The sequence below is a fragment of the Nonomuraea jabiensis genome, from assembly GCF_014204795.1.
GTDB classification, from domain to species: Bacteria; Actinomycetota; Actinomycetes; order Streptosporangiales; family Streptosporangiaceae; genus Nonomuraea; species Nonomuraea jabiensis.
Genome location: NZ_JACHMB010000001.1, coordinates 12706918 through 12763525 on the forward strand (window position 1 = coordinate 12706918; position 56608 = coordinate 12763525).

Genomic DNA, 56608 nt, shown 5'->3' on the forward strand with positions numbered 1-56608 from the left:
CAGCCGGTCGCCGCGGGTGTGGAGCTGGCGCGGCAGGTAACGGTCCTGCGCCAGGATGGCGCCGAGCACCGGGAAGCCGTTGAAGGCCGTGTTGGCGGCCAGGAAGAGGATCAGGGCGGTCACCGCCGAGATCACCACGAACGGCAACGACCCCCCGCCGAACACCGCGTCGGCCACCTGGGAGATGATCGGCTGCTGGTAGTAGCCGGGGCCGACGGGCTCGCCGTTGGGCAGGTGCAGGTCGGTGGCGACCACGGACGGCTCGGCGATCTTCACGCCCGACGCGAGGCCGAGCGCGATGATGCCGCCGAACATGGTGATCGCGACCAGGCCCATCATCAGCAGCGTGGTGGCGGCGTTCCTGCTCTTGGGCTTTCTGAAGGCGGGCACGCCGTTGCTGATGGCCTCGACGCCCGTCAGGGCGGCGCAGCCGGAGGAGAACGCGCGCAGGATCAGGAACGCGGCGGCGAAGGTGGTCAGGTTGGTCTGCTCGGCCTCGATGGTGAAGTGGGCGCTCGGCGCCTGGAGCTGCTCACCCAGCACCAGCAGCCGGAACCCGCCCCAGGCGATCAGGCCCAGCACGGCGATCATGAACGCGTACGTGGGGACGGCGAAGGCGGCGCCGGACTCGCGGATGCCGCGCAAATTGATCACCGTGAGCAGGATCACGATGGCGATGGCGATGGCGGGCTTGTGCTGGCCCACGAACGGGATCGTGGCGCCGACGTAGTCGACGCCGTTGGCGACGGAGACCGCGACCGTGAGCACGTAGTCGACCATGAGCGCGCTGGCGACGGTGAGGCCGGCGTTCTTGCCGAGGTTGGTGGTCGCCACCTCGTAGTCCCCGCCGCCGCTCGGATAGGCGTGCACGTTCTGCCGGTACGACGCCACGACGGTGAGCATCACGACCACGACGGCGATCGCGACCCAGGGACTGTAGGTGTAGAAGGAGACTCCGGCCAACGACAGGATGACCAGAATCTCTTGGGGCGCATACGCCACAGAAGAGAGCGCGTCACTCGCGAAAACCGGCAGTGCTATCCGTTTTGGGAGGAGTTGCTCGTGAAGCTGCCCGCTACGCAGGGCGCGCCCCACGAGCAAGCGTTTGACAAGATCCGTTACCTTCGCCACGTAACGAGATGCTAGCCCCATGCCGAGGCCTTAAACGAGGCGCTCCCCCCTCGGGCCATACTGGTGTCCAGCAATGGGCCGACCGCGAAAGTGCGGGGGGAAATGCATATAGTGATCATGGGGTGTGGCCGGGTCGGTTCGACTCTCGCTCATATCCTCGAGGACAGCGGCCATTCCGTCGCCATCATCGACCGCGACCCGCAGGCGTTCCGGCGGCTTCGCGCCGGGTTCCGAGGGCGGCGGGTGACGGGCGTGGGCTTCGATCGCGACGTGCTCACCGAGGCCGGCATCGAGTCCGCCGCCGCGTACGTCGCGGTCTCCAGCGGCGACAACTCCAACATCATCTCCGCCCGGGTGGCCCGCGAGACGTTCGGCGTGGACAACGTGGTGGCCCGCATCTACGACCCCCGTCGTGCCGAGGTCTACCAGCGGCTCGGCATCCCCACGGTGGCGACCGTACGGTGGACGGCCGACCAGATCCTGCGCCGCATCCTCCCCGAGGGCGCCGAGCCGCTCTGGCGCGACCCCACGGGCACGGTCATCCTCGCCGAGGTCACCGCCAACCCCGAGTGGATCGGCACCCGCGTCGTCGACCTCGAGCACCGCGTCAGGACGCGCGTGGCCTTCATCAACCGCATGGGCGAGGCCCTGACCATCACGGAGGACACCGTGGTGCAGGAGGGCGACGTGCTCCACGTCATCGCCGCGGAGAACGACATGGACCGGATCAACAAGGTGCTCGCCGCGGCACCGGAAGAGGACGAGTGATGCGCGTCGCCATCGCCGGAGCGGGCGCCGTGGGCCGCTCCATCGCGGCCGAGCTCCTGGAGAACGGCCACGAGGTCCTGCTCATCGACGTGGACCCCCGGGCCATCAAGATCGACAGCGTGCCGCGCGCCGAATGGCTCCTCGCCGACGCCTGCGAGATCGCCTCCCTCGACGAGGCCGGGCTCAGCAACTGCCACGTCGTGGTCGCCTCCTCCGGCGACGACAAGGTCAACCTGGTCGTCTCGCTGCTGGCCAAGACCGAGTACGGCGTGCCGCGCGTGGTGGCCCGCATCAACCACCCCAACAACGAGTGGCTCTTCAACGAGTCCTGGGGCGTCGACGTGGCCGTCTCGACCCCGCGCCTGCTGAGCGCCCTGGTGGAGGAGGCGGTCAGCGTCGGCGACCTCGTCCGCCTGATGACCTTCCGCCAGGGCCAGGCCAACCTCGTGGAACTCACGCTGGCCGAGGACGCCCCGGTGGTGGGCCAGCGGGCCGGCTCGGTGCCGTGGCCGGTGGACTCCGCCCTGGTCGCGATCCTCCGGGAGGGCCGGGTCCTGGTGCCGACGGCGGACGATCCGCTGGAGGCGGGCGACGAGCTGCTGTTCGTCGCGAACCAGGAGGTGGAGCAGGAACTCGCCCACCTCCTCTCCCAGCACTAGCCGGTACGGACCCGGGAGGCTCCGGGGGTTCCGGGCGAAAAGCAAGGTCCTCGCTGGGAGGCGCGCTGCGCGCGACGAGAGCTCGGGCAGCGCTCTGTGGGGGCCAGCCCCCACACCCCCAGACGGGGACCTGCCGGTCCCCGCACCCCCGGACGCGACCCCGATTACTCACCCATCAACGGCATGACCCCGGGCGCAAGTTGTCGGCATCCCGGATGAAGAACGTCGCGATCAGGACCTGTCTCCAGCCGAGAATGACGAGGGCCGCTCAGGGCAATGGTCATCACGGAACCGATCTTCAAGCGTGCGACCATCCGATAGGAGCGGGTTTGCGCCGGATGCCGCCCTACTCCTACTCCAGGAGGAGGGCCGCCACTTTTGGGATCCATCAGGTCGGGCCACACTTGCTCAGCAGGCAGCAGGTCACGCTCCGGTAGAGCTACCTCTGGAAACCATGCTTCGGGGGGACAACCAGGCATCCGGCTCAGGATCAGCGTGACCAGGTCGAAGTTCTGGCCCTCGCTGCTGTAAGCCCGTGCCCCGAGAAGCACGAAGACCTCTCGCCACAGGGAGCGAGAGGTCTTTCTGGAGCCGGAACCGGTGCTCAGTCGAAGGTCAGACGGAGGCGCGGGTCGTCCGGGTCGACGCAGCGCGCGGTGATCTTCATGGGCAGCACGATGAAGCCGTTCTCCAGCCACTCCAAGTACTGCTCGCACACAGCCTCTTCCCGCCCCCTCCAGTCGTCGTCCGCGACCGCCGGCGCGGCTGACAGGAGCAGGGCGGCGGCGGTTGTGGCCAGGGCGGTGACGGCGCGGGTGTACATAGGGCCCCCGATCGGCTCGAAGTGATCTTTCGAGAGCCTTCGTACCCGCGCGAGTGGATCAGCTCGTCAAGGAAACGATCCGGAGATCTTTACCAGCGCGGCTCGGCCGGAGGGCGGCCGAGCCGGATGGGTCGTCAGGCCGGGGCCACCGGCGGCTTGATCGGGGTGCGGCCGCGGCCCAGGACCCAGAGCATGGCGCCGAGGGCGGCCACCTGGAGCGGCCAGCCCATGGCGATCTTGGCGACGCCGAGGGCGGCGACCGCCTCGTTGCCGCCGCCGAACCAGTAGACCGGCCCCTGCACGGCCACCCGGACCGCGCACGGCAGCAGGAGCAGCCAGGTCAGCCGGGTGCAGAGCTTCACGATGCCGGGGTCCTTGTGCCAGGCGGTCGGGTCGCCCGTGACCGAGCCGATCAGGAAGCCGACCACCGGCCACCGGGTGACGATGGACAGCAGCATCGCCACCATGTAGCCGGCGTTCCACAGGATGCCGGGCAGGAAGTAGTCCTTGGCGTCGCCGGTGCGGCTGGCGAAGAACGCGCCGATGGCGATGCCGATCAGGCTGTTGATCACGAACTGCGGCGTGGACCGCTGCACGATCCTGACCAGCAGCAGCACCACCGCGATCGAGACGCTCACGATGAGCGAGAGCTTCAGCTCCTCGGTGGTGATCCAGCACACCGTGAAGGCGATCGTCGGGATCGCCGCCTCGATGATGCCGCGCACCCCGCCGAACGCCTTGGCGAGCTGGGCTCGCACCGCCGCCTCAACGGTGTCGTGGGCGACCTCTTCCGCCTCAGCACTCACGTGTCAACTCCCTGGGCGCAGCTCGTAACGCGGATTGAACATCACCTTGCGTCCGTCCTGCATGCTGACCAGGCCCTCGGCCTTGACCGTGCGGCCGGGCTCGATGCCCGCGATCTTGCGGCGGCCGAGCCAGACCAGGTCGATCACGTCGGACCCGTCGTAGAGCTCGGCCTCGAGGGCGGGGGCGCCGCCCCTCGGACGGAGTGTCACCGTACGTAGCGTACCCGCCACGCAGAAGCGCCGGCGGCCGCCACACGACACGATGGGGGTCGCGCCGACCTCGTCGGCGTCTTCCCGCAGTTCCTGGGCCTCGATCTCGGACTGGGGTGAGGCCAGCCGACTGAAGAAGCCGCGCAATCCCCCGCGTTTCGGAGGCTCTGCCGTACTCATGATGAATCAGCCTATGTGATGTCGGCGCGATGTCAGCCCTCAGCGAATCTCGCTGATTTCGGGGCCCCGTTTGAACGGGTTGAACCCAGGCCGATCCTCCGCGTTCTCGCCTGTCTGTTCGTTGGGCCGGCGCAGCGGGATGGGCTCCTCGCGGGCCATCGGCTCGCTGCCCCGGACCACCACGACGTCCTTGACGAAGTCGATGTACGCCGCCGCCACGGCCTCGTCGAGCGCCGCCTTGCCGGAGATCACCGCGAGCAGGAACCAGCGGGGCCCGTCGATGCCGAGATATCGGGCGGGGCGGGAGCCGTCGTCGACCTTCATCTCGCCCCTCAGCTCGCTGCCGAACGGGCCCTCCCGCTCCTCCAGATGCTGCGCCTGGGCCAGGATCTTGGTCTTGACCTCGTCCCACAGGCCCGAGCTGCGCGGTGCGGCCAGGGCCTGGAGCTGCAGCGAGCTCTCCTCGTAGAGCACCACGACACCGACGTGCTGGTCTCCGACGGAGGCCAGCCGCACGTCGAAGTCGGGATTGTGCGGCAACCGCAGGCCGCCCAGGTCGATCCTGTCGGTCTCCGGGTGGGGCTCGTCGGCGTCCCACGGGCCGGAATCTCGCGCAGGGGCGGCAGGATCCTGCTCGACGACCTGCTCCGGCTGCTCACGACGACGACGTCGGAACACGTTCCTCACTCTCCTCGCTCGCGGGGCCGTCAGCGCGGCCCCGATGATCATCGTCCTGTCGATCCGAACCCGTTGGCGCCGCGCACCGAACCCGGCAGGCGCTCCACCTCGGAGAAGACCGCGCGCTCGACCCGCTGGACCACGAGCTGGGCCACCCGGTCGCCCCGCTGGAGGCGGAACGGCTCCTTGGCGTCGGTGTTGATCAGCGTCACCCTGATCTCGCCGCGGTAGCCCGCGTCGACCGTGCCCGGCGCGTTGACCAGCGTGACGCCGTGCTTGGCGGCCAGCCCGGACCTCGGGTGGACGAACGCGGCGTAGCCGTCGGGCAGGGCGATCGCGACGCCCGTCCCGACGACGGCCCGCTCGCCGGGCAGCAGCTCGACGTCCTCGGCCGCGTAGAGGTCGGCGCCCGCGTCTCCCGCATGGGCGTAGGACGGCATCGGCAGCCCGGCGTCGAGCCGCTGGATGAGGACCTCTACCTTGCTCAAGGGTTCACCTCGTAGTCCTGTCGTTCTGTGCGGTGGCGTGCTTGGCGAAGTGTCCCATGCTCACCTCGGCGAACAGCGCCGCCGCGCGGGCGGCGGCCGGACCGTCGCGGGCCGTTTCGCCCCTCAGCCTCAAGGTACGCCTTCCCGCCCGCATTGCCGTCGCACCCGGCGCGCAAGTGGAGTGTCGTGCCCACGGGAGCGGAGAGGAGACAGGGAGTCACGGCTGACGAGGTTACTCGGTGTCCACCCGCCGGCCGTTCTCGCCCTTGCTTCCGGGCTCGGCGCTCCTGCCGCCGGGCTCCGCGCCCCGCGATCCGGACGCGTCGTCGCGGGGAGCGGTTCCCTCGCCGCGCGGGCGGGGAACCTCGCCGGTCCCTCCCCCGGCGTCCCCTCTGGGCCCCGTGTCCTCGCCGGGACTGTGGCTGGGTGGTGGCAGGGCGGGTGGTTGATGTCTGAGCTCGGGCAGCGCCCGGTAGATCACCGCGGCCACCGGCACGGCGACGGCGGCCCCCGCGATGCCGGCCAGGATGCCGCCGATGGCCAGCACCAGGATGATCGCCAGCGGATGGAAGTTGAGCGCCCGGCCCACGATCAGCGGCTGGAGCACGTGGTTTTCCAGCTGCTGCTCGACGATGAGGATGCCGAGGAAGATCAGCGCGTAGACGAGCCCCTTGGCGCCCAGCGTGACGAGGGTGGCGACCGTGCCGGCGAAGAAGATGCCGACGATGGGGATGAAGCTGGCGAAGAAGATCAGTACGGCCAGCGGCGCCCACAGCGGCACGCCCATGCCCGCCAGCACGATGCCCATGATGAGGCCGTGCACGGCGGCCACGGCCACGGTGCCCTGCACGTAGTGGGAGAGCGTGGCCCAGGCGGCCCGCCCGGCCCGGTCCACGCGCGGCGCCACGTTGCCGAACCCGCGCAGGACCCACGCCCAGATGCGGTCGCCGTCCTTGAGCAGGAAGAACGTCACGAACAGCAGCAGCACGATGGACGCGAGCACCTCGAAGGCGACCGCGCCGGCCGACAGCACGGTGCCGGTGATGGCCGTGCGCTGCGCGTTGACCATGGTGGCGATCTCGTCGACGTAGCTCGTGATCTGCGCCTCTTTGAGGTGCAGGGGGCCGGTGATCAGCCAGTCCTGCACCGATCGGGCCGTGGCCTGCACCTGCTGGACGAGGTTGGGGAACTCGTCGCTGGCCCGCGCCCCCACCAGCCACCCGGTGCCGAAGAGCACGGCCAGGGCCACCAGCATGGTGATCCAGGTGGCGTAGATGGGCCGCATGCCCGCCTGGCGCAGGCTGTTGGTCAGCGGGAACAGCAGCGCGGTCAGCAGCAGCGCGATCGCCACGGGCAGCGCCACGAACGTGAGCCGGGCGATGACGAGGGCGAAGAAGTAGACCACCACGCCGACGAGGATCAGGCACGCGCACCACGCGGCCATCCTGGCCAGCACGGGCGGCACGAGCTTGGTTGGGCGGTCGGGCAGCACATTTCAAGACTGTCACGTCCGCGGCCCGGGCGCGCGCCCATAAATCATGGGGCGGCTCACAACAGGGCCACGCGAAGGCGGCGCGACCAGCGCAAGCCCGCCTCGCCGAGGTCGGGCCTGTGCAAGGGATGGACGGCGTGTCACCGTCATGGTCATGAAGGCTGTGGTGGTCCTCGCCGTGCTCGCCTCGCTCCTGCCCGCCCCCGCGTACGCCTCCCGCGCCGATCTGGCGCTGGAAGTGCTCTCCAGCCGCCCCGACCAGGTGACCGGCGGTGACGCCCTGCTCAGGGTCCGCCACCGCGAGGGCGCCCGGCTCCGGGTCACGCGGGACGGCGAGGACGTCACGGCGGCCTTCAGGCGGACCAGGGACGGCCTCACCGCCCTCGTCACGGGACTCAGGACGGGCGCGAACACGATCGTGGCCACGGCGGGCCGGGAGCGGCGGACGCTGACGCTGCGCAACCATCCCGTCGAGGGCCCGGTCTTCTCGGGCCCGCACCAGTACCCGTTCCTGTGCAAGACCGAGCGCAGCGGCCTGGGGCCGCCCGCGGTGGACAACCAGGACGGCCAGGGCATGCGCGTCGCGGGCGGCTGGAGCAGGGACTGCTTCGCCCCGGCCGTCACCGACCGCCTCTACCGGTCCACGGACGGCACGTTCAAGCCCCTGCCGGCGGGCGGACCTGCGAGCGGTCCTCTTGGGCGGCCCGCCGACATGTCCACGACCACGCTGCTGGACGGCCGCACGGTCGACTTCGTGGTACGCAGGGAGCGCGGCGTGATCAACCGCTTCCTCTACTCCATCGCCATGGTCGAGGACGGCTGGACCGGCCGGGCGATCTACCGGTTCGACGGCGGCGTGGGCATCGGTCACGACCAGGGCACGCTGGGCGGCAACGCCCTCGACCCGTACGGGCTGGGCAAGGGCTACGCGGTCATGTACTCGTCGGGCACCCGCACCTCCACCCACTACAACCTGATCCTGGGCGGCGAGACGGCCCTCATGGTCAAGGAGCGTTTCATCGAGCAGTACGGCGTCCCGCTCTACACGGTGGGCGTGGGCGGCTCGGGCGGCGCCATCCAGCAGTACCTCTACGGCCAGAACCTGGGCGACCGGGTGATCGACGCCGCGATCCCGCAGTACTCCTATCCGGACATGGTCACCCAGACCATCCACGTCGGCGACTGCGAGCTGCTCGAACGCTACATGGACCACAACCCGCGCTGGGCCCGGTGGGACGACAGGACGGCCCTCATCGGCATGAACGCCGACGACACGGTCGCGAACCCGTACACCGGCAAGCAGGGCTCCGACGAGTGCGTCAACGGCTGGCGCGGCCTGACCCCGCTGACCATGAACCCGCGGTGGACCTCGAACAACGACCCCGAGTGGCAGCGCATGGACCCGCCGGGCGTCAAGGACACCGTGCAGTGGACGCACTGGGACGACGTACGCAATGTCTACGGCGTGGACGAGCACGGGTACGCCCGCTCCACCTGGGACAACGTGGGCGTCCAGTACGGGCTGAAGGCGCTGGCCGACGGCGTGATCACGCCGGCCGAGTTCCTGGACGTCAACGCGAAGGCGGGCTCGTGGAAGGAGGCGGCGGACATGGTCCAGGAGGGCTGCCCGTTCGTCCAGGCCGCCTGCCCGGCCGACTTCGACCCCTGGAGCGCCCGCAACGTCACCCTGGGCGACCCGGCGCCCAGGCGCGCGGGAGACCCCATCGCGATCGGGAACGTGCGGCGCAGCGGCCTGGTGTTCAGGGGCGACATCGACATCCCGATCATCGACTGGCGGCACTACCTGGAGGACCGGCTCGACATGCACGACTCGCACCAGTCGTTCGTCTCCAGGCAGCGGATGCTTGATCACGACGGCCGGGCGGGCAATCAGGTCATCTGGTTCACGGACGCGCGGCCCGGCGGGCCGGCGTTCGACCAGACGCCGCAGGCGCTGCAGGTGATGGACGCCTGGATGGCCAATATCCGGAAATATCCGGCGCGCGGCGTGGCCGGCAACAAGCCGCCCGACGCGGTGGACCGCTGCTTCGCCACCGACGGCACGCCCATCGCGGCGGGCCCGCACGTCTGGGACGGCATCCTCGACCGCCGCTCCCCCGGCGCCTGCACGCGGCGCTTCCCGCTCTACTCGACGACCCGGGTGGTGGCGGGCGGCCCGCTGGCGGGCGGCGTCTACAAGTGCCGCCTGCAGCCGGTCGATCAGGCCGTCGCGAGGGGCCTGTACGGCTCCTGGCACCCGACCGAACAGGAGCGGGCCAGGCTGAAGCAGATCTTCCCTACCGGAGTGTGCGACTACTGACGGGCAGCTCGCGCATCGAGCGCAGGGGCGAGGTGACCAGCGGCAGGAACGCCAGGCAGGCCCCGGCCGCGGCCACCAGGAGCGTGTCCCGCACCCCGATCGCCCCGCCCAGCGCGCCGCCGATCGCCCCGCCGAGCGGCAGCGTGCCCCACACGAGGAAGCGCATGGTGGCGTTCACCCGCCCGAGCAGCGGCTCGGGCGTGATGGCCTGGCGGAAGCTGAGCTGCGTGACGTTGTAGACCACCACCCCCGCCCCGACGCAGAACTGGTAGGCCACGAACAGCCCGAGCCGCCAGTCGGCCGCCATCCACGGCAGCACGAACGTCAGCGGCGCCGGCACCGCGATGCCCAGCCACATCGCCGGCCCCTGCCCGAGCCACCTGACGACCCGGGCGTTGACCAGCGCGCCGACGATCCCGCCGAGGCCGCCCGAGGCCATGAGCAGGCCGATGGCGCCCGCGTCCAGGCCGAGCTCTCTCGCCAGGAGGAGCAGGAGCATCGGCTGGGCCACGGAGACGAAGAAGTTCGCGGTGGCGGTGCAGGCGGCGATGCGGCGCAGCAGCCGGTGCCCGAGCACGAACCGCACGCCTTCGGCGATCTCCCGGCCCAAGTTGGCCCGGCCGGGCTCCTGGCGGGGCTCGCGCCTGCGGATCCTCCCCAGGCACAGCGCCGACCAGGCGAACCCGGCCACCGTGGCGGCCAGCGCGAACGGCGCGGTGAGGAGGTGGATCAGGTAGCCGCCCCCGCTCGGCCCGCCGACCTGCGCCACCGTACGCACGATCTCCAGCGTGGAGTTGCCCTCGACCAGCCGCTCGCGCTCGACCAGGCGGGGCAGGTAGCTCTGGTACGCGACGTCGAAGAACACGGTGAACGCGCCCAGCGCCAGCGCCACCGCGTACAGCTGGTGGATCGTCAGCACGTCCAGCCACCACGCGACCGGCACGGACGCGAGCGCCAGCGCCCTCGCCCCGTCACTGACCATCATGACCACGCGCTTGCGCAGCCGGTCGACGAGGGCGCCGGCGGGGAGCCCGATCACCACGAACGCCAGCGTCTGGCACGCCGCCAGCAGGCCCACCTCGAACTCCGAGGCCCGCAGCGCCGACACGGCCACCAGCGGCAGGGCCAGCACCAGGAGCTGGCTGCCCGCCTGGCTGGCGACGTCGGCGAGGAACAACCGGCGGAAGTCGTGATCGCGTAACAGGCTCACCCGTCAGAGGATCCCTGACCGATTGAGAAAAATCAACCGGTTATAGGGTGGCGGTCCATGGGCACCCCACGCCGCCCCGCCACCGAGGCCGAGGCCCGCGCGCTGGCCTCGTCCGTACGGCTGCGCATCCTGCGGCTCTGTCTCGACCAGGCGCTCACCAACAAGGAGATCGCCGGCCGCCTCGACGCCAACCCCGCCACCACCCTCCACCACGTGCGCAAGCTCGTGGAGACGGGTTTCCTGGCCGCCGAGCCCAGCCGGCCGGGGCCGCGCGGCTCCACGGAGATCCCCTACCGGGCCACCGGCAAGTCATGGGAGATGGACGTCCGCGAGAGCGGCGTGAGCGGGGGCAGCGCGGCGATGCTCGACGCGTTCCTGCAGGAGAGCAGGCTCATCGACATCGAGCGGGCCGACCTCGTCAGGCTGGGGCTCAGGCTCACCCCCGAGGGGCACGCGGAGCTGCGCAGGCGGCTGGAGGAGCTGTTCGACGAGTTTCGCGGGCGGCAGCCGCCGCCGGACGGGCAGGCGTACTCGATCTTCCTGGCCATGCACCGCGACGTCACCCGGGACCCCTGAACGCGCGGACGCCGGGCGCCCCGCGGAGGGGCGGCCCGGCGTCCTGCCATCCGGACGTCAGCCCAGGTGGACCTCGACTTTCAGCTCGTCACCATACTCCAAGACGAACTCCTCCACAGTGCCCGCGGCACAAAGGTCGTCCTGAGCTTGGCGGACAAGCCCGACTTCGGGTGCCCAAACGGTCAACCTGGAGACCTCGGCCCGCATCGACAGCTTGGCCTCGGACTTGGCCTTGCGCACCTGGCCGAGCACGTCGGACGCCACGGCCAGCACGGCCGGGTCGCCGGCCCCGCGCGGGAGAGCGGGCCACGGGGCCCGGTGCACCGACCCCTCGCGCCACCACGACCACACCTCTTCGGTCACGAAGGGCAGGAACGGCGCGAACAGCCGCAGCAGCACGTCGAGCGCCTGCCGCAGCGCCGCGTGGGCGGAGGCGGCGGCCGGGCCGGACTCGTAGGCCCTGGCCTTGACCAGCTCCAGGTAGTCGTCGCAGAACGCCCAGAAGAAGCGCTCCACGGCCTCCAGCGCCCGGGTGTGGTCGTAGGCCTCGAACGCCTGGCCGGCCTCGCGCACGACGTCGGACAGGGCCGCCAGCATCGACAGGTCGAGCGGCTCGGTGACCGTGTTTGATCCTGGCCCGTCGCTCTCGGCCAGGCCGAGGACGAACTTGGACGCGTTGAGGATCTTGATCGCGAGCCGCCGCCCGATCTTGAGCTGCCCGGCGTCGAACGCGGTGTCCACGCCGTAGCGGCCGTTGGCCGCCCAGTAGCGCACCGCGTCGGAGCCGTGCTGCTCCAGCAGGTCGAGCGGGGTGACCACGTTGCCCTTGGACTTGGACATCTTCTTGCGGTCGGGGTCGAGGATCCAGCCCGAGATCGCGACGTCGCTCCACGGGAGCTGGCCGAACTCGTAGTGCGACCTGACCACGGTCGAGAACAGCCAGGTGCGGATGATCTCGTGGGCCTGCGGCCGCAGGTCGGCCGGGAAGACGCGCTTGAACAGGTCGTCGTCGCTCTCCCAGCGGCCCGCGATCTGCGGCGTCAGCGACGAGGTGGCCCAGGTGTCCATCACGTCGGGATCGGCCATGAACCCGCCGGGCACGCCGCGCTGGTCCGGGGTGTAGCCGGGCGGCACGTCGGAGGACGGGTCGACCGGCAGCATGTCCTCCGTGGGCACGATCGGCGCGTCGTGGACGGGCTGCCCCGACTCGTCGATCGGATACCACACCGGGAACGGCACGCCGAAGAAACGCTGGCGCGAGATCAGCCAGTCGCTGGTCAGCCCCTCGACCCAGTTGTCGTAGCGCACGCGCATGTGCGGCGGGTGCCACGTCAGCTCGCGCCCGCGCCCCAGCAGCCGCTCGCGCAGCTCCTCGTCGCGCCCGCCGTTGCGGATGTACCACTGGCGGGTGGTGACGATCTCGAGCGGCCGGTCGCCCTTCTCGTAGAACTTGACCGTGCGCGAGACGGGCCTCGGCTCGCCCTCGAGGTCGCCGGACTCCCGCAGCAGCTCCACGATCCGCTCGCGGGCGCTGTGCACGGTCTTTCCGGCCAGCTCCTTGTACGGCTCCGCCTCCACGCCCTCCGGCGGCTCGGCCAGCAGCCGCCCGTCCCAGCCGATGATCGGCCGGGTCGGCAGGTGCAGCTCCCGCCACCAGGTGACGTCGGTGATGTCGCCGAAGGTGCAGATCATGGCGATGCCGGTGCCCTTGTCGGGCTCGGCCAGCCGGTGGGCCAGCACCGGCACCTCCACCCCGAACAGCGGCGTCAGCACCGACGTGCCGAACAGCGGCTGGTAGCGCTCGTCGTCGGGGTGGGCGACCAGCGCCACGCAGGCCGGGATCAGCTCGGGCCTGGTCGTCTCGATGAAGACCGGGCCCTTCTCGCCGTAGAACGAGATCTTGTGGAACGCGCCCGGCCACTCCCGGTCCTCCAGCTCGGCCTGGGCGACGGCGGTGCGGAAGGTGACGTCCCACAGCGTCGGCGCCTCGGCGAGGTAGGCCTCGCCGCGCAGCAGGTTGCGCAGGAAGGCGCGCTGCGAGACCGCCTGCGCCTCGTCGCTGATCGTGGTGTAGAGCAGCGACCAGTCGACCGACAGGCCGACCCGCCGCCAGACCTCCTCGAACGCCTGCTCATCCAGGGCGGTCAGCTTGTGGCACAGCTCCACGAAATTGCGCCGCGAGATGGCGATCTCACGTTTGCCGGGCTTGTCCGGTGGCACGAAGTCAGGGTCGTAGGGCAGCGACGGGTCGCAGCGCACGCCGTAGACGTTCTGCACCCGGCGCTCGGTGGGCAGGCCGTTGTCGTCCCAGCCGATCGGGTAGAACACCGACTTGCCGATCATCCGCTGGTAGCGGGCCATGATGTCGGTGTGGGTGAAGGAGAAGACATGACCGACGTGCAGCGAGCCGGACACCGTCGGCGGCGGCGTGTCTATGGCGTAGACCTGCTCGCGCGACGCGGACCGGTCGAAACGGTAGGTGCCCTCGTCTTCCCAGCGAGCTACCCATACCTGCTCCAACCCATCGAGGGTCGGCTTTTCCGGCATGGAGGCATGGCGTAGTCGCTGTTGAGTCATGCCTCCATATGGTACGGCTTCGCAGGCCCGGCAAGCGGTACAGACTAGTGTTCGTTACAGAGGGGAAGGGAGATCGACATGGCGGAGGACAAGCCCGATGTCGCCTGGCGTGTGATCGGTGGCCTGGTCGGTCTGGCGACCGGCTGGGCGGCGAGGAAGGTCCTCGGGTTCGTCTGGGTGAAGGCGACCGGGAAGGAGCCGCCGCTCGACACAGACTCGCCCGAGGTCAGCATGGGGGAGGCGATCGGCTACGCCGTGCTCATGGGCGTGGGCATGTCGGTGGCGCAGATCGTGGTCAACCGGACCGCCAAGAAGCGTTACGACGCGTGGAAGTCTGTGAAGCAGGTGACTCAAGGGCAGTGAGAAACTCGTTGGCCCAGCGGTCCACGTCGTAGGTGGCGACCCGGCGGCGCATCGTACGCATCCGCCGGGCCAGCTCGTGCGGCGTGGCCCGCATCGCGGCCAGCATCTGCCGCTTGACGTCCTCCACGTCGTACGGGTTGACCAGGTAGGCCTGGCGCAGCTCGTCGGCCGCCCCGGCGAACTCGCTGAGCACCAGCGCGCCGTGCAGGTCGTGGTGGCAGGAGACGTACTCCTTGGCGACCAGGTTCATCCCGTCGCGCAGCGGGGTGACGACCATGACGTCGGCGGCCAGGTAGAGGGCGGCCAGCTCGGCGTGGTCGTACGACTGGTGGAAATACTGGACCGGCTGGTAGCCGAGCTGGGCGTGCTCGCCGTTGATCCGCCCGACCTGCAGCTCGATGTCGTCGCGCAGCCGCTTGTACTCCTCCACCCGCTCCCTGCTGGGCGTGGCGATCTGCACGAACACGGCCTCGTTCGCCTTCAGCCGCCCGTCCTTCAGCAGCTCGCCGAACGCCTCCAGCCGCTGCCCGATGCCCTTGGTGTAGTCGAGCCGGTCGACGCCGAGCAGCACGTGCTCGGGATCGCCCAGCTCCGCCCTGACCTCCTTGGCCCGCGCCATGATCTGCGGGTCGCGCACCAGCGAGTCGAGCTGGCCGAAGTCCACCGAGATGGGGAACGCCTGGGTGGTCACCACCCGGTCGTCGAGGAAGATCTCGTTCCCCTTGTACGGCAGCCCGAGCAGCCTGCGGCACAGCCGCCGGAAGTTGGAGGCCCCGCCGGGCAGCTGGAAGCCCACCAGGTCGGCCCCGAGCAGCCCCTCGACGAGGTCCTTGCGCCACGGCAGCCGCCAGAACAGCTCGGTCGGCGGGAAGGGGATGTGCAGGAAGAACCCGATCCGCAGATCCGGCCTGAGCCTGCGCAGCATGGCCGGGACGAGCTGGAGCTGGTAGTCCTGCACCCAGACCACCGCGCCCTTCTCGGCGGCCTCGGCGGCGGCGTTGGCGAAGCGCTCGTTGACGGCGCGGTAGGTGTCCCACATCGCCCGGTCGAACACCGGCTGCGCGACCACGTCGTGGTAGAGCGGCCAGAGGGTGGCGTTGGAGAAGCCTTCGTAGTACAGCTCCACCTCGCCGGCCGACAGGGGGATCGGGATGAGGTTCATGCCGTCCTGCTCGAACGGCTCCAGCTGCTCGTCGGGCGCCCCGTGCCAGCCGAGCCAGGCTCCGTGGCGGCGCTTCATCACCGGTGCGATCGCGGTCACGAGCCCGCCAGGGCTCCTGCGCCACGAGGCCGTACCGTCAGGCTCGAGCGTCCGATCCACCGGCAACCGGTTGGCGACGATCAGAAACGAGCTACGGCCAGTCACGCAGTTCCTCCTATTGTTTCCCGAGCACGCGACGGACGGCGCCCGCCACGGAGTCCGGACCCGCATGGGGGATGATCGCGGCGATGTGGGAGTCGGGCCTGATGAGCCATGCCTCATCCGGTCCGGCGCCGAGCCTTTGAGCGAGCGAGCCGGTCCCATCCATCTCCGCGAGCCCGCGCACGGCGAGCGGCGCCGTAGTGACCTTGCCCAAGACCTGCGCAAACAAACGCGAATCGCACATATCACCCGACAATACGAGGAATCCGTCGCGACAGAACTCCCGCAATCTGCCGCCCGGAAGTCCCACGTCCGGGATGATCACGCCGGGAGCCGGGACGCACAGCGCCCCCTTGGGCGGCCTGCCCTCGAAAGGCCGCGTCGGCTCGGGGGTCGTCAGCGGCGAGTCCACGTACCAGAACGGCTCCGCGAACCGGCCCGAATCCACCTCCGCCACCCGCCCGCCCTCCAGCACGGCCCGCCTGCGCATGCGCTCGGCCACGGTCCTGGGGGCGAGGAAGCGCATCGTGGCGGCGGTGATCTCGAGGTTCTCCCGCGCGGCCGCGTGCCGCTCGGCGTGGTACGACTCCAGCAGCCCCTCCCCCGCCCAGCCGTTGAGCACGAAGGCCAGCTTCCAGGCCGCGTTCTCGGCGTCGGGCACGCCCGAGTTGAGCCCTCTGGCGCCGAACGGGGCCACCAGGTGGGCGCTGTCACCGGCCAGCAGGACCCGGCCGACGCGCATGCGGGAGGCGATGCGGGAGTGGAAGCGGTACGTACTGTGCCAGAGCAGCTCGTAGGGCCGGTCACCAATGATTTGCCTGATTTTCCGCGAAATATCGGCTTTTGTTGGGATGAAGTCGGGTGCGATCTGCCAGTCGATCCGGAACGTGCCGCCCGGGCAGGGGTGGATCAGGACCTGGCGGCCCGGGTTCCACAGCGGGTCGAAGTAGAAGCGGCGCTCGTTCTCCCAGCCGGGCAGGTCGGCCTTGATGTCGCAGATGAGGAACTGGTCGTCGAACGTCTCCCCGTCGAACGAGACGCCGAGCGTCTGGCGTAGCTGCTGGGCCCTGGCGCCCGCGCACACCAGCGCGTAGGACGCGCGCAGCGACCGCTGGGCGCAGCGGACCGTCACGCCCGAGGGATCCTGGTCGAGGCCGGTGACCTCGTGGCCCCAGCGCACCTCGATGAGCGGCTGCGCCGCGATGGCCTCGTCCAGGATCTGCTCGGTGCGGGTCTGGGAGATGTTCACGCACGCCGGCAGCGGGCCCTCGCGCTCGAACGACCAGGAGAACAGCTCGCGGTCGCGGTAGTAGGTGCGGGCGGTGGTCCAGGCCAGGCCCTCCTCGGCGATCTTGCCCGCGCCGGCGGCGATCCAGATGTCGAGCACGTCGCGCTGCTGGCAGATGGACTTCGAACCGGTGGAGTCGCGCCCGGCCCGCCGGTCGAGCACCAGCACCTGGATGCCCCAGCGGGCCAGCAGCAGCGCGGCGCTCTGCCCGACCGGCCCCGCCCCGACCACGATGACCTGCGCGTCGGCCGGGGCGTTCATGACTGGAGCTGGTCCCAGACTTCGCGGTCGCGCTCGGCGGTCCAGATGCGCGGGCGCTCGACGCCGTGCAGCTCGTCCCAGAGCCTGGAGACGTTGAACGGCAGGCAGTGCTCGAAGATCGGCCAGGACCCGTACCGGGGCGCCAGCGCCCGGTGCGTGCGCTCGAACGCCTCCTTGAGCGAGCCCGCCGCGCCGACCTCGCGCAGCATCACGGTGAGGAAGTCACGCGTCTGCGCGATGGCCGCCTCCACCCCCTGCCTGCCGCGCGCCACCGCGCCCCTGCCCCCGACCAGCGTCTCCGCCCCGAACGACGCGACCTTGTCGAGCGTCGCGGCGGACCAGTCGAGGTGGAAGCCGTCGCCGGTGTAGAGGGCGGCCTGGGACTCGACGAGGTCGCCGGCGAACATGATCCGCTGCTTCGGCAGCCAGGCCACCAGGTCGCCCTCGGTGTGGCCGCGTCCGCAGTAGGCCAGCACCAGGTCGCCCCGGTCGCCGCCCAGGTCGATGGTGAACGTGTCGCTGAACGTCGCCGTCGGCCACGTCAGCCCCGGGATCGACTCGGGCTCCTTGAACAGGCGGGGCATCCTGGCGTACTCGCTGGCCCAGTCCTGCTCGCCGCGCTCGGCGATCAGCTCGCGGGTCTTGTCGTGCGTCACGATCACGTCCGCGCCGAACGCCGACGCGCCCAGCACCCGGACGGCGTGGTAGTGCGACAGCACCAGGTACCTGATCGGCTTGCCGGTGTGCTCCCGCAGCCGGGCCAGCCACTCGCGGGCGGCCACGGGCGTGGCGAGCGCCTCGAAGCAGACGAGGAAGTCCTCGGCCTCGATGGCGCCCACATTCGGATCGCCTTCTGCCGTGAGCGCGTACACGCCCTCGGCCAGCACCTCCATGGACTGCTTCTTCTCGCCGAGATCGGCCGACGAGGCGAACGGTTTGGCCATCACCACTCCTCCCGCAACGCGGTCAGCACCCGCCAGAACCCCTTCCCCGTCCAACGCCCCCTCTCCCGGGTGGGGTCATGCCGGGCGCCGGGTCTGGACGAGGTGGAAGCGGCCCGCCACGTAGCCCGGGTCCGTGAGCGAGGCCGTGGCGGCCGGGTTGGCGCCCGTGCCGTGGTAGTCGCTGAACGCCGCCGACTGGTTGACGAAGACGCTGCCCGTCAGGTTGCACGACAGGTTCACCCCCGCGTCGAGGGCGGCCCGTTCGGCCTGGTCGAGCACCTCGCCGGAGGTCGAGTAGGCGGCGGCCGTGAGCGCCCCGCGGGCCTTGATCGTGCGGCGCAGCACCTCCAGGCTCTCCTGCGTCGACTCCGTCGGGATGACGAACGCGATCGGCCCGAAATGCTCCCGCCCGTAGACCTCGGAGTCCTCCGGCGAGACCTTCACGATCACCGGCGGCGCACCACCGCGTCCGGGAAGCCCGGGTGCTTGACGGCGCGCGACTCCAGCACCACCTCGCCCAGCGACGGCGCCGCCTCCACCCGGGCCAGCACGTCGGAGTTGACGATCGCCCCGGTCAGCTCCACCGCGCGGGCGTCGTCCCCGAGCAGCTCGCCGACGGCGCCCGCCAGCCCGGCGCAGACCTCGTCGAAGCTCTTGTGCCCCTCGTCCGTCTCGATCCCGCCGGCCGGCACGAGGAGGTTCTGCGGCGCCGTGCACATCTCCACCGCGAGCGAGACCAGCCCGGGGTCGAAGCCCGCCTCGGCCAGCACCTCGCGGGCGATCCGCACGGTGATGGCGAGCGGCAGCACCGCGCGCGGACAGCGCCGGGTAGGCGTTCCAGGTCGGGAAGGTGTTGCAGCCGATCACCAGCGCGACGCCCCGGGGCACGACCGTGAAGCGCTTGTCCATGACCAGCGGCTCGCCCTTGGCCGGCTTCTCCCAGCGGGCGCTCGCGGCCGAGGAGGTCATGGCCGCGTAGCCGTAGGCGACGGCCTCGAGCGCGCGGTCCTGCGCGTGCGGCCCGCCCGCCTGGAAGGCCATCACGAACGCCTGCCCGGTCGTGTGCTGCACCGCGTGGGCCAGCTCGAAACTGCTCCGGTTGATCCGGTCGACGATCTCGGCGCAGGCCAGCGCGCGGGCCTCGGGCCCGGCGTCGCGCCAGGCGGGCAGCGCGGCCCGGGCCGCGTCGATCAGGCCGTCCACGAGCGGCTGCGGGTAGGTGACGCCGAGGTCGATGCCGTACGGGGAGCGCTCGGCGCCGATCCAGGACCCGGTGCCCGGCTGGTCGAGGGGGAACTGCTTGCCGAGGTAGGACTCGAACGCCTCCTTGCCCCGCTCGGCCGCCCCCTCGCCGTAGACGCGCGGGCTCGGCGACTCGGGATAGGCGCTCCAGTATCCCCGCTCGGCGATGGCCGCCAGCGCCTTCTCCAGAGTGTCGCGGTGCTGCTCGAACATGGTGTTCATCCTCTTGACAGCGATGGTCCGGACGGTGAAGTGTTTACCGAACATTCGGTCAGTTGACAAGGGAGACCTGCGTTGGAGACCGCGCGTCGCATGATGGACGCCGCCGAGCGCACCCGCTACGGCCGCAGCGGCATCTACGACATCACGGTGCGCGGAGCGGACGGCCGGGTGGTCGCCGAGTTCCGCGGCCGCAGCAGAGAACTGAGACAGGTGGAGGGCTGATGAGACTCGGCGATCCCCCCGCGCCGCAGGACCTCGACCCCATCGAGCGGGCGTCCCGCGACGAGCTCATGTCGATCCAGCTGGAACGGCTCCAGCGGACACTCACCCACGCTTACCAACATGTCCCGATTTATCGGCAAAAATTCGACCAGGCGGGCGTTCATCCGAGCGACTGCAAGGAGCTCTCCGACCTGGCGAAGTTCCCCTTCACCACCAAGCAGGACCTGCGCGACACCTACCCCTTCGGCATGTTCGCCGTCCCGCGCGAGCAGGTGGCCAGGATCCACGCCTCCAGCGGCACCACCGGCACGCCCACCGTGGTCGGCTACACCAGGCACGACCTCGACGTCTGGGCGGACGTCATGGCCCGCTCGATCCGCGCCTCCGGCGGCCGGCCCGGCGACATCGTGCACGTGGCCTACGGGTACGGCCTGTTCACCGGCGGGCTGGGCGCCCACTACGGGGCCGAGCGGCTGGGCTGCACGGTGGTGCCGGTCTCCGGCGGCATGACGCCCCGGCAGGTCCGGCTCATCACCGACCTGCGGCCCGACATCGTCATGGTCACGCCGTCGTACATGCTGGCCCTGCTGGACGAGTTCGAGCGGCAGGGCCTGGACCCCCGCGCGTCCTCCCCGCGGATCGGGATCTTCGGCGCCGAGCCCTGGACCGAGCGCATGCGCGCGGAGCTGGAGGACCGCTTCGACCTGCACGCCGTGGACATCTACGGCCTGTCGGAGGTGATCGGCCCCGGCGTCGCGAACGAGTGCGTCGAGACCAAGGACGGCCTGCACGTCTGGGAGGACCACTTCTACCCGGAGACCGTCGACCCCCTCACGGGAGAGCCCGCGCAGGCGGGCGAGCTGGTCTTCACCAGCCTCACCAAGCAGGCCATGCCGGTCATCCGCTACCGCACCGGCGACCTGACCAGGCTGCTGCCGGGCACCGCCAGGCCCGCGTTCCGGCGCATGGAGAAGGTGACGGGCCGCACCGACGACATGATCGTCCTGCGCGGCGTGAACGTGTTCCCGACCCAGATCGAGGAGCTGGTGCTGCGCGTGGCGGGCCTGTCGCCGCACTTCCAGCTCCAGCTGACCCGCCCGGGGCGGCTCGACGTGATGACGGTCAGGGTGGAGGCCCGCCCGGGCGCTCTGATGGATCCGCAGCGAAGCGAGGACATCCATCAGAGCACGCCGAGCTCTGCTCGGCCAATGAACGCAGCTCGGGCCGAAGCCGGGGAGGCGCTGCGCCGGGCCGTCAAGGACACCGTCGGCGTGAGCGTGGAGGTCGAGGTGGTGGATCCGGAGACGCTGGAGCGCTCGGTCGGCAAGCTCAAACGAGTCATCGACAAGCGGGATAATTAAGACATGGCCCCTCCGTCCCCCGCCCGCCAGCGCAAGCGCGGACACGACCCGGAGTCCGTGCTGTCCACCGCCGTCGGCGTCTTCAACGAGCGGGGCTACGACGGGACGAGCATGGAGGACCTGGCCAGGGCGCTCGGCGTGACCAAGTCGGCCATCTACTACCACGTGCCGGGCAAGGAGCAGCTGCTCGCGCGGGCGCTGGACCGGGCTCTCGACGGGCTGTTCGCGGTGGTGACCGACGAGCGCGCCGCCTCGGGGCCCGCGATCGACCGCCTGGAGTGGGCCGTACGGCAGAGCGTGCGCATCCTCGTGGACCGGCTGCCGTACGTGACGCTGCTGCTGCGGGTGCGCGGCAACAGCCGCACCGAGCAGGCGGCGCTGGAGCGGCGGCGGGAGTTCGACAGGTTCATCAGCCACCTGGTCAAGGAGGCGGCGGCGGAGGGGAGCATCCGGCCGGACGTGGATCCGGCGCTGGTGACACGGCTGCTGTTCGGCACGGTGAACTCGATCACCGAGTGGTACCGACCGGCGCGCGGGGCCTCGGCGGACGACCTGGCCGACGCGCTGCTCAAGATGACCTTCACCGGCCTACGGGTCTAAGGCGTCCCGCCGCCGGGGATCGACCTCGGGGGTCTCGGCGCCCCGGGGCAGCTTGACGCGCAGGTCGTTGCGTACGGCCTCGCCGAGCTTCTTCGTGGCCATGCGGTTGAGCGCGCCGCCGGCGATCGCTCCCGTGAGGAAGGGGCCGAGCGTGGTCAGATGGCGGCCGAGCGTCCGCAGGAGGCGGTTGCGCAGGGCGGTCTTGGTGGCCGCGCCGAGCGCCAGCGAGACGGACGTGGGCGTGAGGGGGTCGATGCCACGTTGTTTGGCCCATGCGGCCGTGAACGCGACCGCGCGCTGGGTGCCCGAGCCCTCGACGCGTACGCCGTAGACCTCGTGCAGCTCGGCCAGGAGCTTGACCTCGATGGCGGCGACGACGATGGTCTCGGCGACGAGCTGCGCGGGGGCGGAGAGCAGAAGGGGCGGTGCGGCGAACTCTGCCGCCGCGAGCGCTCCGCCGATGGCGCCGACCGTCATCGTGGCCTTCTGGGCGGTGCGCACCAGGTCGTCGGCGAGCTGCTCGCCGGTCAGGCCGTGATGGTGCTCGGAAAGGGTGTGCAGGTCCCTGATCGGGATGCGAGGCGCGATGTTGAGAAAGACGTCCGCCAGCCAGCGGCCCCGGCCCGCGCCGGTGGCGCGCGCCTTCCTGGCCCCGTCGGACAGTGCCCGGGCTAGTCGGCCGAGCAGCCTGCGCCGCTCGGCCGGCTCCAGCTCGCCGGGCTCGGTGAGCTTGCCCACGAGCTCGCCGACCTCGCGTTCGGGGCCGGCGACCTCGTCGTCTGGTTGCTTGTCTTGCTCAGGTACGGCCACGCGTTGCCTCCGTCCTCATGGTCGCGATCACCCAAGGTGGGGTCTGGTCTCCCTACCCCGAGCCTTTCGCTCCAGTCGATCAGGCGGCGCACTCCCGGCATACCTGCTGGCCGTTCTTCTCGGAGGCCAGCTGGCTACGGTGGTGCACCAGGAAGCAGCGCGAGCAGGTGAACTCGTCGGCCTGACGGGGGATCACCCGCAGCGAGAGCTCTTCGTTCGACAGATCCGCACCGGGCAGTTCGAGCGACTCGGCCAGGTCGGTCTCGTCGATGTCGATGCTGCCGGACGACTTGTCGGTGCGCCGCGCCTGCAACTCCTGGAGGCTGTCTTCCCCCAGGTCGTCGTCTGTCTTGCGTGGGCTGTCGTAGTCGGTAGCCATTGTGCTTACTCCATCCCCCTCATCTATATGTCCTCGCGCTCATCGCGCGTCTTCTAACGTCCAGGAAGCCCATCTTGTGCCCGTTCCGCCGGGGAGATTTCCCATCGGTACCCCGCGGGAACGGACGACGAACCTCCCAACACGTCAGGGCCTGCTGCCGTCGGCAATGGTTAGCCAAATATGGCGAAACCCACAGCCTTGGCGCCATGCACCACCGTGTTCGACGGCACATCCAACCACATGTGCGGCGTGAATGAGACGCCCCCCACGCCTCAACACGGGCACCAACACACTGACGCGCGCGCCGGAGCAAGACGACCTCAGCGTCTCGGGAGCCGAATGGTCACGACGAGCCCTCCACCGTCACGTGGCACAGCGGCCACATTTCCACCGTGAGCCTGAACCACCGCACGAACGATGGACAGCCCGAGCCCCGATCCCTTCGCCGAATCCACGCGGTCCGCGTGGAGCCTCCTGAAGGGCTCGAACAGGCTGTTCACCTCGTACGCCGGGACATGCTGCCCTGTGTTGGCCACCTGAACAACCAAGGCACCGTCCGCCATTCCCGTCTGGATCCAGACTTTTCCGTTTTCGGGAATGTTGTACTTGACCGCGTTCTCCAGGAGGTTGCTGACCGACCGCTCCAGGAGCACCGGGTCGCCTATGGTAGGCGCGCTGACCAGTTCGGCCGTCACGGTTACCCCGTGCTCCTCGGCGAAGGCCGTCACCTGTTCCACGGCCGTCTGGGCGACTTCCCGGACATCGAGCGGTTTGCGTACGGCGAGTTCGCGCTCGCTCCTCGCCAGCAACAGCAGTCCCTCGATGAGCTTCTCGTTACGCGCGTTGACTTCGAGAAGGGTACGGCCGAGCGCTTTGAGATCCTCGGACGCCTCGGGATCGGACAGCGCGATCTCCAGGACGGTCCGGTTAATCGTGAGGGGAGTTCGCAATTCGTGGGAGGCGTTGGCCACGAATCTGCGCTGGGTGTCGAAGGCGACGTTGAGCCGGGTGAGCATGGCGTCGAACGTGTCGGCCAGCTCCTTCAGCTCGTCGTTGGGGCCCTGCAGGTCGATGCGCTGGTGGGCCAGGGTGCTCTCCGACAGCTTGCGCGCCGTCGCCGTCATCTGGGCCACCGGCCGCAGCGCCCGGTCGGCCACGAAGTAGCCGATGATCAGCGCCAGGATGCCGACGCCCATCAGCGCGAGCAGGGAGTTGCCGAACAACGCGTCCCGCGCGCGCTGGATCGCCATCGCCTGCATGTTGTGCCAGGCGTTCTGGAGCTGCTCGTCCGCCGAGGGAGGCAGCCCCAGATCGATGGTCGGCCAGGCCCAGGTGATCGCCGATCCGACGATCATGTAGACCGACGCCAGCAGCACGGCGGCCGCCATGAAGACGAGCGCGCCGTACGTGAGCGTCAGCCGCCACCGGATGCTGACCTTGGCGGGCAGCTCTCTCATCCGCTCCATCGGCGTGCGCTGGACCGGCGACTGCGCGGGCGGCGGCGGGCCGTCCCAGGCGGGCGGCCCGCTGGGTGGTGGCGCCTGCTGCACGCGCGTCGCCTTCCTCGCCGAATGCGGGCTGATCATCGGATGCGTCGGCCCTACCTGGAGCTCTTCCGACCTCTCCGTCACAATTTGTACCCAACCCCGGGCACAGTCTCGATCACCTGAGGCTCGCCCAGCTTCTTCCGCAGCGTCATCATGGTCACGCGGACCACGTTCGTGAAGGGATCGATGTTCTCGTCCCATGCCTTGTCCAGCAGGTCCTCCTGGCTGACCACGGCGCCCTCGGCCCGCATCAGCTCCTCGAGCACCGCGAACTCCTTCTTGGTCAGCACGACCTCCTTGCCGTCGCGCTCCACCAGCCGCTTGCCCGGGTCGAGCCGGATGCCGGCGCGCTCCAGGACGGGCGGCAGGGCGGGCGCGGAGCGGCGGCCGAGCGCGCGCACCCTGGCGACCAGCTCGATGAACACGAACGGCTTGGCCAGGTAGTCGTCGGCCCCCAGGCCGAGCCCCTCCACCTTGTCGTCCACGTCGCCCGACGCGGTCAGCATCAGGATCCGCGAGGCGCTGCGCTGCTCCACCAGGCGACGGCACACCTCGTCGCCGTGGACGACCGGCAGGTCGCGGTCCAGCACGATCACGTCGTAGTCGATGTAGGAGGTCCGCTCGAGGGCGCCGCCCCCGTCGTAGGCGACGTCGACCGCCATGGCCTCGCGCCGCAGCCCGGTCGCGATCGCGTCGGCGAGCACCCGCTCATCCTCAACCACCAGCACCCGCACGCCTGATGCACCTCTCTCCGATTCTGGTCACTCATTCTGTCCACAGCCTCGATAAGCGCACGGTAAGGCATGTTCAGAGGTGGGTGACCCCCGGTCAGGGAGAGGAGCAGAAAATTCATGTTTCGGGGTGCGACGGGCCGGGGTATGCCTGCGGGACACCCATTGCCCGGCCATCATCCGGCATTGGGCGTACTTCGCCCCACGAGCATGGATCGGACCCCAGAGAGTAGGTGAGATGGGCGAGTTCACGACCACGATCGAACACCGCCTCGACCAGGCTTATAAGGGCCTTCGGGAGGCCCGTAGCGTCGGCGACGAATATCTCGCTGACACGCTCACCGCCGAGATCGAGGACCTGCGCAGGCTGGCCGACGATCACGGCATCCCGTTGCCCCGCTGATCAAGCGCGGACGGCCGGAGCCCCCGGGGGCTCCGGCCGTTCGCGTTCAGGCGTCCCGTTCCGGGTTCTGCGCCGCCAGCAGGTCGTGCAGTTCCTCGAAGAGCCCCGGCGCCGCGCAGATCGCGAACTCCGGGCTCACCGGCCTGCCGTGCAGCCCTTCGAGCCTGGCGCCCGACTCGGTCGCCACCAGGCCGGCGGCGCCGTAGTCCCACGGGTTGATGCCGCGCTCGTAGTAGGCGTCCACGCGGCCGGCCGCGAGCGAGCACAGGTCGATCGCGCACGAGCCGCCGCGCCTGATGTCCCGCACCCGGGGCAGCACCGCCGCGACCACCTGGCCCTGGACCGCGCGCCTGCTCACCCCGTAGCCGAACCCGGTCGCCACCAGCGCCTGCGCGAGCGGCACGCCCGTGTTGCAGCGCAGCCGCTCCGCGCCGAGCCAGGCGCCCTCGCCGAGTGCCGCGGTGTAGACCTCGCCGCGCGCCGGCAGGTTGACGACCCCGGCCACGACCTGGCCGTTCACCTCGACGGCGATCGACACCGCCCACTCCGGCAGGCCGTACAGGAAGTTCACGGTGCCGTCGATCGGGTCGACGACCCAGCGCACGTCCGAATCGCCGGGCTCCTCCCCGCCCTCCTCGCCGAGGATCCTGTCGCCGGGCCTGGCGGCCAGGATGCGCTCGCGGATGAGCTCCTCCGACGCCTTGTCCAGCGCGGTGACCACGTCGGTGGGGCTGGACTTGGTCTCGATCTCCTCCGACATCGTGGGCCGCTTGGCGAGCAGCATGTCGCCCGCCTCACGCGCGATGTCCTCGGCCAGTCTCAGGAAATCCGACATCAGGCCACCGAGTCCGGACGCTTCCACTCCTCGCCGAGCACGTGCTGGGCGAGGAACGCGAACACGGTCTCGTACCAGGCGACGATGTTGCCCGGCTTGAGGATCCAGTGGTTCTCGTCGGGGAAGTACAGGAACTTCGACTCGACCTCGCTGCGCCGCAGGTCCCACCAGAGCCGCAGAGCCTCGCCGATCGGCACGCGGTAGTCCTTGTCGCCGTGGATGACGAGCATCGGGGTGGTGATCTTGTCGAGGGAGTTGTGCGGCGACAGGAGGTCGTACCGCTCGGAGCCGGGCTCGCCCATCTCGCGCTGCCAGTACATGGCGGCGTCGGTGGTGCCGGCGAACTGGTCGAGGTTCCACAGTGCCGCGTGGGTGACGATGGCCTTGTAGCGGTCGCTGTGGCCGGCGAGCCAGTTGGCCATGTAGCCGCCGTACGAGCCGCCCATCGCGCCGATGCGCTCGCGGTCGATGTCGTCCCTGGCCAGGGCCACGTCGACGATCGCATCGAGGTCGGCCTGGGTGCGCGGGCCCCAGTTGCCCCAGCCGCGGTCGATCATCTCCTGCCCGTAGCCGGTGGACAGGCACGGGTCCGGCATGAGGACGGCGTACCCGCGCTGGGTCATGAGCCACACCTGCCAGCGCCACTGCCAGTCGTTCCACGAGGCCACCGGGCCGCCGTGGATCCACAGCAGGAACGGCGCCGGCTCGTCGGCGGAGGCGCCTTCGGGCAGCGCGAGCCAGCCGCGGATCGTGGCGCCGTCGTCGGCGGTGGCGGAGATCTCGGTCAGCGTGCCCGGCACCTCGGGGCGCGGCGCGGGCGAGGGCAGGTCGATGATCTCGCCGCCGGCCACGTCGATCCTGGCCGGGCCGGGGGCGAGGGCGATGCCGCTGCGCAGCGCGTAGACGGAGGCGCCGTCGGAGGAGACGTTGAGCCCGGCGTACGCGGCGTCGTCCGGGGTGAGGCGGGCCGCCTCGCCGTCCAGCGGGACGCGGAAGACCGGGCGGCGGCCCTGGTGGTCGGCCACGATGTAGACGGCCGAGGAGTCCGGCGCCCACTCGATGTCCGAGGGGAACAGGTCGGGCGCGTACGCGCGGCCCTCGCCGGTGGCCACGTCGGCGATCCACAGCTCGACGCGCGCCGAGACCTCCAGCCCGGTGAACCGCTCGCGGGCGCAGGCCACCTTGGAGCCGTCGGGCGAGATCGCGAGGGGGCCCGTGAAGTCGAAGCCCTCCTCGGTGAGCACCGTGCGCCGCTCGCCCGTGGCCACGTCGATGGCCACCAGGTCGGTACGGCTCTCGCCCTTCGGCAGGTACGTGCGCCAGGTCGCGATCACCGTGGCGCCGTCCGGGCTCAGCTCGAACGAGGCGTCCCGCAGCGCCTCCCCCGCGTCGGGGGTCAGCTCGCGCACGTCCTCCAGGCGGTCGGCGCCGAGCCTGGCGGCGAACAGCCTGGTGCGGCCGGGACCGAGGTCGTGGTCCCAGAAGCGGACCGGGTAGCCCTCGTGCAGGATGGCGCTGATCCCGGCGTCCTTGCGGGCCTTGCGCCTGGCCTCGTCGGCCGCCTCCTCGCCGTCGAGCACATCGGAGGAGAACACCACGACGTCGGCGGCCGTACGCACCGCGCCGATCCCGCCGGGGCGGCCGACCACCTGGCGGGCCTCACCGCCCGCGCGGGGCAGCAGCCAGAGCGCGGGCACCTCGTCGGAGGAGTCCTTGGCGGTCGGGTCGGGGCGGGCGGAGGTGAACAGCACGTCGCCCGCGGCCGTGAAGACCGCGGCCGACTCGCCCTTGGCGGAGCGGGTCAGCCGGTAGGGCTCGCCGTCGACCGGAATCGCCCAGAGCGCGGTGCCGTAGGACTTGCCGTCGGGGTTGAGTGACTGGACTGTGGAGATCAACCTGGAGCCGTCAGGGGAGAGCTTCAGCGAGAGAACCCGGGGGATGGCCACGTAGTCGCGTATGTCATTGAATGCGCTCACTCAATCGAACCTACCTGTTCATAGCCTCACTCCGTGAGGCTGTGCTCGGTCGCCGGGGAGCCGTTGCCTTCCCTCGTCGCTCCGGTCGCTGCGCTCCCTGCGCTCCTCAGTCCAGGCAACGGCGCTCCCTCGCTGCAGAGACCGCCCGCACTCCTGAATACTGTGGTCACGTGGGAACATACGACGCGTTGCTGGTTCTGTCGTTCGGCGGCCCCGAGGGGCCCGACGACGTGCTGCCGTTCCTGGAGAACGTCGTGCGCGGCAGGGGGGTGCCGCGCGAGCGGCTGCTCGAGGTGGCCGAGCACTACCAGGGCTTCGGCGGGGTCAGCCCGATCAACCAGCAGAACCGCGACCTGGTCGAGGCGCTGCGCCCGATCGCCGGCGTGCCCGTCTACTGGGGCAACCGCAACTGGCACCCGTTCGGCGAGGACACCGTCCGCCAGATGAAGGCCGACGGGGTCAGGAAGGCGGCCGTGTTCGCGACGTCGGCGTTCGCGGGCTACTCGAGCTGCCGCCAGTACTACGAGGACATCGCCAGGATCTCCGCCGAGGACGGCCCCGAGCTGGTCAAGATGCGCCACTTCGGCGACCACCCGGGGTTCGTGGCCGCGATGGCCGACCACACCCGGGCGGCGCTCGAACGGCTCGGCCGCGACGACGCCAGGCTGGTGTTCACCGCCCACAGCATCCCCGTCTCCATGGCCGAGACCGCGGGCCCCTCCGGCGGCCTGTACGAGGCGCAGCTCCGCAGGAGCGCCGAGCTGGTCAGCCAGGCGCTCGGCCGCACGCAGCCGTGGGACCTGGTGTGGCAGTCGCGCAGCGGCCCGCCGCAGGTGCCGTGGCTGGAGCCGGACGTCTGCGACTTCCTGCGCAAGACGGACGCCCGTTCGGTCGTGCTGGTGCCGATCGGGTTCGTCTCCGACCACATGGAGGTCGTCTACGACCTCGACACCGAGGCCAGGCAGGTGGCCGCCGAGCTGGGGCTGCCCATGGAGCGGGCGGCGACCGCCGGCACGCACCCGCGCTTCGTCCAGATGGTGCGCGAGCTGATGGACGAGCCCGAGCCCATCCCCTGCGCGCTCACGTGCTGCCCACCGCCCAGTGTTCATCGCCTCACTTCGTGAGGCGGCTCGGTCGCTGAAGTCCGCCGCCTTCCTTCGTCGCTCTGGTCGCTACGCTCCCGACGCTCCTCAGTCCAGGCGGCGGCGCTCCCTCGCGGCGCCCTCAGGCGTAAGTGCGGGCGTACGCGTCGGCGATCCCCATGACCTTGTTCACGTAGTCCCAGGAGTGGTTGTAGAACCAGATCGCCTTGCGTAGCTTCTCGCCGCCCTGGCCGGCGCCGTTGGCACACAGGTAGTTGGCGGCGCCGGGCACCGCGTCGTACGGGCTCCAGATGTCGGCCTTGCCGTCCCCGTCGCCGTCCACGCCGTAGTGCTTCCAGGTGGCGGGCATGAACTGCATGGGCCCGAGCGCGCCCGCGCTGGACGGGCCGTTGTTGCGGCCGTGGCTGCTCTCCACCTGCCCGATCGCCGCCAGCACCGTCCACGACAGCCCGGGGCAGCGGGTGGCCGCCGCCTTGTACAGGTCCAGGTAGCTGCCCGGGCGGCCCACGTTCACCGTGGTCTGCGGCTTCTGTTGCTTAGGCGTACGGTGCGCCGCGTCCAGCATGACGACCTGCGAGCCCTTGCCGAGGACCTTGCGCACCCCCGACTCGCTGATCTTGCCGGCCTTGCCGTGCAGCAGCACCGCCACCCCCGGCGCGAACCCCAGCGACCTGCCCAGATCCGCGCTCACCAGCCCGTCCACGCCCATGAGCCCGAGCGTGGCCGAGGCCGCCACGCGCAGGCGGGGACCGCCGTCCACCTGGTACATGCCGCCCAGGATCATCCCGAACCTGCGCATCGCGCCCGCGTCGGCCACCAGCTCGCCCCTGGCCAGCGCGCTCCACACGGCGGGCTGATCGGCGACGGGCTGCGGCGTCCAGGAGCGGAAGTCGGCGGGGTCTACGGCCAGCAGGTTCAGGGCGGTGCCGGCCACCTTGACCGCGCCCGCGTCCACCACGGCCACCTTCTGCACGTACTTCAGCGCGCTGAGCGCGAACCTCGTGCTCTTCGGCACCGCGCCCGCGGCGATGGCCAGCACGCGCGGCGGCGTCGCGGTGACCCCGGGGCCGCCCTGGCCGAAGTCCTTGACGGGCTCCTTGACCGGCGCGGCCGTGGGCACGAGCTGGTCGAGGCGGGGCGAGGGCTGCTGCGGCCGCTGCGTGGGCTTCCTGCGCACCGGCTCGTTCGCGGTTTTGACCAGGTCGTCGCCCAGGATCACGACGACTCCGCCGGCCGCGGCCGTGACCACGAGCACGGCGGCGACCATGAGGATGACCGCACGCAACGAGGGAAGACCGGACACTCGGGACACGTTAACCCACTCGCCCGCTAAATCACTTGCCATACGGACATACGGTGCGTCATGGTTACTTGGCTCAAGTAAGGGGGAAACGGCGTGGTCGGGCCTTACCGGGGATTGTTCGACGGGCCCGGCGTCAAGGGATTCGTGCTGGCGGGATTCATCGGCCGCATGCCGATGTCCATGCTCGGCATCGGGGTCGTGCTGCTGGTCTCCGCGCTCACCTCGTCGTACGCCACCGCCGGCGGCGTCGCCGCCATGACCAACCTGGCCTTCGCCGTGGCCGCCCCCATGTCGGGCCGCCTCGTGGACAGGTTCGGGCAGAGCCGGGTGATCCCGCCGTTCGCCGTCGTCAACGCGATCGCGCTGCTGGCGCTGATGCTGTGCGCCGGGTTCGGCCTGCCCGACTGGACGCTGTACGCCTCGGGCCTGCTCGTGGGCGCCACCTCGCTGTCGCTGGGCTCCATGGTGCGGGCCCGCTGGTCGGTCATCCACGGCGGGTCGGGCAAGCTGCACACCGCGTTCGCCTTCGAGTCGGTGGTGGACGAGGTCATCTTCGTCACCGGGCCCGCGCTGGTCACGGTGCTGGCCACCGCCGTCAACCCGTACGCGGGGCTGGTCGTGGCCCTGGTCTGCATGCTCCTCGGCGCCCTCGCGCTGGCGGCCCAGCGGCGCACCCAGCCGCCCGTGCAGCCGGTCAGGTCGGCGGCGGGCTCGCCCATCCTGATCCCCGGCATCGCCCTGCTGGCGTGCGTCTACCTGGCACTGGGCGCGGTGTTCGGCTCGGTCGACCTGATCACGGTGGCCTTCGCGGAGGAGCACGGCGTGAAGGGCGCCTCCGGGTTCCTGCTGGCGGCGTTCGCGGGCGGGTCGATGGTGTCGGGGCTGTGGTTCGGGTCGCGGGACTGGAAGATCTCGCTGCGCGGGCGGTTCGTGCGGACGCTCGCGCTGTTCGTGGTGGGACTCATACCGATCATGTTCATCGGTGACGCGTGGATCATGGCGGCGGCGCTGTTCCTGGCCGGGTTCGCCATCTCGCCGACGCTCATCACGGGCTTCTCGCTCACCGAGCGGCTGGTGCCGCCGTCCCTGCTCACCGAGGGCATGGCGTGGATCTCGACCTCGATCGGGTTCGGCGTGGCGGTCGGCGCGTGGGCCGGCGGGCGGCTCACCGAGCTGTTCGGCGCGACCAACGCCTACGCCTTCTCCTGGGGGTCGGCGATCCTGGCCGCGGTCGTGGGCATCGGAGGTTCGGGTTTGCTGAGACTTCCCGAGGCTCCTTCACCCGCCAAGAGTTGATCCGCTACGGTCGGGACATCCCTCGCAACACCCATCTCATTGGAAGCACTACCTATGTCCCGACAAATCAGTTCACTTCTAGCTATCGCGGCAGTTTGCGTCACTCTGGCCCCGGCGCCTGCCTTCGCACAGGCGCCGAAGAAGGCCGCGCCCGTCGACTGCGAGCAGGTCAAGTGCCTGGCGCTGACGTTCGACGACGGGCCCGGCAAGTACGCGGGAACGCTGCTCGACACGCTGAAGAAGTACGACGCGAAGGCGACGTTCTTCCTCGAGGGCCAGTACGTCAAGAGCCGCCCCGCGTTCGTCAAGCGCATGGTCGCCGAGGGCCACGAGGTCGGCAACCACAGCTACAGCCACCCGGACTTCACCAAGTCCGAGCCCGGCACCATCAGGAACGAGATCAAGAAGACCCAGGACGCGGTCAAGAAGGCCGCGGGCGTCGAGCCCAAGCTGCTGCGCCCGCCGTACGGGCTGGCCGACCTGCAGACCGCCGACGTCGCCACGGAGTTCGGCATGCCGATGATCCTGTGGACCGCCGGCTCCGAGGACTGGGCCAGCAAGAACGTCGACGCCATCAAGAAGAAGACCATGGAGGTCGCGCAGCCCAACGGCATCATCCTGATGCACGACTGGGTGAAGCAGACCGTGGACGCGATGCCGGCCCTCATCAAGTCGCTCCAGAAGAAGGGCTACCACCTCGTGACGGTGTCCGACATCGTCAAGGGGCAGAACCTGCAGCCCGGCGACATCTTCCCGGTTCCCGCCGGCTGGGAGAAGTGAGTATCGTTCGCGTTTAACCGAATGACGCTCTGGAGGGGTGCTCATGACGTTCGCGAATTGGGCGCGTAACCAGTCGGGCACCCCTGCCGAGGTGCGTACGCCGGCCTCGGTCGAGGACGTCGTACGCGCCGTGCGGGACGCCGCCGCCTCCGGGCGGCGGGTCCGCATGGTGGGCACGGGCCACTCCTTCACGGGGGTGGCCCTCACCGACGGCATCATGCTGCGCCCCGGCGCGCTCACCGGGATCAGGTCATGGGGCGACGACCGCGTGACCGTGCTGGCCGGCACCCCGCTCCGCGTGCTGAACGAACTGCTCGACGAGCGCGGCCTGGCCCTGGCCAACATGGGCGACATCACCGAGCAGACCGTCGCGGGCGCGATCCAGACCGGCACGCACGGCACCGGCCGCGACAGCGGCGGCCTGGCCGACCAGGTCGCCGAGCTGGAGCTGGTGCTGGCCGACGGCTCGGTGACGACGGCCGGGCCGGGCGAGGACCTGTTCGACGCGGCCAGGGTGGGGCTGGGCGCGCTCGGGGTGCTGACGGCCGTGACGCTCCGGGTGGAGCCCGCGTTCCTGCTGCATAATCGGCGGCGAAAGCTGCCGCTCAGCGAGATGCTCGCCTCGCTCGACGAGCTGACCTCGGCCAACGAGCACCTCGACTTCTTCTGGCTGCCGCACACCGACGCCTGCCTGGTCAAGACCAACAACCGCAGCCCCGGCCCGGCCCGGCCGCCGGGCGCGCTGCGGCACTGGCTGGACAACGTCTTCCTGGAGAACACCGTCTTCGGCGCGGCCTGCGCGCTCGGAGGCCGCTTCCCCGACCTGATCCCGCGGATCAACGCCGTCAGCGCGGCGGCGCTCGGCGACTCGGAGTCGGTGGACACGTCGTACAAGGTCTTCACGGCGCGGCGGGACGTGCGCTTCCTCGAGATGGAGTACGCGGTGCCGCGCGAACGCCTCGGCCAGGCGCTGCGCGAGACCAGGGATCTGATCGACCGGATGGACTGGAAGATCACGTTCCCGGTGGAGGTGCGGGTCACGCCGCCCAGCGACGCGTGGCTGTCCACCGCGTACGGGCGGCCGTCGGCGTACCTCGCGTGCCACATCTACCGGCCGACGCCGAACCCCGCGTACTTCGAGGGCGTGGAGGAGATCATGACGCGGCTGGACGGGCGGCCGCACTGGGGCAAGCTGCACACCAGGGACGCCTCCTACCTGAACAAGGTCTATCCCCGCTTCGCGGACTTCACGGCCCTGCGCGACCGGCTCGACCCGGGTCGCCTGTTCGCCAACGAGTACCTGGATCTAGTGCTCGGCTAACGCATCGTTAGGTAAAGAGCTTGCTCGAAAACGTGTCCTGGGATCCGCGCGGGCCGTGTGGAGGGCATCCTCGTAACTCGTGCCCCGACGACTCGGCCTGCCCTCCGTGTACCTCGCCGCGGCCGTGGCCACCGCCGCCACGACCGCCGTTCCTCTCGCCATGACGCCCGCGTCAGGACTCGCCCTGCGGCCCGCCCCCACCGAGCCGACCCGGCCCTTCATCGTCACCGCACGCAGCCGCGGCGCCGCCCGCGATCTCGTCGGCGAGGTGCGGTGGCGGGTGCGGCGCTACTACACCGCCGCACTGCCCGGATTCGCCACCTTCCTCACCGCCGCCGAGCTGGCCGAGCTCCGGTCGGACCCGCGGGTGCTCGCGGTCGAGGCCGACCGCGAGATCCGCCCCATGGCGCTCGGGAGACCTCGCCCGCGCTCCCGCGGGGCCACCGGCGCCGGCACCACCGTGTACGTCGTGGACAGCGGCCTGGACACGGCCCGGGCCGAGCTCGGCGACCGGGCCTGGCGCGCCTTCGACGCCACCGGCGGCACCGGGCACGACTGCGCGGGCCACGGCACCGAGGCCGCCCGGCGCGTCAACGTCATGGCGCCCAAGGCCAGGATCGCCTCCGTGCGGGTGCTCGGCTGCGCCGGCTACGGCACCCTGGCCGACCTGCTGGCCGGGCTGGACTGGATCGGCAGGCACGCCCACGGCCCGTCCGTCGCGAACCTGGCCGTCGACGAGTCCGACTCCCCCGCGCTCGACACCGCCACGCGGTCGCTGGTGCGGTCGGGCGTCTTCGTGGTCGGCGCCGCGTCCTCCGGCGCCTGCCGGATTTCGCCCGGCGGTCCGGCGTTCTCCGATCACGCCCCGTATCTGGCCGGGGTCGCCGCCCAATACCTGGAGCGCCATCCTGGCGCCGCCCCATCCGTTCTGGCCTCTTGGCTCAAGTGCACGACACCACGCGCCGCGATTCGTCAGAATCCGTCAGGGGCCTCTAACCTCCACTTGCACAACGGCGGGCTCTAGAGGGATGGATTCGACAAATGTGACCGGCGTCACACCGTCCCGGGAGTATCCCAGGAAGGCGATGTTCGGACATGCCGGGTACGGTGCTGGCAGGCAACCGGCACACGCGAGAGACTCAAGGGTCCGGGGGAAGAATGGCGACGCTGACGAAGGGACTCGCATGCAGGAGCTCCGACTCGTCGCGGTGAGTGAGGACGGCACCTATCTCGTGCTGGCTACTGCCGGGCGAGGTACGCGCTTCACGCTTCCCGTGGACGACCGGCTCCGTGCTGCCGTCCGCGGCAACTTCTCCCGTCTCGGCCAGTACGAGATCGAAGTGGAGAGTCCGTTGCGCCCCAAGGAGATCCAGGCTCGCATCCGCGCCGGAGAGACGGCGGAGGAGATAGCCGCGACCGCCGGGATCCCGGTCGAGCGTGTCCGCTGGTTCGAGGGTCCGGTGCTGCAGGAGCGGGAGTACGTCGCCCAGCAGGCGCAACGTGTGGCCGTCCGGATGCCCGGCGAGTCGGCGCCCGGGCCCACCCTGGGCGACCTCGTCGCCGAGCGGCTGACCAGGCGGGGCGTGCCCACCGACGAGATCGACTGGGACTCCGCCAAGCGCGACGACGGGCTGTGGCGCGTCAAGCTCGGCTACGTCTGGAACGGTCACACGCGCCACGCCGAATGGCTGTTCGACCCGCGCAAGCGGCACGTGACGCCCCACGACGACGAGGCCATGCGGCTGTCGGCGGCCGACTTCGACCCGGATCCCGTCGTGGTGGAGGACACGACGGTGACGCCGTTCACGCCGCGGGTGGCCAAGCTGCAGCCGGTGCCGCCGCTCGCCTCCGACCCGCTGCCGTTCCCCTCGGTGGTGCGCCGCGAGCCTGAGGAGCCGGCGGTCGGCTACAACCCGCCGCCCAGGTCGCCGGAGACGGCGTACGGCCGCGCTCCGGAGGCGGCGCCCCCGTTCGAGCGGAGCGCGCCCGCACGTGAGCCTGACGCCGCCAGAGAGGCGTCCTTCGACACGCCCGACCCCGGCGAGCCCTACCGGCCGGAGCCGCCCGCCCGCGAGACCGGCTACGCCCGCCCCGGCGACACCTCGTCCCGCCGCGGCGGGTCTTCGCCGTGGCTGCCCGACTTCGGGCCTGGCCGTCCTGCCGGACGCGACGCCGACTCCTCCATCTACGCCCCCGCCGCCACGCCCCCGGACTCCCGCACCTCACCGCCGCCCGCCGTCGAGGAGCCGCCCGCCTACGAGCGCCCCGTGGCCGGCCGCGACCAGACCCCTGCCCCGGAGACCCCCGCCCCGTCCCAGACCGCCGCCGTCACGACGCCCCATCCCCGTCCCACCACCGAGCCCCATCACCAGCCCGCCACCGAGGCCCAGCGCGTCGCCGAAGCCCAGCGCGCCGGCCACACCCAGGCAACCACCGCCGCGGGGTCTCCCGCACAGCGCGAGACCCCGCAGCCCGAGGTCGCGCAGCCCGAGGCCCGGCAGCCCGAGGTCGCGCAGGTTGAGGCCGCGAGGCCCGAAGCCCCGCAGGCCGAGGTCGCGCAGGCCGAGGTCGCGCAGGCCGAGGTCGCGCAGGCCGAGGTCGCGCAGGCTGAGGCCGCGACGCCCGACGCCCCGCAGGCCGAGGTCGCGCAGGCCGAGGCGGCGACACCCGCGGCCCAGCAGCCCGAAACCGCGACGTCCGCCGCGGTCGCGCCGCCTGCCGCACCGGAGCCGTCCACGGAGCCTGCTCAGGACGCCCACTCCGACGCGACCAGCCAGCCGAGCACGCCCCCGGCCCCGGTCGCGCCCTCCGAGCCGACCACAACCCCGGAGTCGGTGGTGGCCCCAGAGGCGGCCCGAGAGGCGACGGCGGTCGCGCAGCCTGCGGCGTCCGCAGACTCCGCAGGGCCCGCCGAGGCCGTGACGACCACCGAGCCGACGTCGGCCAGCGAGCCAACGACGACCGCAGATCCGACCCCGGTCAGCGAACCCGCGGCATCTACGGCACCGACCGCAACCGCCGAGCCCGCAGCGACCTCCGAGCCGACCGCGACCTCCGAGCCGACCGCGACCTCCGAGCCGACCGCGGCCACCCAGCCCACGGCGACCTCCGAGCCGACCGCAGCCAGCGAGCCCGCCGCGTCTGTGGCACCGGCCGCGGCTGCCGAGCCGGTGGCCACCTCGGAGTCGGCGGCAATCACCGAGTCGGCGCCAGTCACAGAGCCGGTCCAGTCGTCGGCCACCGAGCCCGTCGCGTCCTCGGCCACCGAGCCCGTCGCGTCCTCGGCCACCGAGCCGGTCGCATCGCCGGCCAGCGACGTCGAGCCCCCTTCCGAGCCCGCTCCCGCGCCGGTCTCCGAGGCCGTCTCCGCGCCTGCCGACGCACCCGCCGATGGGGACACCGCGCCCGCCGCGGACGCCCAGGCCGCCGCCGCGAAGGCCGAGACCTCCAAGCCGGCCGCCGACGCGCCCACCGCTGAGCCGACGGCCACCAAGCCCGAGCAGGAGGCGGCCCAGGCCGTACCGGACGCCAAGCCGCAGCCCGAGGTGACCCCTGAGGTCACCGCACCCCAGGCCGCGACCACGGCCGCAGCGGAGCCCGCCAGCACCGCCGCACCGGAGCCCGCTGCCGAGGCTGCGGCGGAGGCCGCTGTACCGGAGTCTCAGAGCGCGGCCGAGCCCGAGCAGCCCGCTCAGGAGGTCAAGCCGCCGGCGCCCGCTCCCAAGCCCAAGCCCACGGAGCCCAAGACCGCCCCGGCGGTCCCGGCGGCGCGCTCCGGCAAGGACGCGCCCAAGGAGGAGCCGCCCGTGCCGGTGCCGTCTCCCCCGCCCGCTCCGGCGGCCCGCCAGGCGCGCAAGGGCTCGCGGGGCCGCCGTGCCTCGGTCCCGACCTGGGACGAGATCATGTTCGGCGCCCGCCGCCAGGACTGACCCCAGGCCCGGAGGCCGACCTCGGCGGCCCACCGCCAAGGCCCCGGTCCACCGCCGCCGCGAAGGACAAGGGTCCCCGGCCAACCGCTCACAGAAGAGGGGCCGGGGGCTCGGGCGGCAACGTGGGGTCAGGACGCGGGCGGTGTGCCGTGGGAGGCGAGGAAGGGCGCGAGCCACTCCGGCGTCACCTCGGCGGGAAACGCCGCCCCCTGGGCCACCGACACGTCGATCGCCGAGTAGCCCCCCTTGCCCGCCCCGACCCCGGCGATCAGCGTGAGCACTCCGGCCCGCCGCTGAAACCACGTCTGCCGCAGCCGCCACCCCACCACGGCCCGGCGTTCGATCACGGCGTGGGAGCGCCGCAGCGACCCCGACCGCACCGCCACGCGTACCCCGTCGTAGCCGTGCCCCAGTGACCGGTACCGGTCGAGCCCCAGCGGAATCCCGACCCCGGCCAGCAGCAACGCGACCACCAGCAGGACCCACCAGAGGATCATCCCCGTCGCCCAGATCCCCGCGGCGCTCGCCACCGCGAGCACGGCCCACGGGAAGACGGCGCGGAACAGGCGGCGGTTGCGCGCCACGTGCGGGTGGCGGCGGAGCTCGGCCTGGGAGGAGCCGATGGCCTCCGCGGTCACCTGGTACGCCACGGTCCGGGGCACGTCGGGCAGGAGCTGGCCGCGCGTCTCGGAGTCGCCCAGCCCCGTGACGATGGCCCAGGCCCGTACGACCCCGGCCCAGCGTTCGGCGAGCCCGTCCACGATCTCGTAGCCGCGCACCCGGGCGGACTCCAGCGACACGCTGCGCCGGTTGATCAGCCCGCGTTCGGCGACCAGGTAGCCGTCGCGGTGCTTGAGCTTGAAGTCCCAGTTGAAGACCGCGTACATCAGCCCGCCCACGAACGGCATCGCCAGCACGAGCAGCACCGCCACGGCCACCAGCAGGTAGGGGTGGTCCCAGATCCATTCCCCGGCGCTCCAGGCGGTGTCCTGGTCGAGGCCCAGATCGTCGCCCCACTGGAACACCAGGCCCACGGCGCCGCCCGCGAGGGCGAAGGGGGTGAGCAGGTACGCGCCCGACAGCGGCCCGTACAGCAGCCACTTCCGCGGCACCCCGATGATCACCCGCTCCTGGGGGACCGCCACCTCGGACACCTGCGCCTCGGGCCGGGGTGCGCGCCGCAGCAGCACCGACTTGAGGCGTTCGGCCTCCTCCGGCGTGATCCCGTCGAGCTCGGCCTCCTCGTCGCCGCCACTGGCCCCGGTGTCGATCTTGAGCACGGTCAGGCCGAGCAGGCGGTGCAGGGGCGGTGTGGACACGTCGACGCCGCGGATCCGCTCAAGCGGGATGGTACGGACGGAACGGCTGATCAGCGACCGCTTGGTCTCCAGCCGGTCGCCGAGGATCTCGTAGCTGAAGGTGGCCCACCTGATGATCGCGAACACCACGGTGCCCCCCACGCCCAGGGCCGCCCAGCCGTAGGAGTGGGCCGAGAACCCGCCCACGAACAGCACGCCGACGAGGGGCAGGAGGAGGGAGGGCAGCATGCGTACGGGGTCGATGAGCAGCACTTTGGGGCTCAGCCGCAGCGGCACCCGGACCGGAGGACCCGGCGGCCCTCCCGCCGGGCCGGGCGGACCGCTCCCATCTCCGCCGGCCGAGGGCGGTGCGCCGCCCTGAGGATACGGCCCGCTTTGAAGCGGAGGATGCGGCTGAGGGGACGGGTCGCCTTGCGGGTGGTGGTGCGGGCCGGTCATGTCGCGTCGTCCCTGAGCGCCTCGGCGCGGTGCGCGAGCTGCTCGGCGAGCCCGGCCGCCACCCCGTAGTCAAGACCCTTGATCGTCGAGGACCCGGCATGGGACGCGGTACGGATCTCGAGCGTGGCCAGCCCGAGCAGCCGCTCCATCCATCCTTGCCCCTTGTCGACCGTCTGGATGCGGCTCACGGGCACGAACACCCACTCCCTGGTCAAGAACCCCGACCTGGCGTAGACGACGTCCCCTGAGAGCTCCCAGCGGTGCACGGCGTACCGTACGAACGGCTCGGCCACCAGGAACGGCGCCGTCAGCAGCACCACCGCGGCCGGCAGCAGCCAGGAGTTGTCCGCGAACCAGCCGGGCACCCACGACCAGCCGCTCCCGCCGACCCACCGCGCCACCAGAAGCGAGCCGCCGAGAAGGAACACGAACGCGACCAGCGACTCGAGCAGCCACAGGCGGACGGCTTTCGGCGAGACGCGGTTCGCCGGATCGCGCAGCGGGCCAGTTGACGTCACAAGGCCAGCTTAGGGCGCGCGGAGGCAAGGCGATCAGTCCGCGAGCCGGTAAAGATCGACCGAGATTCTCGGCGTGTCGGCCGTCGCGCCCCTCCGCCCCGGTGCCATGCTCGGTGGCGGCCGGCCGCAGGCTGTCGAGCTTGGCCACGTCGGCGGCGCCACGTACGTGCCACCCAGGCCCGGCCAGCGCATGACCGCACCACCGCGCGAGCGCCTCACGCAACGTGGCAGCCGCCGTCCACCCGCGCCCGATCCGGACCACCAAAGCCTCCGAATCGCCACGCGCCCCTACATCTATGGACCGATCTGGCGCACTTGGTTTTTTCGGGATCGCCGCGACCGAAAACGGTGTCCGTTTTGTCGGATCCGAGCACGCGATCCCCCTCCCGTCCCCCGCGTCGAACCAGCAGGCCAGGCCGGTCCCGGAGCGCGACCCGATTCCGGTCCCCCAACAGACCCGCAGGCCACTCCTGTGGCCAACGTCACTCCGCGGATCCCGCGATTCTGACCCGTTTCGGATCCTTTACCGAGCACCGACCATCGAGAAACGGTCTGCGCACCGCCGAGAGCCGCGTAGCATCGTCCGGCATGGGGCTGTGTAACGCGGCAACACGTATGCGGCGCATCGCTGTCAGTGTGACGGCGGTGACTGCGGCGTTCGCGTTGGCCGGTTGCGGCAGCTTCATCGGCAGATCTCAGGCCAAGGACATCGCGGAAATCAACGTCTCGAGCCCGGAGCTGCGCGAGGGCAAGCCGCTCCCCGCCGAATACTCCTGCCGGGGTGGCGAGGGCAGTCCTCCGCTGCGCTGGTCGAGCCAGCCGCTGTCCGAGGCGAAGTCGATCGCGATCGTGGTCGACTCCCATACACCGTCCGATTCGGCCGTCAACTGGGTGCTCTACAACATCCCGGCGACCACGACCGAGCTGGGGCCCAACGCCGCGGCGGACCCTCCTGAAGGGTCCGGCCAGGCGAAGGTCACCGGCGGCAAGGAGGGCTATGAGCCGCCTTGCACCAGCCCGGGCAGCTATCGCTTCACTGTCTACACGTTGAACGGACGGGTCGACGTCCAGAAGGGTGCCGAGCTCCCCGACATCCTGAAGGAGATCGCGGACAAGACGATCGCCCGGGGCCGGCTCACAGCGGTCGACATCCAGTGAGAGAGCGAACACAGCAGGTAGTCCGGTGTACCAATTCTTCACGTAGGGTGTGACAACGCTCATAGTGGTCCGACACAATCAGATCCAATCGTTAGGCACTGGTGATCAAAGGGGGCAGGTCGCGTCGATGGCCGCGCGATCTCACCGGCGCCGAAGGGAGGCCATGGCTTTGAGGGTGGTGCAATGATCGCGGTCGTAGTGAGCTTGGTCGCCGTCGTGCTCCTCGTGCTCGTCGTCGTGGCACTGGGCATGCGTTCGATGAGCCGCCGGGAGAGCTCTCTCCCTCCGGAACGCCTGAAGGAGATGGCCGAGAAGGAGGAGAGGACCCAGACGCGGTCCACTGACGAGTTCGCCTCGCACGAGCCTCGTATGGCCAACTTCAGCCCTGACTTCAGCCCCATCGGTGAGCGCGAGCCCAAACCCGTGCGCACCGGTCAGCGTGGCAGGCGTGGCGTCGACGAGTGGGGCAACCCGTCCACCGATGACGACGACGAGGAGTTCTGGGCCAACATCCGCAGCGACGCGGAAGAGGGCGGCTTCGGCGCCGGTGGCACCGTGGCGGCCAGGAAGGCCTCCTCCCGTCCGGTCGAGCGTGACAAGCCCGCCGAGCGCCCCGCGGCCCCCAAGCGCCAGGAGCGCACCGCGAAGCCACGGCCGGCCGCCGCCTCCGCCGCCGTCGACCCCGACGCGACCACCGTCCAGGCCCCCCTCCCGCAGCGCCAGCCGGCCTCCGCCGCGGCCAACCTCGCCGACCTGGTGGAGCCCGCCAAGCGCCCCGCCCCGTCCCAGGCGGACATGGCCGACCAGCGTACGGTGACGTTCGCGGCCCCGACGGCCGACGTGATGAGCATCCTGGGCGCGGGCGCCCAGCCGGTCCCCTCCCCCCGCCCCGACTCCCTGTCGTCCAACAACTCCCCCAGGACCGGCACCGGCTCCTTCCCGGCGGCCCCCGCCGCCGGCGGCACCTTCCCGGCCAGCCCCGTGAGCCAGCCCGGCGGGAGCGGCGCCTACCCCGTCTCCCCCGCCTCGAGCGGCTCCTTCCCCGCCCAGCCCGCCCCCATCCACGGCGCGCCCACGAGCGACCCGTTCCCCGCCTACACCAACGCGGCCGAGACCACCTGGACCAACCCGCCCGCGACGCCCTCCTCGTCCGGCTCCTGGCCCTCGCAGCCCGACATCCTCGACGATCCCGCCCCCGCCGCCGGTTACGCCTCGGGGACCTCCTGGCCGGCGTTCGAGCAGCCCGCCGCGCGCTCTTCCTACCCCGCCTCGTACGAGGTGCGTGCCGGTTGGGCCGTGGCCGACGACACCGACCCGCTCACCGGCCCCTCCCCCGCCGCCGGCACCCCCACCGTGCCCGGCAGGGCGGTCTCGGCCTACGACGACGTGCTGTCCACGTCGACGCCGGTGCCGCCGACGCCGCAGGGCGCGCCGTTCGCGTACGAGACCGGCGACATCACCACCGCCCCGGCCGCCGCCTGGCCGGAGCCGCCGTCGAGCGCGACCTCGTGGCCGACGTACGGCTCCCAGAACGGCAACGGCGGCGGCAACCACCGCCGCGGCTCCGATCAGGAACACCCGCACGACTACTACCGGTGAACGCACGCGCCCATTAATGCGTAAAACCCGCGTGACACACCCTTAAAGCAGGGTCGACGGAGCAATAGGGTTTGCTCCATGATCCCCGACACGAAGAGTAGCTGGCTGAGCACCCTCCGGCATGACGTGCCAGCCTCGCTCGTGGTTTTCCTCGTCGCGGTGCCGCTCTCTCTGGGCATCGCGATGGCCTCCGGCGCGCCCCTGGCCGCCGGTCTGATCGCCGCCGTGGTCGGCGGGATCGTGGCGGGCGCCCTGGGCGGGTCCGCCGTACAGGTCAGCGGACCCGCCGCCGGGTTGTCGCTGGTGGTCGTGGATCTCGTGCAGACGTACGGATGGCGTGCCACCTGCATGATCACCCTGCTGGCGGGCGCCGTACAGCTCCTGCTGGGCGTCTTCAAAGCGGCCAGGGCGGCACTGGCGGTGTCGCCGGCGGTCATCCACGGCATGCTGGCGGGCGTCGGCGTGATCATCGCCCTCGCCCAGCTCCACGTGGTGCTGGGCGGCAACTCGCAGCGTTCGGCCGTGGCCAACCTGATCGAGCTGCCCGGCCAGATCGCGAACCTGCACGGGCACAAGGTCGCCGTCGGGCTGCTCACGATCACGGTGCTGGCGCTGTGGACGCGGCTGCCCAAGCGGGTCAAGGTGGTGCCCGCGCCGCTGGTGGCGCTGCTCGTGGGGGCGGTGACGGCGTGGGTGTTCGGCTGGGACGTCACGCGCGTGGACCTGTCCCACACCGTCACCGAGTGGGCCTTCCCGGTCCTGCCGCACGGCGACTGGCACCTGATCGTGGGGGCGGTGCTGCTGGTGGCGCTGCTGGCCGGGTGCGAGTCGCTGCTGTGCTGCGTGGCGGTGGACGGGATGCACGGCGGCCGCCGCGCCGACCTCGACCAGGAGCTGACCGGTCAGGGCGTCGCGAACATGGTCACCGGAGCCCTCGGCGGCCTGCCGGTGGCGGGGGTGATCGTGCGCAGCACCGCGAACGTGCAGGCCGGCGCGCGCACCCGCTGGTCGGCGATCCTGCACGGGGTGTGGGTGCTGGTGTTCGCCATCGGGTTCGGCTGGACGATCAAGCTGATCCCGCTGGAGGCGCTGGCGGCGTTGCTGGTGTTCATCGGCGTGCAGATGGTGAACCTCGGTCACATCAGGAAGGTGCACGGCCACGGCGAGGTGCCCGTCTACGTCGTGACGATGGCCACCGTGATCGTGCTCGGGCTCGCCGAGGGTGTCGTGGTGGGGCTGATCCTGGCCGCGCTGCTCGCGCTGCGCCGCCTGACCTGGGTCACGGTCCTCAAGCGCGACGGCGACGATGGGCGGCTGCATGTGACGGTCTCCGGTTCGCTGACGTTCCTGGGGGTGCCCAGGCTCACGCACGAGCTGCGGACGATCGCCCCGGCCACCGCCGTGGACCTCGACCTGAACATCGACTTCATGGACAACGCCGCCTTCGAGGCCCTCCACTCCTGGCGGCTGCACCACGAGCGCATGGGCGGTACGGTCGACATCGACGAGCTGCACGACGAGTGGTACTCGCTGGCGGCCAGCGGCGCGCGCATGTTCCCCGTGAAGTCGCCGCCCAAGGCGCCGGATCGCTGGTGGCTGCCGTGGTCGCACCGCCGTCGTCCCGTCCGTCCCTCGGCTCCGGACTCCGCCGAGGCGGAGTGCCTGCTGACGGCGGGGGCGCGCGAGTTCCACCGGCGTACGGCGCCGCTGGTCCGGCCCATCTTCACCGAGCTGGCTCGCAAGCAGCAGCCCTCGCACCTGTTCATCACGTGCGCCGACTCCCGCATCGTGCCCAGCCTCATCACCGCGAGCGGCCCGGGAGACCTGTTCACGGTGCGCAACATCGGCAACCTGGTGCCGCGCCGGGGCTCCGAACCGCACGACGACTCGGTGGTGGCGGCGATCGAGTACGCCACGCAGGTCCTCGGCGTACACACGATCACGGTGTGCGGGCACTCCGGGTGCGGCGCCATGGCCGGGGTGCTGAGCGGCGGGGTGCAGGCGGGCAGCCTGCCGGGGCTGAGAAGGTGGCTGCGGCACGGGAACCACAGCCTGGCCAGGTTCATCGAGACGGAGGGCGACCGGCTGCACAGCGGCGCTCTGGACGTGCTGTGCCGGGTCAACGTGCAGCAGCAGTTGGAGAACCTGCGCACGTACCGGAAGGTCGACGAGCAGGTGCGGGCCGGGAAGCTGGAGCTGGTGGGGCTGTTCTTCGACATCGGCTCGGCCAGGGTGCACATGGTGCCGCCGCTGCGCCCCACCGCCGAGCGGACGGTGAGCTTCTGAGTAATCCTGCGCAGACGCGGCGCCGCGAGGCGGATTAGCTCCCAGGGGTCGGAGGGGCGGAGGTGTCGAGGCCTCCGCCCCTCACTTTGCGGTAACTCATCACTGAATGGGTACAGAGCCACACGTAGAGTAATGAATCGCCCGAAACAGGGGGAATGGGCGGTGACGACACTTCGGAGAGCAGCGGTGGCCGCGGCGACGGGCATGCTCGCGGTCGCGTGCGCCGGCGCGCAGAGCATGACGATGACTGGATCACAAGTCGGCCTTGAGCCGTTTTATCAGCAGAAATTGTCATGGTCGGGCTGCGGAGACGGCTTTCAGTGCGCCACGTTGAAGGTGCCACGGGACTACGCCCGTCCGGAGGGTCACCAGCTGAGGATCGCCGTCATCCGGCTGCCCGCGAAAGACAGGTCCCGGCGCGTCGGCTCGCTGGTGACCAACCCGGGAGGGCCCGGCGCGTCCGGCGTCACCTTCCTCCGTACCTCCAGCCAGGCGTTCGGCGAGGCACTACGGGATCGCTTCGACCTCGTCGGATTCGACCCCCGCGGCGTGGGGCGGAGCGATCCGGTGCGCTGCCTCGACTTCCGGCAGACCGAGCAGCGCCTCCTCGCCGACCCGCCCACCACGCGGGCCCAGATCCACGCCGAGGTCATGTTCTGGCGGGCGTTCGCGGCGGCCTGCGAGGCCAGGTCCGGCGCCAACCTGCCGTACGTCGGAACGGTCAACGCCGCCCGCGACATGGACGTGCTGCGGGCGGCGCTCGACGACAGGCGGCTGACCTACATCGGATTCTCGTACGGCACGTACCTGGGCGCCTTCTACGCCGACCAGTTCCCCCGGAACGTGCGGGCCATGGTCCTGGACGGCGCGTCCGACCCGAAACTGACGGGCGAGGAGTTCCTCCTCGGTCACGCCCAGGGCTTCGAGACGGCGCTGCGCTCCTTCGCCGCCTACTGCGTCAGGACCGCCGGCTGTCCCCTGGGCACCGGAAGCGTGGACCGGGCCGTCGGCAAGGTTTCCGACCTGCAGGAGCGGGCCGCCCGCAAACCCCTGAAGAACCGGGCGGACGCCCGCGTCCCGGTGGACGACGACGGAGTGACGCAGGGCATCTACACGGCCCTCTACAACCGGAACAACTGGCCCACGCTACGGCAGGCCCTGGCACAGGCGATCGACGACGGCGACGGCACCGGCCTGTACAAGCTCGGTTACGAGCAGGAGCCCCGCGCCCCGTTCGGGGCACTGCAGGCGGTCAACTGCGTCGACAAGCCGTTTCCCCCCAATCTTGCGGCGGTCCAGAACCTGGCCGACCGGGCCGCGAAGGTCGCGCCGCATTTCGGCTCGTTCGTCGTGTGGCCGTGGCTGACGTGCGCGTACTGGCCGGTCAAGCCCGCCCGGCAGCCCAGGGCCGTGACAGCGGCCGGAGCCCCGCCGATCCTCGTAGTCGGCACCACGCGCGATCCCGCGACCCCGTACAGGTGGGCTCAGAGCCTGGCGAACCAGCTCACGTCCGGCGTCCTGCTGACCTACGTCGGCGACGGACACACCGCTTACCTGTCCAACACGGAGAAGTGCATCCGCGAACCGGTCGAGCAGTACCTGATCACCGCTCGGCCTCCGGCGCGCGGTCTCACCTGCGAGCAGACGCCGCTGGACCCGGCGGGCAAGGGCTCACCAAGCTGAACCGCCATGGCTGACACCGGAGAAACCTCCGCCCCGTGATGCCGCCTGCCATGGCTTCGCGCTCTTTGTCGCTTTTCTCCCCCACATAGGCCGCCGTGCCATCCCAGCCCGGGACGCTCTGGCGAACCGTGCCGCCGTCCATCCTCTCGCTATCCCTGCTCACCTCCTGCAGCCCCGCCCGCACCCGCGCCTGCCCCGCTCATCCCCCGCCCTGCCCATGCGCGCCCTGCCCTGCTCATCCCCCGCCCGGTCGCCGCGATCACACCGTCAGCCCGCCAGCATCGTCAAGGTCGACCTTGTGGCCGCCCTGCTGCTCAAGGCCCAGCGCCGGCACCGCGGCCGCACCGGCAGGGAGCGGCGTTCGGCGGCGCGGGCCGTCAGGGTCAGCGCCAACGCCGCCGCGTCCGCGCTGTGGTCCGCGATCGGCGGCGTGCCGGGACCGCCGTCGCCCACCGGAAGCTCGGCCTGTGCTACACGACCCCCGCCCCTGGAGGCCAGGTCCGCCTCCTGACAGCACTCACCTCCCCACAAGAGTCCCCTTTCGACCGAGAACCGCCGGTATGCGGCTCGGCCTGATGAGCGACGTGACGCCGGCGCAGTCATGGGGCGTCAGCGCGGCCGGGCACGTGGACGTGACCCTCAAGAACGGCTGGCCTGCCCCGGCCGCGCGACGGAGGCCGGTACAGCATCGACCGGGTACGTGACCGCCGCGGGCACACGTACCTGATCGCCGTCATCTCCCACCGGCACCGCACGATGGGGGCCGGGGTGAAAGCGGTCGAACACGTCGCCGAACTCGTCACCAAGGCCCTCTCCGAAGCGGCGGGCCGCGCGTGAGGCCGAGCAGATCCGGCGCGCGAAGCTGCTCGACCCCGGACCATGCAGCCGGCGCATGGTGGCCTTCCGCTCCGAAGCGGGGAATGGACGAGGGCGCGTTCCGTCGCGGCGGTCAGGCGTCCCAGGTGACGGGGAGGCTCTTGACCCCGTAGATGTCGGCCGTCTCCGGGCGCAGGGCGACCTCGTCGGCCGGTACGGCCAGGCGCAGCGTGGGGAAGCGGTTGAGCAGCGCGGGCAGCGCGACGCGCAGCTCGACACGGGCCAGCTGCTGGCCCAGGCACTGGTGGATGCCGTGGCTGAAGGCCAGGTGCCCGCCGTCCTGCCGGCGCAGGTCGAGAGTGTGGGGATCGGTGAAACGCTCAGGGTCGCGGTTGGCGGTGGCCAGCGACAAGATGAGCGTCGAGCCCGCCTTGATGCTCTGGCCGCCCAGCTCGACGTCCTCCAGCGCGACCCTCGCGAACTGCTTGGCGACGCTCAGATACCGCAGCAACTCCTCCACGGCCGGCTCGGCGAGCGCGGGGTCGGCACGCAACGCCGCCAGCTGCTGCGGGTTCTGCAACAGCGCGAAGGTGCCCAGCGCCAGCATGTTCGCGGTGGTGTCGAACCCGGCCGACAGCAGGATCAGCGCCATCCCCTGCAGCTCCTCATCGGTCAGGTCGCTGTCGAGCAGGTCGCTGAGCACGTCGTCGGTGGGATCGGCGCGCTTGGCGACCACCAGCTGCGCGAGGTACTGCTGGGTGGCGGTGTAGGCCTCCATCAGCTCCTCATCGCCGACCTCCCCGCCGAGGAACTTGTCGATGTTGTCCTGGAAGGAGCCCCGGTCCTCGTACGGCACGCCCAGCAGCTCACAGATGATGACGGCCGGGATGGGCTTGGCGAACGCGGTCACCAGGTCCACCTGCGGGCCGGCCTTCTCCATCGCGTCCAGGTGCTCGGCGGTGACCTGCTCGACGCGCTCGGTGAGCAGCCGCATCCGCCGCACGGTGAACTTGCCCACCAGCGGCTTGCGATAGCGGGAGTGCCGCGGCTCGTCCATCAGCAGGAACTCACCAGGCGGCGCCGGAGGAAGCTCGATGTCACCGTACGCGCTGTAGTCGATCAGCGGATGGTGACGCATGAGCTCCTTACGCGAACTGAACCGCGAATCGGCCAGAACCGACCGGACCAGATCGAAACCGGTGACCAGCCAGCCCTGATGCCCGTCGGGGAAGGGATAGGGCGTGATGGGGCTGTGCTCGCGGGTCTGGATCAGCTCCTTGGGCGGGTCGAAGGGGCAGCCGGGCTGACGCGCGGTCGGCATCTTGGTGAGGGGGATTTCCATGGTCATTCCTCTCATCGGCCTAGGTTCAAGTCGAGACATCATGATCAGGGGCTGAACGGAAGCGATGACGCTGGTCAGCCATCAGCAGCGGGTTTTCCTCGCCGGTGAGCAGGCCGTCCGGGGGCCGGCAGCGTGGCCAACACGTTCGCTGCCGGGGTCTTCCCCAGCGCCGCCGGGCCCGGGCAGGGCGAAGATCGTGCCGCTCTGGACATCCAGGTCGATGCCGTCGAGCAAGGGGCCGTGATGGCTGAGCCGTTCATGGGAGCCACCATCGCCGACCGCGCTGATATCAGACCGTTGCCGGGCTGACACGACACCCCGTCAGACCTGATCGCCGCCGGAACCCTCCTCTGGCCTGGCAGACTGCCCAACGCCCACATCGAAGACCTCTGGCGCCCGAGCTTTCCGACACCCCACCCCGGATGCGGCTCCCACGGCGGCCGGGGAACAACGGCGCGGGCATCCAGATCCCGCTCAGCAACGTCAACCCATCAACCTGCGCGCTGTCCGAGCCGGCATGAAGCCCGAACGGCGGCACATGCGCACGCAAGACAGCAGCCCCACCGTCACCTCGGCGGCATCCCCGACCTCAACGACCTCCCAGCCTGGGCAGCATCCCAGCCTGGGCGGCACCCCAGCCTGGGCAGCATCCCCGACCTCAACCACCTCCCAGCCTGGGCGGCATCCCGGCCTGGGCAGCCTGCCAGCCACGGTGGCATCCTCGGCCGTGCCTCCTACCGCGCCGACGCCGAAGGCAACCAGCCCATCAACCGGCTCGGCGCCGCCGACGAGATCGCACAACCCGTCCTACGTCCACCGGGACGACCACCTCCGGTCACGCGGCGAGGGACACCCACCCTCACGCTCCACGACGGACGGCTTCGATCAGGGCGCGGAGGAGGGCGGTGCGCCGGGGCATCTCGGCGACGATGACGTGCTCGTCGTCCGCATGCGCCCCGCCGCCGACCGCGCCCAGCCCGTCGAGGGTCGGGCAGCCGACTCCCGCCGTGAAGTTGCCGTCCGAGGCGCCGCCCACCGAGGCCGAGGTCAGCGGCCCCACTCCCAGGTCCGCCGCCAGCTCCTGCGCCAACGCGTACAGCGAGGCCGACATCGCGCTCTCGAGCGGCGGCCGGTTGGGGCCGCCGAGGATCTCCAGGCGGGTGCCGGGCAGGACCGGCCGAAGCGCATGGAAGGCCGCGTCGACCCGATTCTGCTCCGACATCTCTGCCACTCGCACATCCACCGAGATCGAGGCGGCGGCGGGAACGGTGTTGCGTGCCGTACCGCCTGACAAGACCGTAGGCGTGACAGTGGTGGCCCCGGCGCCCATGGCGGCGATGGCCAGGATCTGGTGAGCCAACTCGATCGCGGCGTTCAGTCCCTTCTCGGGCTCGAGCCCGGCGTGCGCGGCCCGGCCGCGGACGTTGACGGTGTAGAGGGCGGTGCCCTTGCGGGACGTCTTCAGCGCGCCGCCGTCGGCGCTCGCCTCCATGACGAACGCGGCGGCCAGCCCTCGGGCGGTCTCCTTGATCAGCTCAGCCGAGGTACGCGAGCCGCACTCCTCGTCACCGTTGATCAGCAGGGTGACGCCGTCGAGCGACCCGAGCCCGGCCAGGGCGTGGAACGTCTGCACCAGCCCCGCCTTCATGTCGAACACCCCAGGCCCCCGCGCCACGCCGTCCACCACTGACCATGGGTGGGTGGCGAGGGTGCCGATCGGCCAGACGGTGTCGTGGTGACACAGCAGGAACACCTTGGGGGTGCCGAACGTCCAGCGCAGGTGCGTGACGCCGTCGATCACGAGGAACTCTGGCTGTGCGCCCAGGTAACGGGCTCCCATCGCCGCCACGACCTTCGCGCTGCGGGCAACGGCCTCCAGGTCATGGGTGAAGGACTCGCACAACACCAGCTCTTCGAGATCCTCGATCATGCCATCCCTCCGTAGAGCTCGCGCTTCATTCCGTTTCCTCTCCGCCGCCGTCCCCTCACACCGGCCCGATCGCCGTCCGAGAAGGGGTGATGAAGGGGGTGATGCACAGGCCGGCGACCCACCACCCGCGCGTTCAGATCCTCTGAAGGCGGTGCATGCTGCCGCCGACCGAACCGGCTCCCGCCCAGGAACCAGCGCACGCTGCCGCCAACACCGTCAATCGCTCACCCAAGAGTCCGCGAACGCCGCCGCCCACTCCACCGACTACTCGCCCAAGCAGCGCGCCCACTGCCACCGACTCAACCAGTTCCCCACCCAGGAACCAGCGCACCTTGCCGCCAACGCCATCAATCGCTCACCCAAGAGTCCGCGAACGCCGCCGCCCACTCCACCGACCACTCGCCCAAGCAGCGCGCCCACTGCCACCGACCCAACCAGTTCCCCACCCAGGAACCAGCGCACCTTGCCGCCAACGCCATCAATCGCTCACCCAAGAGACCGCGAACGCCGCCGCCCACTCCACCGACCACTCGCCCAAGCAGCGCGCCCACTGCCACCGACCCAACCAGCTCCCCACCCAGGAACCAGCCCACCTGCCCACCAACGCCATCGATCACTCACCCACGAGACGGCACCGAGCCGCCACCCACTGCACCTGCTACTTACCCGGAAACCCGTGCTCCTGCCGCCAACCGGCCCAGCTATTTGCCGGAAGGTGATGCACGCCGTCGCCCACCCACCGAGCCGCTCCCTGGCCGGAAACCGGTGTTCGCCAGCGTTGGCCCATCCGGCTATCTCCTGGAAAGCGGTGCGCACCGTCGCCAACCCACCGAGCCGCTCCCTGGCCGAAAAGCAGTGTTCGCCAGCATTAGCCCATCCGGCTATTCCTGGAAAGCGGTGCGCACCGTCGCCAACCCACCGAGCCGCTCCCTGGCCGAAAAGCAGTGTTCGCCAGCATTAGCCCATTCGGCTATTCCTGGAAGGCGGTGCGCGCCGTCATTGACCGACCGAGCTCGCTGATCGGAGAGCGGGACACGTCGACGTCAGCGGACTCAGCTGTCTGCCCGATGGCGACGCACCCTCCCGCTGGCCGGACCGCATGCGCACGCCGCCGATCACGCCAGTTGCTCGCCCAGGAACCGGTGCACGTTGCCGCCGATGATCTTCGTGACGTCCTTCTCCGGGAGGCCGCGGGCGAGCAGGCCCTCGGTGATCATGGGCAGGCCCGCGGGACCCGCCAATCCCGGGATGGCCGACTTCGGGTTGACGCCCCTCGCGTTGAGGCCCTCGCAGCAGGGCGGCGTCAGGTCGTCCATGACCTCGCGGATGAAGTCGGGGCCGAGTCCGACGTGGTCGATCCCGGCGACGGACACGACGTGCTCGATGTGGTCGAGCAGGCGGTCGAGGGTCATGTCCTCCTCCCGCTCGGCGAGGAAGGGGGCGAAGAAGTTGACGCAGATCACGCCGCCCGTGGCGGCTACCGCGCGGAGCTGATCGTCGGTGAGGTTGCGGTGGTGGTCGCGCAGCGCCCTGGCGGCGGAATGGGTGGCCATGACCGGTCTGGTGGCCTGCTCCAGGACGTGCGCCACGCCGGAGGCGCCCAGGTGGGAGACGTCGAAGACGATGCCGAGCCGTTCCATCTCCTGCAGGGCCGCGATGCCGTGGGAGGTCAGGCCGCTGCCCGTGGCGTCCTCACCGCTGCCGTCGGCCAGCGGCGTGCGTCCGAAGTGGGCGATGGACGCCACCCGTACGCCAAGGCGGTGAACGGTCGAGATCAGCTCGACGTCGGCATCGATGCCCGGCATGCTCTCCAGCGCGATCACCAGGGCGATCTTGCCCTCGTCGAGCGTTCGGTCGATGTCGGCCGCGTTAAGACATATCCGGACATGGTCGGGATTTCCCTCGGCCAGCACGTGCGCACACTCGATCATGCGCAGTGTCTGTCTCAGGGCGCCCTCCGGCCGGTATTGGTCGTCGATGAAGACCGGCAGGATCTGCAGATCGACTCCGCCGTCGACGAGCTGGGGCAGCCATCTCTCCCGGAAGAACGAGGCCCACTGCTGAGGCGGTCGCGCGGAGACGGCCATGAGCAGGTCGTTGTGGGTGTCGGCCACGACTGCGCGCTGGTGGAGGGAAAGCGTCATGCGATGGACGTTATCGCGAGGGCTGGACCTGCTCCAATGCACCCGGAGTCCGATTTTTTGGATCACTTGTACGACTGTGGGTTGAGTTTCAAGTGTGCCCAGTGGGGAACCGCGCCCCGACCCCCGGACCCCGACGACGGGTGATGGGTAACGGGCGAGTCGAGTACACGGTGGTGGCCGAATGCACGCGCCAGGCTGAGCGGTGATGACGACCTGGGTTGGGCCGCGATGGCGTGGGCCGCGATGGGCTGGACCCCGAGGGGGGATTGCGCGCGGCTGGGCCCCGATGGGGTGGGTGCGCGGGGCTGCAGTCGCGGCATCGGGGTGGCGTCGCCGTAGAGGTGGCGTCGCCGTCCCGAGTGAGCTCGCCGTCAGGGGTGACCACACCGCCCGGAGGTGTCACCGTCCGGAGTCGCCTCGCCGTCAGGGCTGGCCAGACCGCCCGGAGCGGCGTCGCCGTCCGGAGTCGCCTCGCCGTCACGGGTGGCGTCACCGTCCGGAGTGGCCTGGCCGTCAGGGTGACCACCCGTTCGGAGTGGCCTCCCGGCCGGAGGGGCGTTGCTGTTGGGGGTTCGTCCAGGGTCGGGTGAGCCGGTCAGGTGATCTCGTGCGACTCCGGCCAGCCGGATTCGAGCAGGTCGAAGATGGCGTTCATCGCGGCCAGAGGGTCGGGCTCCACGCCCGCGAGCTCAGGGATCTCCAGGACATAGCGGGCGAGCGCGCGGACGGTCATGTCGGAGGGGTCGCGGCCGCTCTCCGCGGCGATCGCCTCTGCCAGGGGCCCCTCGCCGGCTATCCAGAGCTTGCGTGAGTACTCCCGCAGGGCGGGGGTGCCGACGATCAGGTCACGCTTGGCCCGCAGGTCGGGCGGGAGATCGTCGGTGAAGGGACCCCGGGCCGCCAGGCAGCGGCGCAGGGCTTCCAGTACGGACTGGCCGGCGGGCCGGTCGCGGACCGCGGCGGCCAGCCAGACGTGTCGTTCCGCGCCGTCGTCGAAGATCAGCGCCTCCTTGCCGTCCGGCACGTGCGCGAACAGCGTGGCGATGGAGACCACCAACCACCTGGGACACTTCGCGTTGATCCACTGGCTCGCGCCCCTGCTGACGGGTACGCCCGCGAGCCGCGTCGTCACCACCGGCAGCTTCACCGCCAAGTCCGAGAGCCTGGACCTCGACGACCTCCAGAGCACGCGCGACTACCGGCCCAAACGCACCTACGCGCGTTCCAAGCTCGCGCAGATGCTCTTCGGCTTCGAGCTCGACCGCCGCCTGCGCGCCGCCGGCAGCACGACGCTGAGCGTGGTCACCCACCCCGGCGGCGCGCTCGACTCCCTCACACCGGCCCGCCCGCCGGTCCACCTGCCCACCACCGGCGAGCGGCTGCGCGGCCTGCCTGCCGGCCTCCTCCTTCAGGGCAAGGAAGCCGCCGCCTGGCCCGCCGTGCGGGCCGTCCTCGACCCGTCCGTACGCGGCGGGCAGCTATGGGGACCCCGGGTCTTCGGGATCCGCGGCCTGCCCGTCCTCGAACCCGTACGCGGCCACCTGGCCGACACCGAACTCGCGGCCCGCGTGTGGACCGCCAGCTCAGCCCTGACCGGCCTGGACCCCACTCCTCCAGCGGACCTCACCCAGCCCCCCGCGCGAGAGTGAAGGTCAGCGCCCATGAGGAAGATCCTCGACGTTGCTCACTCTCCGAACCCGTTCCGGCGAGCGACCCGGCCCCCGCCGACAGGGGTCATGGCCGCGTCCGGGCCTGGCCCTCGACCAGGGCGGCGAAGCCGTCGAGATGGCGCGCGAGGCTGTACTCGAACAGCCCGTCCAAGTCCGACACCGTCTCCTCGGCGATCGTGGCCAGCAGTGGAAAGCGTCCGCTGTCGAGGAGTTCGTCGGCGCGGTGGCGTTGCGCGACCCACCACCGGTCGAGGGTCACCCCGGTCTCCTGCTCCGCCTCGATCTCGTCCGCCATCGACAGGGCGACGGTGATGACCAGCCCGTGCAGCGCGAGCGCCTCTCGAATGCAGGTCTCCATGGGCAGGCCGAGCCCGTCGAGCGCGCGCAGGGTCCATTCGGTGTGGGCCATCATGTTGGGCACGAGCAGCGGGCGCGTGAACGAGACGGCCCTGGGCAGCCAGAGGTGCCGCCGTACCAGCTGCCATTGCCGGCGGGAGATCAGTTCGAGCTTGGCCCGCCAGCCGTCCGGACCGGGCACGGGGAGCTCCGGTTCGCCGAAGACCTCGTCGACCATCTGCGTCACCAGCTCGTCCTTGTTCTCCACGTGCCGGTACAGCGACATCGGACCGGCGCCGAGCTCGGCCGCGAGCCGCCGCATGGACACCGCGTCGAGCCCCTCGACATCGGCGATCTTGATGGCGGTGCGGAGCAGCTGTTCGCGGTTGAGCGCCTGCTTGGGGACGCCGGCCTGCCGCGGTCTCGGCGGCACGGCCGGCTGCTTGTGGGTCGTACGTGAGCTGACCACCGCGCCGGAGCCGACCTTCGTCTCGACCAGCCCCTCGTCGCGCAGCGCCGCCATCACCTTGGTCGCGGTGGCGAGCGCGACGCCCCACCGCTGGGCGATCTGCCGGATGGACGGCATGCGATCGCCGGGCCGCAGGGCGCCGCTCAGGATCCGGGCACGGATCTCCGCGACGATCCGCTGATAGGGCGGATCCGTCCGCTGCATGGGGGCCTCCGATCCATCGATAAGTGCACTAGTTCACTCTATCCAGTACTAGTGCACTTTATCCAGCTAAAACCGCCGTAGGGGCGGGCCCTTCAATACTCTGTACGCATGACAGTTGATACGCCGTACGCATCCGTACGGCAGGCGGACGGAGCAGACGAGCAGGCGGTGCTGGACGTCCTCACCGAGGCGTTCATGAACGATCCCCTCGCCTGCTGGCTCTTCCCCGAGGCGAGCGAACGCGGCCGGCTCCAGTCGCACTTCTACCGCTCCCTGCTCGCCCATCCCGGCGCCGAGGCGTACCTGATCGGCGGTCACGAAGGCGCCTCGGTGTGGCTGGCGCAGACGTCCCACGAGGAGCCGCCGGAGGCGGACCAGGAAGCGGTCTTCGGCGAGAACGGAGCGCGGCTGCAGGCCGTCGGCGAGGCGCTGGCCCAACGGCATCCCGACCACGAACCGCACCTCTACCTCGCGTGCATGGGAGTGGTCGGCGGGCGGC

Annotated in this window: 55 protein-coding genes (2 of these 55 running past the window's edge); 25 read left to right on the forward strand and 30 right to left on the reverse strand. The window is 70.8% G+C overall.

The window, feature by feature from the left end; genetic code table 11:
• Nucleotides 1–963, reverse strand: the 5' portion of a protein-coding gene (locus HD596_RS57950; RefSeq protein ID WP_446685871.1) for an APC family permease. It extends 912 nt beyond the left edge of the window; the window shows 963 of its 1875 coding nt (coding positions 1–963); it begins with the start codon at nt 961–963; its stop codon lies beyond the left edge, outside the window.
• A 270-nt stretch (nt 964–1233) separates the two neighbouring features.
• On the opposite strand from HD596_RS57950, the gene HD596_RS57955 reads away from it, so the two are divergent.
• Nucleotides 1234–1899 (forward strand): potassium channel family protein, encoded by a 666-nt coding sequence (locus tag HD596_RS57955; protein WP_185077842.1) that lies wholly within the window; start codon nt 1234–1236, stop codon nt 1897–1899.
• Nucleotides 1899–2558: a potassium channel family protein gene (locus HD596_RS57960; protein WP_185077843.1), complete on the forward strand. Its 660-nt coding sequence runs from the start codon at nt 1899–1901 to the stop codon at nt 2556–2558. Before HD596_RS57955 ends, HD596_RS57960 begins: the two co-directional genes overlap by 1 nt.
• A 604-nt stretch (nt 2559–3162) precedes the next feature.
• Here HD596_RS57960 and HD596_RS57965 read toward each other — a convergent pair.
• From HD596_RS57965 to HD596_RS57995, 7 genes are all read right to left on the reverse strand, one after another.
• Nucleotides 3163–3381: a hypothetical protein gene (locus tag HD596_RS57965; protein WP_185077844.1), complete on the reverse strand. Its 219-nt coding sequence runs from the start codon at nt 3379–3381 to the stop codon at nt 3163–3165.
• Nucleotides 3382–3515: 134 nt separating this feature from the next.
• Nucleotides 3516–4187: a DUF3159 domain-containing protein gene (locus tag HD596_RS57970; RefSeq protein WP_313047472.1), complete on the reverse strand. Its 672-nt coding sequence runs from the start codon at nt 4185–4187 to the stop codon at nt 3516–3518.
• A 3-nt stretch (nt 4188–4190) separates the two neighbouring features.
• Entirely contained in the window at nt 4191–4577 is a 387-nt protein-coding gene (locus tag HD596_RS57975) for an OB-fold nucleic acid binding domain-containing protein (protein ID WP_090929309.1), read from the reverse strand.
• A gap of 39 nt (nt 4578–4616) precedes the next feature.
• Nucleotides 4617–5255 carry a DUF3710 domain-containing protein gene (locus tag HD596_RS57980; protein ID WP_313047473.1) on the reverse strand — a complete coding sequence of 213 codons (639 nt, stop codon included), beginning with the start codon at nt 5253–5255 and terminating at the stop codon, nt 4617–4619.
• A 47-nt stretch (nt 5256–5302) separates the two neighbouring features.
• Complete coding sequence (gene dut / locus HD596_RS57985) at nt 5303–5743, reverse strand: dUTP diphosphatase (RefSeq protein ID WP_185077846.1); 441 nt, start codon at nt 5741–5743, stop codon at nt 5303–5305.
• A gap of 4 nt (nt 5744–5747) precedes the next feature.
• A complete protein-coding gene (locus tag HD596_RS64515; protein ID WP_281398372.1) occupies nt 5748–5876 on the reverse strand; it encodes a hypothetical protein in 129 nt (42 codons plus the stop codon).
• A gap of 99 nt (nt 5877–5975) precedes the next feature.
• Nucleotides 5976–7235 (reverse strand): AI-2E family transporter, encoded by a 1260-nt coding sequence (locus HD596_RS57995; protein ID WP_185077847.1) that lies wholly within the window; start codon nt 7233–7235, stop codon nt 5976–5978.
• 154 nt (nt 7236–7389) lie between these two features.
• Here HD596_RS57995 and HD596_RS58000 point away from each other — a divergent pair, with 154 nt between their 5' ends.
• The gene (locus HD596_RS58000; RefSeq protein WP_185077848.1) at nt 7390–9555 is read left to right on the forward strand and encodes a DUF6351 family protein; all 2166 of its coding nucleotides are present in this window, start codon (nt 7390–7392) and stop codon (nt 9553–9555) included.
• On the opposite strand, the gene HD596_RS58005 is transcribed toward HD596_RS58000, so the two are convergent.
• Nucleotides 9533–10765 carry an MFS transporter gene (locus HD596_RS58005; protein ID WP_185077849.1) on the reverse strand — a complete coding sequence of 411 codons (1233 nt, stop codon included), beginning with the start codon at nt 10763–10765 and terminating at the stop codon, nt 9533–9535. The two genes, HD596_RS58000 and HD596_RS58005, sit on opposite strands and share 23 nt — an antisense overlap.
• Nucleotides 10766–10822: 57 nt before the next feature.
• Here HD596_RS58005 and HD596_RS58010 point away from each other — a divergent pair, with 57 nt between their 5' ends.
• Entirely contained in the window at nt 10823–11341 is a 519-nt protein-coding gene (locus tag HD596_RS58010; RefSeq protein WP_185077850.1) for an ArsR/SmtB family transcription factor, read from the forward strand.
• Nucleotides 11342–11398: 57 nt separating this feature from the next.
• On the opposite strand, the gene valS is transcribed toward HD596_RS58010, so the two are convergent.
• The gene (gene valS / locus HD596_RS58015) at nt 11399–13918 is read right to left on the reverse strand and encodes a valine--tRNA ligase (protein WP_246555516.1); all 2520 of its coding nucleotides are present in this window, start codon (nt 13916–13918) and stop codon (nt 11399–11401) included.
• A 78-nt stretch (nt 13919–13996) separates the two neighbouring features.
• On the opposite strand from valS, the gene HD596_RS58020 reads away from it, so the two are divergent.
• On the forward strand, nt 13997–14281 hold the full coding sequence (locus HD596_RS58020; protein ID WP_185077851.1) for a DUF4235 domain-containing protein: 285 nt from the start codon (nt 13997–13999) through the stop codon (nt 14279–14281).
• Here HD596_RS58020 and HD596_RS58025 read toward each other — a convergent pair.
• The 5 genes from HD596_RS58025 to HD596_RS65445 all read right to left on the reverse strand — a co-directional run bounded on the left by HD596_RS58025 (nt 14214) and on the right by HD596_RS65445 (nt 18946).
• Nucleotides 14214–15647: an alpha,alpha-trehalose-phosphate synthase (UDP-forming) gene (locus tag HD596_RS58025; protein WP_185077852.1), complete on the reverse strand. Its 1434-nt coding sequence runs from the start codon at nt 15645–15647 to the stop codon at nt 14214–14216. The genes HD596_RS58020 and HD596_RS58025 overlap by 68 nt on opposite strands.
• A 10-nt stretch (nt 15648–15657) precedes the next feature.
• Nucleotides 15658–17193, reverse strand: a complete 1536-nt coding sequence (locus tag HD596_RS58030) for an FAD-dependent monooxygenase (RefSeq protein WP_185077853.1) — start codon at nt 17191–17193, stop codon at nt 15658–15660.
• Nucleotides 17190–18137 carry an MBL fold metallo-hydrolase gene (locus HD596_RS58035; RefSeq protein WP_185077854.1) on the reverse strand — a complete coding sequence of 316 codons (948 nt, stop codon included), beginning with the start codon at nt 18135–18137 and terminating at the stop codon, nt 17190–17192. Before HD596_RS58035 ends, HD596_RS58030 begins: the two co-directional genes overlap by 4 nt.
• A gap of 75 nt (nt 18138–18212) precedes the next feature.
• The gene (locus tag HD596_RS65440) at nt 18213–18587 is read right to left on the reverse strand and encodes an aldehyde dehydrogenase family protein (protein ID WP_313047474.1); all 375 of its coding nucleotides are present in this window, start codon (nt 18585–18587) and stop codon (nt 18213–18215) included.
• Nucleotides 18584–18946, reverse strand: coding sequence for an aldehyde dehydrogenase family protein (locus HD596_RS65445; protein ID WP_313047475.1), 363 nt, complete (start codon nt 18944–18946; stop codon nt 18584–18586). The genes HD596_RS65440 and HD596_RS65445 overlap by 4 nt, the downstream gene beginning before the upstream one ends.
• 41 nt (nt 18947–18987) lie before the next feature.
• Here HD596_RS65445 and HD596_RS65450 point away from each other — a divergent pair, with 41 nt between their 5' ends.
• From HD596_RS65450 to HD596_RS58055, 5 genes are read left to right on the forward strand one after another with little or no spacing between them, the layout of a single operon-like run.
• Nucleotides 18988–19116 (forward strand): hypothetical protein, encoded by a 129-nt coding sequence (locus tag HD596_RS65450; RefSeq protein WP_313047476.1) that lies wholly within the window; start codon nt 18988–18990, stop codon nt 19114–19116.
• 35 nt (nt 19117–19151) lie between these two features.
• The gene (locus HD596_RS65455) at nt 19152–19658 is read left to right on the forward strand and encodes a hypothetical protein (RefSeq protein WP_313047477.1); all 507 of its coding nucleotides are present in this window, start codon (nt 19152–19154) and stop codon (nt 19656–19658) included.
• A gap of 15 nt (nt 19659–19673) precedes the next feature.
• The gene (locus HD596_RS58045; protein WP_221521421.1) at nt 19674–19823 is read left to right on the forward strand and encodes a hotdog family protein; all 150 of its coding nucleotides are present in this window, start codon (nt 19674–19676) and stop codon (nt 19821–19823) included.
• Complete coding sequence (gene paaK / locus HD596_RS58050) at nt 19823–21184, forward strand: phenylacetate--CoA ligase PaaK (RefSeq protein WP_185077855.1); 1362 nt, start codon at nt 19823–19825, stop codon at nt 21182–21184. Before HD596_RS58045 ends, paaK begins: the two co-directional genes overlap by 1 nt.
• Before the next feature lie 3 nt (nt 21185–21187).
• The gene (locus HD596_RS58055) at nt 21188–21784 is read left to right on the forward strand and encodes a TetR/AcrR family transcriptional regulator (RefSeq protein ID WP_185077856.1); all 597 of its coding nucleotides are present in this window, start codon (nt 21188–21190) and stop codon (nt 21782–21784) included.
• On the opposite strand, the gene HD596_RS58060 is transcribed toward HD596_RS58055, so the two are convergent.
• The 4 genes from HD596_RS58060 to HD596_RS58075 form a co-directional block, all read right to left on the reverse strand.
• On the reverse strand, nt 21773–22594 hold the full coding sequence (locus tag HD596_RS58060) for a hypothetical protein (RefSeq protein ID WP_313047478.1): 822 nt from the start codon (nt 22592–22594) through the stop codon (nt 21773–21775). The two genes, HD596_RS58055 and HD596_RS58060, sit on opposite strands and share 12 nt — an antisense overlap.
• A 79-nt stretch (nt 22595–22673) precedes the next feature.
• Entirely contained in the window at nt 22674–22973 is a 300-nt protein-coding gene (locus HD596_RS58065) for a DUF4193 domain-containing protein (protein ID WP_020542847.1), read from the reverse strand.
• A gap of 320 nt (nt 22974–23293) precedes the next feature.
• Complete coding sequence (locus HD596_RS58070) at nt 23294–24559, reverse strand: sensor histidine kinase (protein WP_185077857.1); 1266 nt, start codon at nt 24557–24559, stop codon at nt 23294–23296.
• A gap of 41 nt (nt 24560–24600) precedes the next feature.
• Nucleotides 24601–25254, reverse strand: a complete 654-nt coding sequence (locus HD596_RS58075) for a response regulator transcription factor (RefSeq protein ID WP_125646423.1) — start codon at nt 25252–25254, stop codon at nt 24601–24603.
• 235 nt (nt 25255–25489) lie between these two features.
• Here HD596_RS58075 and HD596_RS58080 point away from each other — a divergent pair, with 235 nt between their 5' ends.
• Nucleotides 25490–25654: a hypothetical protein gene (locus HD596_RS58080; RefSeq protein ID WP_165959788.1), complete on the forward strand. Its 165-nt coding sequence runs from the start codon at nt 25490–25492 to the stop codon at nt 25652–25654.
• A 46-nt stretch (nt 25655–25700) separates the two neighbouring features.
• Here the strand turns inward: HD596_RS58080 and HD596_RS58085 are convergent, their stop codons facing one another.
• The gene (locus HD596_RS58085) at nt 25701–26489 is read right to left on the reverse strand and encodes an inositol monophosphatase family protein (protein ID WP_185077858.1); all 789 of its coding nucleotides are present in this window, start codon (nt 26487–26489) and stop codon (nt 25701–25703) included.
• Nucleotides 26489–28465 carry a S9 family peptidase gene (locus HD596_RS58090; protein ID WP_313047479.1) on the reverse strand — a complete coding sequence of 659 codons (1977 nt, stop codon included), beginning with the start codon at nt 28463–28465 and terminating at the stop codon, nt 26489–26491. The genes HD596_RS58085 and HD596_RS58090 overlap by 1 nt, the downstream gene beginning before the upstream one ends.
• A 170-nt stretch (nt 28466–28635) precedes the next feature.
• Between HD596_RS58090 and HD596_RS58095 the strand changes: the two genes are divergently transcribed.
• Nucleotides 28636–29589, forward strand: coding sequence for a ferrochelatase (locus tag HD596_RS58095; RefSeq protein WP_185077859.1), 954 nt, complete (start codon nt 28636–28638; stop codon nt 29587–29589).
• Nucleotides 29590–29689: 100 nt separating this feature from the next.
• Here HD596_RS58095 and HD596_RS58100 read toward each other — a convergent pair whose 3' ends face one another.
• The gene (locus tag HD596_RS58100; RefSeq protein ID WP_185077860.1) at nt 29690–30871 is read right to left on the reverse strand and encodes a lytic transglycosylase domain-containing protein; all 1182 of its coding nucleotides are present in this window, start codon (nt 30869–30871) and stop codon (nt 29690–29692) included.
• 93 nt (nt 30872–30964) lie between these two features.
• Here HD596_RS58100 and HD596_RS58105 point away from each other — a divergent pair, with 93 nt between their 5' ends.
• The 5 genes from HD596_RS58105 to sepH all read left to right on the forward strand — a co-directional run bounded on the left by HD596_RS58105 (nt 30965) and on the right by sepH (nt 38197).
• On the forward strand, nt 30965–32167 hold the full coding sequence (locus HD596_RS58105; protein WP_185077861.1) for an MFS transporter: 1203 nt from the start codon (nt 30965–30967) through the stop codon (nt 32165–32167).
• Between the two features lie 54 nt (nt 32168–32221).
• A complete protein-coding gene (locus tag HD596_RS58110; protein ID WP_185077862.1) occupies nt 32222–32947 on the forward strand; it encodes a polysaccharide deacetylase family protein in 726 nt (241 codons plus the stop codon).
• Between the two features lie 43 nt (nt 32948–32990).
• A complete protein-coding gene (locus HD596_RS58115) occupies nt 32991–34268 on the forward strand; it encodes a D-arabinono-1,4-lactone oxidase (protein WP_185077863.1) in 1278 nt (425 codons plus the stop codon).
• 79 nt (nt 34269–34347) lie between these two features.
• Nucleotides 34348–35292 (forward strand): protease inhibitor I9 family protein, encoded by a 945-nt coding sequence (locus tag HD596_RS58120; RefSeq protein ID WP_185077864.1) that lies wholly within the window; start codon nt 34348–34350, stop codon nt 35290–35292.
• 160 nt (nt 35293–35452) lie between these two features.
• Entirely contained in the window at nt 35453–38197 is a 2745-nt protein-coding gene (gene sepH, locus HD596_RS61115; RefSeq protein WP_221520096.1) for a septation protein SepH, read from the forward strand.
• Between the two features lie 128 nt (nt 38198–38325).
• Here the strand turns inward: sepH and HD596_RS58130 are convergent, their stop codons facing one another.
• Nucleotides 38326–39792 (reverse strand): PH domain-containing protein, encoded by a 1467-nt coding sequence (locus tag HD596_RS58130; protein ID WP_313047480.1) that lies wholly within the window; start codon nt 39790–39792, stop codon nt 38326–38328.
• Between the two features lie 158 nt (nt 39793–39950).
• Nucleotides 39951–40472 carry a PH domain-containing protein gene (locus HD596_RS58135; protein ID WP_313047481.1) on the reverse strand — a complete coding sequence of 174 codons (522 nt, stop codon included), beginning with the start codon at nt 40470–40472 and terminating at the stop codon, nt 39951–39953.
• A 588-nt stretch (nt 40473–41060) separates the two neighbouring features.
• On the opposite strand from HD596_RS58135, the gene HD596_RS58140 reads away from it, so the two are divergent.
• The 5 genes from HD596_RS58140 to HD596_RS58160 all read left to right on the forward strand — a co-directional run bounded on the left by HD596_RS58140 (nt 41061) and on the right by HD596_RS58160 (nt 47709).
• Nucleotides 41061–41630, forward strand: coding sequence for a YbhB/YbcL family Raf kinase inhibitor-like protein (locus HD596_RS58140; protein WP_185077865.1), 570 nt, complete (start codon nt 41061–41063; stop codon nt 41628–41630).
• Nucleotides 41631–41813: 183 nt separating this feature from the next.
• Entirely contained in the window at nt 41814–43229 is a 1416-nt protein-coding gene (locus HD596_RS58145; protein ID WP_185077866.1) for a hypothetical protein, read from the forward strand.
• A gap of 78 nt (nt 43230–43307) precedes the next feature.
• The gene (locus HD596_RS58150) at nt 43308–45515 is read left to right on the forward strand and encodes a SulP family inorganic anion transporter (protein WP_185077867.1); all 2208 of its coding nucleotides are present in this window, start codon (nt 43308–43310) and stop codon (nt 45513–45515) included.
• Nucleotides 45516–45851: 336 nt separating this feature from the next.
• Nucleotides 45852–47198 (forward strand): alpha/beta hydrolase, encoded by a 1347-nt coding sequence (locus tag HD596_RS58155; RefSeq protein WP_313047706.1) that lies wholly within the window; start codon nt 45852–45854, stop codon nt 47196–47198.
• A gap of 298 nt (nt 47199–47496) precedes the next feature.
• A complete protein-coding gene (locus HD596_RS58160; protein ID WP_185077869.1) occupies nt 47497–47709 on the forward strand; it encodes a hypothetical protein in 213 nt (70 codons plus the stop codon).
• 128 nt (nt 47710–47837) lie between these two features.
• Here the strand turns inward: HD596_RS58160 and HD596_RS58165 are convergent, their stop codons facing one another.
• Complete coding sequence (locus HD596_RS58165; protein ID WP_185077870.1) at nt 47838–48092, reverse strand: hypothetical protein; 255 nt, start codon at nt 48090–48092, stop codon at nt 47838–47840.
• A gap of 55 nt (nt 48093–48147) precedes the next feature.
• The gene (locus HD596_RS58170) at nt 48148–49356 is read right to left on the reverse strand and encodes a cytochrome P450 (protein ID WP_185077871.1); all 1209 of its coding nucleotides are present in this window, start codon (nt 49354–49356) and stop codon (nt 48148–48150) included.
• Between the two features lie 132 nt (nt 49357–49488).
• Here HD596_RS58170 and HD596_RS58175 point away from each other — a divergent pair, with 132 nt between their 5' ends.
• The gene (locus tag HD596_RS58175) at nt 49489–49665 is read left to right on the forward strand and encodes a hypothetical protein (protein ID WP_185077872.1); all 177 of its coding nucleotides are present in this window, start codon (nt 49489–49491) and stop codon (nt 49663–49665) included.
• A gap of 550 nt (nt 49666–50215) precedes the next feature.
• On the opposite strand, the gene HD596_RS58180 is transcribed toward HD596_RS58175, so the two are convergent.
• From HD596_RS58180 to HD596_RS58190, 3 genes are all read right to left on the reverse strand, one after another.
• The gene (locus tag HD596_RS58180; RefSeq protein WP_185077873.1) at nt 50216–51286 is read right to left on the reverse strand and encodes a M20 family metallopeptidase; all 1071 of its coding nucleotides are present in this window, start codon (nt 51284–51286) and stop codon (nt 50216–50218) included.
• A gap of 1115 nt (nt 51287–52401) precedes the next feature.
• Entirely contained in the window at nt 52402–53430 is a 1029-nt protein-coding gene (locus HD596_RS58185) for a dipeptidase (RefSeq protein ID WP_185077874.1), read from the reverse strand.
• Between the two features lie 595 nt (nt 53431–54025).
• Nucleotides 54026–54484 (reverse strand): acyl-CoA-like ligand-binding transcription factor, encoded by a 459-nt coding sequence (locus tag HD596_RS58190; protein ID WP_313047482.1) that lies wholly within the window; start codon nt 54482–54484, stop codon nt 54026–54028.
• On the opposite strand from HD596_RS58190, the gene HD596_RS58195 reads away from it, so the two are divergent.
• Nucleotides 54474–55079 (forward strand): SDR family NAD(P)-dependent oxidoreductase, encoded by a 606-nt coding sequence (locus HD596_RS58195; RefSeq protein WP_221521422.1) that lies wholly within the window; start codon nt 54474–54476, stop codon nt 55077–55079. The genes HD596_RS58190 and HD596_RS58195 overlap by 11 nt on opposite strands.
• Nucleotides 55080–55164: 85 nt before the next feature.
• Here HD596_RS58195 and HD596_RS58200 read toward each other — a convergent pair whose 3' ends face one another.
• Nucleotides 55165–56109 carry a TetR/AcrR family transcriptional regulator C-terminal domain-containing protein gene (locus HD596_RS58200; protein ID WP_185077876.1) on the reverse strand — a complete coding sequence of 315 codons (945 nt, stop codon included), beginning with the start codon at nt 56107–56109 and terminating at the stop codon, nt 55165–55167.
• A 108-nt stretch (nt 56110–56217) separates the two neighbouring features.
• Here HD596_RS58200 and HD596_RS58205 point away from each other — a divergent pair, with 108 nt between their 5' ends.
• Nucleotides 56218–56608, forward strand: partial view of a GNAT family N-acetyltransferase gene (locus tag HD596_RS58205; RefSeq protein WP_185077877.1) — the 5' portion only. 200 nt of this gene lie beyond the right edge of the window; the window shows 391 of its 591 coding nt (coding positions 1–391); it begins with the start codon at nt 56218–56220; its stop codon lies off the right edge, out of view.

What these genes read in the sequence shown, in the direction of transcription:
- HD596_RS58000 (WP_185077848.1), top strand. Translation starts at nt 7,390, where the DNA reads ATGAAGGCTGTGGTGGTCCTCGCCGTGCTCGCCTCGCTCCTGCCCGCC.
- HD596_RS58185 (WP_185077874.1), bottom strand. Translation starts at nt 53,430, where the DNA reads ATGACGCTTTCCCTCCACCAGCGCGCAGTCGTGGCCGACACCCACAAC.
- HD596_RS58170 (WP_185077871.1), bottom strand. Translation starts at nt 49,356, where the DNA reads ATGGAAATCCCCCTCACCAAGATGCCGACCGCGCGTCAGCCCGGCTGC.
- HD596_RS58080 (WP_165959788.1), top strand. Translation starts at nt 25,490, where the DNA reads ATGGGCGAGTTCACGACCACGATCGAACACCGCCTCGACCAGGCTTAT.
- HD596_RS58055 (WP_185077856.1), top strand. Translation starts at nt 21,188, where the DNA reads ATGGCCCCTCCGTCCCCCGCCCGCCAGCGCAAGCGCGGACACGACCCG.
- HD596_RS58065 (WP_020542847.1), bottom strand. Translation starts at nt 22,973, where the DNA reads ATGGCTACCGACTACGACAGCCCACGCAAGACAGACGACGACCTGGGG.
- HD596_RS58140 (WP_185077865.1), top strand. Translation starts at nt 41,061, where the DNA reads ATGGGGCTGTGTAACGCGGCAACACGTATGCGGCGCATCGCTGTCAGT.
- HD596_RS58150 (WP_185077867.1), top strand. Translation starts at nt 43,308, where the DNA reads ATGATCCCCGACACGAAGAGTAGCTGGCTGAGCACCCTCCGGCATGAC.
- valS (WP_246555516.1), bottom strand. Translation starts at nt 13,918, where the DNA reads ATGACTCAACAGCGACTACGCCATGCCTCCATGCCGGAAAAGCCGACC.
- HD596_RS58180 (WP_185077873.1), bottom strand. Translation starts at nt 51,286, where the DNA reads ATGATCGAGGATCTCGAAGAGCTGGTGTTGTGCGAGTCCTTCACCCAT.
- sepH (WP_221520096.1), top strand. Translation starts at nt 35,453, where the DNA reads ATGCAGGAGCTCCGACTCGTCGCGGTGAGTGAGGACGGCACCTATCTC.
- HD596_RS58195 (WP_221521422.1), top strand. Translation starts at nt 54,474, where the DNA reads ATGGAGACCACCAACCACCTGGGACACTTCGCGTTGATCCACTGGCTC.
- HD596_RS58165 (WP_185077870.1), bottom strand. Translation starts at nt 48,092, where the DNA reads ATGCGCCGGCTGCATGGTCCGGGGTCGAGCAGCTTCGCGCGCCGGATC.
- HD596_RS57955 (WP_185077842.1), top strand. Translation starts at nt 1,234, where the DNA reads ATGCATATAGTGATCATGGGGTGTGGCCGGGTCGGTTCGACTCTCGCT.
- HD596_RS58030 (WP_185077853.1), bottom strand. Translation starts at nt 17,193, where the DNA reads ATGAACGCCCCGGCCGACGCGCAGGTCATCGTGGTCGGGGCGGGGCCG.
- HD596_RS57960 (WP_185077843.1), top strand. Translation starts at nt 1,899, where the DNA reads ATGCGCGTCGCCATCGCCGGAGCGGGCGCCGTGGGCCGCTCCATCGCG.
- HD596_RS58010 (WP_185077850.1), top strand. Translation starts at nt 10,823, where the DNA reads ATGGGCACCCCACGCCGCCCCGCCACCGAGGCCGAGGCCCGCGCGCTG.
- HD596_RS58145 (WP_185077866.1), top strand. Translation starts at nt 41,814, where the DNA reads ATGATCGCGGTCGTAGTGAGCTTGGTCGCCGTCGTGCTCCTCGTGCTC.
- HD596_RS58200 (WP_185077876.1), bottom strand. Translation starts at nt 56,109, where the DNA reads ATGCAGCGGACGGATCCGCCCTATCAGCGGATCGTCGCGGAGATCCGT.
- HD596_RS57965 (WP_185077844.1), bottom strand. Translation starts at nt 3,381, where the DNA reads ATGTACACCCGCGCCGTCACCGCCCTGGCCACAACCGCCGCCGCCCTG.
- HD596_RS58110 (WP_185077862.1), top strand. Translation starts at nt 32,222, where the DNA reads ATGTCCCGACAAATCAGTTCACTTCTAGCTATCGCGGCAGTTTGCGTC.
- HD596_RS58070 (WP_185077857.1), bottom strand. Translation starts at nt 24,559, where the DNA reads ATGATCAGCCCGCATTCGGCGAGGAAGGCGACGCGCGTGCAGCAGGCG.
- HD596_RS58115 (WP_185077863.1), top strand. Translation starts at nt 32,991, where the DNA reads ATGACGTTCGCGAATTGGGCGCGTAACCAGTCGGGCACCCCTGCCGAG.
- HD596_RS57975 (WP_090929309.1), bottom strand. Translation starts at nt 4,577, where the DNA reads ATGAGTACGGCAGAGCCTCCGAAACGCGGGGGATTGCGCGGCTTCTTC.
- HD596_RS58035 (WP_185077854.1), bottom strand. Translation starts at nt 18,137, where the DNA reads ATGGCCAAACCGTTCGCCTCGTCGGCCGATCTCGGCGAGAAGAAGCAG.
- paaK (WP_185077855.1), top strand. Translation starts at nt 19,823, where the DNA reads ATGAGACTCGGCGATCCCCCCGCGCCGCAGGACCTCGACCCCATCGAG.
- HD596_RS58085 (WP_185077858.1), bottom strand. Translation starts at nt 26,489, where the DNA reads ATGTCGGATTTCCTGAGACTGGCCGAGGACATCGCGCGTGAGGCGGGC.
- HD596_RS58020 (WP_185077851.1), top strand. Translation starts at nt 13,997, where the DNA reads ATGGCGGAGGACAAGCCCGATGTCGCCTGGCGTGTGATCGGTGGCCTG.